Here is a 57,076-nt window from a genome sequence, read left to right as displayed (position 1 = left end):
TCTAAAGCAAGTGTACAAAAGTTCATCAAACGTTTCGGTATTCAGTATCCGGTACTCATTCCGCCTGTTACCGTAAGCGATGAACAACGAACAGAAAAAACATTACCACAGCTAACAGCTATTCGTTCGTTCCCCACAACCATCTTCATTTCAAAGAGCGGGAACGTTGCCGGAATTCATCAAGGCTTCTTTGGCCCGGGTACCGGCAACCACTACGAAGAATTTAAAGCAGAATTTTATCGTACAATCCGCTCCCTGCTTGCAGATTAGGCGTGTTTTATTCATCAGACGGGTTTATATTTGCTCTCCCTAAACGGAAGTAGACTTCTGCATTATTCATATTTAAAAGAAAACTGATGGCTGAAAAGATTAAAGTAGCCAACCCGGTGGTTGAGCTGGATGGCGATGAGATGACACGCATCATCTGGAAATTTATTAAAGAGAAACTGATTCTTCCTTACATCGATCTTGATATTAAATATTATGATCTTGGTGTTGAGTACAGAGATGAAACCAACGACCAGGTTACCGTTGATGCTGCAAACGCAATTAAACAATACGGTGTTGGTATCAAATGTGCTACGATTACTCCCGATGAACAACGTGTAACAGAATTTAATCTGAAGCAAATGTGGAAGAGCCCGAACGGCACTATCCGCAACATCCTCGATGGTACGGTTTTCCGTGAACCAATCGTAATCAACAATATTCCACGTTTGGTTACTAACTGGACTGCACCAATCATTGTTGGCCGTCATGCATTTGGCGATCAATACCGTGCAACGGATACAGTGATCAAAGGAAAAGGAAAGTTAACGATGACCTTTACGCCTGAAGATGGTGGCGAACCACAGGTGTTTGAAGTGTACAATTATAAAGGTGATGGCGTAGCGATGACCATGTATAACACTGATGAAAGTGTAAAAGGTTTTGCACGCAGTTGCTTTAACATGGCGCTCAGCAAAAAATGGCCTTTGTACCTTTCTACAAAAAATACTATCCTCAAAAAATACGATGGTCGCTTCAAAGATATTTTTGAAGAGATCTATCAAAACGAATTCAAAGCGCAGTTTGATGCTGCAGGTATCGTGTACGAACATCGTTTGATCGATGACATGGTAGCAAGTGCATTGAAATGGAACGGCAACTTCGTTTGGGCTTGTAAGAACTACGATGGTGATGTACAAAGCGATACTGTTGCACAAGGTTTCGGTTCACTTGGTTTAATGACTTCTGTATTGATTACTCCTGATGGTAAAACAATGGAAGCAGAAGCAGCACATGGTACTGTAACACGTCACTACCGTGAGCACCAGAAAGGTAAGCCAACATCTACCAATCCTATTGCATCAATCTTTGCATGGACACGTGGTTTGGCTTTCCGTGGTAAACTCGATGGTAACCAGGCCCTGATCGATTTTGCAAATGCTCTTGAAGCCGTTTGTATTGAAACAGTAGAAAGCGGTAAAATGACCAAAGATCTTGCTGTTTGTATCCACGGCAACAAAGTGAACCACGGTGATCATTATTTGTACACTGAAGAGTTCCTTGATGCAATTGATGCAAATCTGCAGGCAAAGCTTGGATAATTCAAAAGATGAAGTTTAAAATAAAAATCCCTCAGCAATTGCAGAGGGATTTTTTATTCAAAGCGTTTGTCTACCCACAAAACTTCCATTACCACGCAAGAAGTTGATAGCCTTTGTAACATTCCGTTCAACGCTCTCTTCTGTTTTTAAATTACTGATGTAACGAATGATCTCCTGCTGACGGGAAGCTGGTAGTTGTTTGAAATTTTCATTTGCCGTTTTATTCTTTGCCAATGCTTTGCCAAGAGATGGATGCATTGTTAATTTTCTGTCGGCAGGATCATATTCAACGCTGATAGTGATTGTTTCACCGATGCGTTTAGGCGAATCTTTCAGCATGATGGTGTTGATGTACAGGCGCCAATGCCCGGCATACTTCACCAATTTTTGTGTATAAGCTGTTTTGTTGATCGTTCCCTTAATTGGTATGGGTCCTTTTTCTTTTCCTGCTTTTTGCAAAACAGCTGCAAGAATTTTTTCAGGAACAAATACAAAAGGATTGATCCCGATCTTATCAATTACTGCTTTAAAAGTTGCCATTAATAAAATGCTTTATCTGCTGAAACAATTTACAGAGTAAGATAAGCATCGCCTGCATTTTAGTAATATACTATCCACAATTTTGTTTTATGTATGTAAAAAACAGTCCTTCTGTTTTCTCATAACACTTAGTTAATGTACAGGTAAGATTGGCTTAATGTACACAGGATAGGTTTGCGGGCGCTAAGGATGCATAGGTAATCCTTCAGCTGCTACTAAATACTTCTTAAGGAATCAGCAAAATAATTCTGAACATCAAAACTACGAATCATGCATTTCGTTATGAGAAATTTCTGTGCGCTTCTGTTGTTGCTTTTATTTGCAGCAACTGCAGAAAAAAGCTACGCACAAGGAACAAAAACAATTATTGCGGGTACTATTAAAGATGAACAACAAAAAGGTATCCCCGGCGCTACAGTAAAAGTAAAAAACGAGTCGACAGGGTTTTCTGCAATGGCAGTTACCAACACAAACGGCGAATACGTTTTTAACGAGTTACCGCTTGGCGGACCTTACTCTGTATTTGCTTCAGCAGTAGGTTATGGCGAGCAGAAGCAGGTAGATTACACATTGAATCTTGCAGATCAGTTACAGATCAACTTCTTGTTGATGCCTACCGTAAATCAATTGCAGGAAGTACAGGTAGTCGCCAACACATTAAAGCGCTCTATTAAAACATTGGGAGCATCAACAGCCGTAACATCAAAAGAGTTAACTAAGCTGCCTGTAAACGGCCGCAACTTTACATCGCTCATTGATCTTTCTCCGGTAAGCAATGGCAGCACATTGGCCGGTCAGTTAGCATCATCTACCAACTATACAATTGATGGTATGACGGCACGCAGTACAATTGCAGGTGGTAACAGTGGTGGTGCTTATTCTATTTCAATGGAGGTGATACGTGAGTTTAAAGTAGTAACAAACGAATACGATGTTACCAACGGACGCAGTGGTGGTGGCAGCATTACAACTGTAACAAAATCGGGAACCAATACACTTTCGGGCAGTGCATTTACATTCGGAAGAACAAACTGGCTGTCGAGCAACTACAACTTAAACGGATCAAGACGCAACCAGGAGTTTTCTACGTATCAGTATGGCTTTTCATTAGGCGGCCCTATCATTAAAGACAAAGCACATTTCTTTGTTGCATGGGATCACCAGGCCGATTCACGCCCATTATACATTGCCGACATCCAAACACCTGCTGATATTGTACGTTATAAAGTAACACAGGCAACACTCGATAAATTCAGCCAGGTTGCGCATGATAAATATGGTACATCCTCTAACCCGCAGTTTGGTGCTTTCGGAAAGAAAAAACAAACCGATGCTGCATTTGCACGTATCGACTGGCAGTTAAACCGTGCAAACCTGTTAACCATCCGTAACAATTTTATTTACGATATGGATAACCAGGCCGATGGAGATAACTCAGGTATTAATATGTACGAAGTATATGCCGACAGACGAAATCTGAACAACAGCTTCATGGCTTCGTTAAGAACTGTAGTTGGTAAAGCTGTAACAAACGAATTAAAGCTGCAGCATTTTTATGAAAGCAGCCAGGTGATTCCAAACAGCGAATTACCTGCACAAAGCATTCCCCGTGCAATTGTAGAAAATGTTGAATCGATCGATGGCACAAACAAATACTACAACTCAATACAATTGGGTGGACAACGTTATACTCCTGAATGGTTTAAAGGCAATGTGCTGCAACTGGTAAACAATGTGTATTACAACACCAGGCGTTACAAGTTTACATTAGGTGCAGACATTATGTTCACCAATATGGCTTTCCGTTACGGCAGTGAAATGAACGGACGTTTCTACTTTACCGGTATGAGTAATTTCGAAAACCTTACACCTTACCGTTATGCAAGAGATGTGTACATGACGGATGAAGAAAGTACGAGCACCGACAATATTGCTACAGGTGTATATGGCCAGGTTGAAACAACACTGTTTGAAGGGTTTGATATGATTGCAGGTGTTAGAGCCGATAATACAAAGTACATTAAGAAGGCAAACTTCAACAAAGTGGTGTACGATAGTCTTGGAATAAAAACAGATAATGGTATCAATACATTCCAGATTCAGCCACGTGTGCAGTTTACGTGGGATATTGCGAAGCAGGGCAAGAACATTTTAAAATTCGGTGCCGGTATTTTCGGCTCGAATCTGAATCCGTACTCTATGATCAACAATATTTTGTTTGATGGTTCGCATATTGCAGGTGTTGATATTACAAATACTGCGTTGATTCCTGTTCCCAACTTCCCTGGCTACAGAGCAAATCCTGCATCAGCTCCGGGTAAAGATCTGTTTAACAATCCGCAGATCGAAAAGCTTGTTACCATCAATACCAACAGTCCGGATATTAAAGTGCCTACAGTTTACAAAGCAAACTTTTCATTCAATCACTTTTTTACATCACGTTTAAGAGTGGGTGTTAGTGCATACGGTACATGGGCCCGTAACAACTACATGTATATCGATCGTAACATGGTTGATAAACCTTACTTCACAATTGCATCCGAACAAAACCGTGGTGTGTATGTACCGGCTTCAACAATCAGAACATCAAACGGAACATCTAACTGGGTTAACAGCCGTAAAACAACTGCTGTAGGTCGTGTACTTGAATTGGTGAGTACAGGTAAAGTAAATTCATATACAGTGGTGGCCGATGCAACGTATCGTTATTTCAAAGATGGTCAGATCAATATGTCGTACACATGGAACGATACAAAAGACAATACTTCTTACAACGGTAACGTAGCCAACACTGCAACTTTAGCATTAATGGTAAAAGATGATCCGAGAGATTTGAGCGGCATGGCTTATTCCGATAATCAGTTCCGTTACAAGTTTGTGTTTTATGCAACAGCGCCAAGTATCTGGGGCATCAGTTTAGGTGTGCGTTACAGTGGTATTGGTGGTACACGTTACACACTGGCTGTTAGCGGAAACATGAATGGCGATTTTGTTTCTTCAAATGACCTGCCGTTTGTGTACGATCCTTCAAATACTTCTACTCCCGATTATTTACGCACAGGTATACAGGCTATCCTCAATAATCCAAATGCAGAACAGAGCATTAAAGATTATATTAAAAGAGACCTTGGTAAAATTGCAACAAGAAACGGTGGTGTAAATGGTTTTTATGGTGTGTTTGATGTGCGTCTTGCAAAATCGTTCCGCTTATACAAAACACATCGTCTTGAAGCTTCTGCAGATATTTTCAACTTTGCAAACATGCTCAATAAAAAATGGGGTGTAGGGCATAATCTTGGCAAACAGAATTTATATTCTATCCGCAACTTCAATGCAGCAGAACAGATATTTAACTACAACGTAAATACAGCTGCCGGTGTTTCTAACTTAAACGGTAATCCGTTCCAGGTGCAACTTGGTTTGCGTTATTCGTTTTAATTGAAAGAAACCAAAGAACGTAATACGAATGGAGCCGCCTGTAATAAACAGGTGGCTCCATTTTTTTGATTGATAAATTTAGAGTTTTGCTAACGTATACAGGTATTGTATTTGTTGCAGAAAAAGAAACCTTCATCTATGCAAGTAAAACTCTACTCAATCTCATTTATTGTTGTTTCCCTTCTTACCCTCAGCTCCTGTAAAAAATGGTTGCCCGAAAACCGTATAGAAGGAAGCTGGCAGTTAACCGAAATTCAGAAACGAAGACCATTCAGTAACGAAAACGTTTCATCCGTATACCAGCAGGGAACCTTTACTTTTTTTGAAGACCGCACCGCCCGTTACACCGACGCCAACGGTACCATGCAGGGCAGCTGGGAAATGCGCAGCTTCGATAATGGCTATACCGACAGCGATGGTAACTGGCAATCGCAAACAAGAAATGTATTATGGGTAAAGCTCTACGATTTTTCCAGCAACCGTGTCATCGATTGGTATTTCGACCGTTTTGATTTTCGTGATTCCGGTCAGCGATTATTTGCGTTTATGGATGGCAGCGGGTACGATTACAGGTATTGTTTTAATAAGCGGTAGGCAACAGATCAGAGATCTGCGCCAGAGAGTGAAGTCTATTGTTTTGTTTTTTGATAGTTTGTCTTGAATTCATTTACCAGTTCTGCTATTTGCTCAAAATTCATTTCAAGAGTTTCACTTAAGATAGCGCAAGCGTCTCGCTTGTGCGTAGAATTTTACAATTAAAATTTAGTGATGAAGATGCGGCACAAGCGAGACGCTTGCGCCCAAGGGAGGAATTTATTTCTGTCTTTTTAGAACAATACTGTGATTAATATCTACTACTTTAAATCGGTCGATAAGAATATTTTGGTTAAATGTTTCTAAGATTAAACTCTCACCATCAAGCGACAATTTTACTACATACCAATCACCGGATTTAGTCACACTAATTCTTCTAGGCTCATTTATGTATTCTCTTGTTAAAATAAACGCATCCTTTTTGTAAAATGTCCAGTCGATATAGCATGAACATTTACAATCGGGATAATCGTTTGAATTTGGAAATAAACGAATAGTGTCGGCTTTGTAATATGAACTGTCGTCATTACAAATAACCCATGGGTTTGAATTTGTAGTAATTTTTGATTTTAAGTCTTGTCTGATGCTTGATTTAAACAATTTCAACAATTGCTTTTTTGTCGGGACTATCGTTTGTCCCTCTGAAATATGTCCAGCGAACAAAAAGGCCACAAGGATAAATAGTCGTGCAATCATTTCAAATTATTAGAGAGTACAAATGAACTTACAACCAACACTAAATTATGCGCCACTCCCTATAAAACCAAATTTGCAAAACCTTTGGTTATCAATGATAGTCATGTCGCCTTACAATTTCCTCACCTCACCACCTCAAACCTGTCAAACTCCTGCAACTCCACATCGCTTGTTATAACGGCAGTAACCGTGCTCTTCGGCGAACCCATCCAGCACCATTCAATAAAATCGGCTAACTGGTCTTCAGTGCCTGTGGCAACAACAGCAACATCGCCTTCGTCGGAATTGCGTACCCAGCCGGTTAACTGCAGTTCCATTGCTTTATCCTGTGTGTACTTGCGAAACCACACACCCTGCACCTTACCTCTAACGGTTATGGCTACTGTTTTTCGCATCAGGTAATATCGGCTACGGTTTTGCTTTCGAGAATTTTCAAATTCGCATCCCTTACTTTGATCATCATATCGTGCAGGCCACAATGTTTTTCATCGCAGTTTTTGCAGCGTTCGTAAAAATGCAGACTAACGCAGGAGAGGGGGGCAATCGGTCCGTCGAGCAAACGGATAACACGTGCAAGCGTTATCTGCGAAGGTTTTACTTTAAAATAATAACCACCACCTTTTCCTTTTTTGCTTTCGAGGATACCATCTTTACGCATTACCAGCAGAATGTTTTCCAAAAACTTCAGGGGTATTTTTTTCTTCTTGGCAATTTCGGCAATGAGGATAGGCTCATTGTTTTTTTGCTGTGCCATATAGCCCAGTGCCTGAAAAGCGTATTGCGTTTTTTTTGACAGCATCGGTTGTGTGCTTTTAAAGTAAGTGGTAGCGGGTATTTGCTCCGCAAACAAAGGTGCTACATTTATCGCAAAAAAAGCATATGCTTAAAATCATGTTTCTGTTCTGTTGTTTCTGCAGTTTCGGGTTTGCTCAAAAATCGGCAGCACAAAAAAGCAAGGTCAATTCGTTTATAGGCGGCAACCTTATCATCGCTTATCCGCAAGACGAGTTTAAGAATGGCTATAAGATTGGTACAGGAGTAGATGCTTCGCTGGGTTTTGGCAGCAAGCATGTATATGCTATCGGAACGGTAGGGTATTTATCGTACAAACCGCAGTCGGGTAATGTGTATGGAAAGATTTCGGTTATACCGGTAAAAGCGGGAGTACGTATTTATCCGGGTAATTTTTTCTTTCTTTCGGGCAATGCAGGTGTTGGTTTTTTAAAGGATGAAGTAAACACTAACCGCAGCAGCAGGTTTATGTACGATGCAGGCTTGGGCTTTCATTTTATTTTAGGCCAGGTGAGTTTGCATTACGATGCATGGCAACGTAAGAACACAACCGGTGCATCAGGTGCTATACAGCTTAAATTGGGATTGGCCCTGAATTGAAAGTAGTTACAACAGGAAGCCATTAGTTTATCTTGTTAAAAAAAATAAAAGAGCGGCTGTCTTTATGGTTGTTGGTACAGTATTGGAAATGGTTAGCCTAAACATATTGTATGAACAAGAAAATTTTCCTCTCCGTTGTTGTTGCCATCGTTGCTTTTACCGGTTCTGCGGTTGCACAAAAAGGCAAACCTATTTTTGGCGGTAACGTTATTATTGGTATTCCAACCGGCGATTTCCGAACCGACTATAAAGGCGTAACAGGTATTGAAGGGCTTGCTGGTTTTGGCGTAGCACAGAATGTGTATGTTACAGGTACTCTCGGTTTTCAATCGTATAGTCCCGATCCGAATAGTTTTGATGGAACGTATTATGGAAAGATCACTTCTATTCCGTTAAAAGCCGGGTTACGTATTTATCCAACCAACAATTTCTTTTTAACGGGTAATGCAGGTATTGCATTGCTGAAAGATCAGACAATTGATGCAAGAGAAAGCCGGTTTGCTTACGATATCGGTGCAGGCTTCAGCTTCAATATTTTTCATGCAAGTGTGCATTACGATGGCTGGCAAACAAAAAATACCAGTGGCGGATCGAACAGTGTAGTAGCGAAATTGGGTATTGCTATCCGTTAGTGAATGAGTTTATGCTCATAGGCATATTTAATTAACCCGATAACCGAATTGGTTTTGGTTTTGCGGAAGATATTTTTTCTGTGTGTTTCAACAGTACGTTCGCTCAGGAATAATTCTTCCGCAATTTTTTTATTGCTGTATTCCTTTTCAATAAGACCAATGATCTCAATTTCACGAACGGTAAGGTTTACTTCTGCATCTTCTTTTTTACGCTCGCTTGCTTTCAGCATTTCCTGCAGCACTTCTTCGCTGAAATAAATACCACCTGCAGCAATTTTGTTGAGTGCAGTAATAAATTCTGTTTGACCAATGTTTTTGAGCAGGTAGCCGCTAATGTCGCTTTCTTCGATCATCTGATTAACCAAACTCCCTTCGCCGTTCATTGACAATGCAATGATCTTAACAGAAGGATAATGTTGACGAACCTGTTTTGCAAGGTCAAGCCCGTTCATTTCGGGCATCATTACATCGGTTAATAAAATATCAACATCCAGATGTTGTAATGCATTAACAATGGTTGATGGATGAGTTGATTCTAGTACGATCTCGTACTGATCGTATCCTTTGAGGAGCGATCGCAAACCATCTATTACGATTTGATGATCGTCTACGATGACAAGTTTTATTTTTGTGGTCGACATATCAGTGGGGCTAAGCCGAAGATATTACATTTTTCAAAAACAAGTATTAGCCTGTAACCGGTATGTGTATTGCTACCAACGTTCCCCTGCCGGGCGATGAATCAAAATCGATGGTGCCGTTGAGGTAATCGATCCGTGCTTTCATATTCTTTAGTCCAATGCCTGCGTCTTCGCCCAGCTCTTTCGGATTAAAGCCGGTGCCGTTATCTTCAATACTTACACTAATGCCATCTTTATCTTTAAACAGTGCAATATCAAGCTGCGACGCCTGCGAATGTTTGATAACGTTGTTTACACATTCCTGCAGCACACGGTACAATACAATTTCGGTATTCTCGTCTAAACGTTCATTCAATCCTTCGGTATGCAGCGATACTTTTAATTTCCGCTGATCAATCTTGTCGAGAAAATCGGCAACAGCATTTGCAAGCCCCGATTTTAATAAAATATTCGGCATCATCTGGTGGCTAACCAAACGTACTTCTTTACAACTTTCATCAACAAGACTAATAATGCGATCGAACGAAAGCTTTTGTTCAGGGTCGTTAAACTGCAGATCGCTTTCAAATGCAGAAAGATTCATTTTGGCTGCACTCATCATTTGCCCCACACCATCGTGCAGATCTTTGGCAATACGTTGCCGCTCGTTTTCTTCGGCTTTCATTACCGCTGTAGCTGCAAGCTGCTGTTGTTCGAAAACTGCTTTCTGCAGCTTTGCTTTTTGTTTTAACTGGTTGCGGTTGTACAACAACCAACTCACCAGCAATACAGCCAGCAACGTAGCAGAAATGCCAATGATGAAGTAATTCTTTTTTACAAGGTTGAACTGTTGTTCCTGTATGATTTTTTTTTGTTTCTCTGTTTCATACTTTGTTTTCATTTCTGCCAGTGCTTCTTCCGAAGCACGGGTATAGGCACTGTCTTGCAGAATATTTATTTTTTTATACAGATCACTTGCTGCGGCATAGTTGCCTGCTTTTTCGTGGTTTAGTGCAAGTGCTTTGTACACCATTGGCAGCTTCGCCTGCAAATTGTGTTTTTGCGCCATGTGCAACGCTTCTTCACCGGTACGCAAACCTTCCTGGCTCTTGTTCATGAGTGCATATAATTCCGACAGAACAGCAAGATCGGATACGATGTAAAAAACATCACCTGATTTTTGACGAAGCGGTTTTGCTTTTAAAAAGCAATCGAGTGCCAGGTTGTATTTTTTTTCGGCAGTATATGCGGTGCCAAGTATGTTCCATCCGTTTGCTTCGGCTTCAATATTGTTTTGCTCTTTGGCAATATGGATAGCTTGTTTTACAAATACGTACAACGAATCGTATTGATGAATGGCGCCGTAACAGGAGGCAATGTTGCTATAGGTTACTGCAAAACGAACAGGCAGTTTGTTTTCTTCTGCAATGCGTATGGAGTTGCGAAAGTATTGAATGGCTTCTTTGTATTGTTCGAGTTCCATATAAGCCCAGCCAATGTTGTGCGATGCTTTAACCATGGTAAGCTTATCACTCCGCTGCTCAGCTTTTTTTAAAGCACGGTAAAAATATTCCATGGCATCTTTCTGCCTGTTTAAACGCATCAGTAACAAGCCTGTTGCAGAATAGTATTGCGATTGCAGCGAATCCATTCCTTTCATCTTATCAAGCAGGCGAATGTTTTTTGCCGAAAGCAACAAGGCCGAATCGGGTTTGCTGCTTTTCATGTAATAATAAAACATGTTTACCTCAGCTTTTAACATCATGCCTTCTTTGTGTTGCTTGTTTGCAAGGCGTACAAGTTCGGTTGCAACTTTTGCTGATGAATCAGGATTCTGCAACCGGAATTCATTCGACAGCAACAGCAGCAGATCCATTTTACGGTCAAGATCTTTTTCGGTATTGATGAGTTTGCGTAAACTATCAGTTACCGCTATCTGTGCCGTAACAGGTTTACTGAAACAAAAAAACAGCAACAGGATTGTTATGTATATACAGAATCGTTTCATGCGGCTGCTTCTGTTGGTATGTGTATTGCAATTAACGTTCCTCTTCCCGGAGCAGAGTCTATATCAATACTTCCTTTAAGGAATTGTATACGGCTGTGAATATTGTTTAAACCGATGCCTTCTGTTGCCTTGGCCGGGTTGTAAGTAAAGCCTTTGCCATTATCTTCTATTGTTACACTAATGCCGTCGTGATCTTTTATTAACGAGATGTCAAGCGTTGTAGCCTGTGCATGTTTAATGGCATTGTTGATGCATTCCTGTATTACCCGGAAAAGAATGGTCTCTGTATTTGAATCGGGCCTATCGTTAAAACCTTCGCTGTAAAAATGCAGAGCGAAATCGTTGGTGCTGATGCGGCTTGCAATTTCCTCAAGTGTTTGTGGCAAACCTTTACTTAAAAGTGCAGCAGGCGTCATGCTGTGCGATACAGCTCTTACTTCTTTACAACTTTCATCTACCAGTTGAATAATGTTCTTCAACGATTTGTTTTGTTCGGTATCGGGCAACGAGAGATCGTTGTAGAAGGATGAAAGATTCATGCGTGCAGCGCTCATCATTTGCCCCACACCATCGTGCAGATCTTTCGCAATACGGCTGCGTTCTTTTTCTTCGGCTTCCAGTACAAGGCTTGTAGCCAGCTCCTGTTGTTTTAAAATTTCCTGCTGCAGTTTAACCTGTTGTTTCCATCTGTAACGATTATAAAACAGGTAGGTAACAACTGTTGCAAGTGCTGCAAACAGCAGGATAAGAAAAATCTGTTGATTTCTTTTTTTGATGGTGAGTTGTTGTACCTCTATCTGCTGCTCTTTTTTATTTGTTTCGTACAAAGTGCTTAATTCTTCTACCTGCCTGTTTTTTTGTGCATTGAAAAGTGAATCTTTTAACTGTGTGTGCCAGGTGTAATAATCAAGCGCTTTTTTATAATCGCCTGTAACGTTCGCAATACGGCTTTGTTCGGCATATACATTTGAGAGCAGTTCTTTGTAATGCATTCGTTCTGCAAAACCACTGCAGATATCAAGATAATAAACCGCACGTTCGTACTTACCCCAGGTGCTGTACATTACACCCATATCAATATAACTCATAGCAAGCGCAAACGTATCTTTTAGTTTTTCACGTATACCCAAAGCACGCAAATGATAGTCTTCTGCTATATTAAACTTGCTTTGAAGTACATATACGCCGGCCAGAAAATTATAACTCCATGCTTTACCTCCTTCATCTTTTAACCGGGTGGCTATTTGTAAGGCATTGTTGTAACGGCGAATAGCTTCGGCATAGTTGCCCTGGTATTCGAATACCACGCCACTTTCGTTCATAATCATCTGCATTCCGCTTGAATCGTTGAGCTGGCGAAAGATATCATGAGCCCGATCGTAAAAAAAGGAAGCCCGCTTAAGATCTCTTGTTTTACGGTAAAGCTTAGCCAGGTCGTTTAACACATAACCCAGCCGCTGCTTTTGATTAACACGGTCGTAAATACGTTCGGCAAAAAAATAGTGACTCGCTGCTTTTTCATAATCACCCTTAAAATAATTGGCAACACCCATGTAATGATTAATCTCTGCAGCAGCAAGCGAATCGTTTAGCTTGTATGCATATACCAACGCTTCTTCACCTGTCTTAATAGTTTCATTAAAACTTACAAGGCTAAGTTTGCCGGTTAGTAAAATGTAAGAGCGAAGTTTTACATCATCATCAGATGTTCGTAAAATACCTGCACGCAAACTGTCTACTGTTGTATCCTGTGCGTATACAACAGCTGCTGTTAAGAGAAAGAAAAGAAGAAGTGTGTTTTTGGGCGAAAACATATGGTGCTTACAAGTTAAGCACTTCTTTCATTCCAAAAAATCCAACTTTGTTTTTAAGAAATTCTGCTGCAAGTACTGCGCCTAATGCAAACCCGGTGCGGTTATGTGCGGTGTGGATGATCTCAATATCATCAATAGCCGAACTGTATTTTACAAAGTGTGTGCCGGGAGCCGGATCAATGCGTTCGCTGATGATGGACAGATCGCCCGGCTGTGCCGATTCTTCGTTTACCCATTTGTCTTTACGGCCCAGTTCTTCCAGTACCTGTTCTGCAAGCGAAATAGCTGTGCCGCTCGGTGCATCTTTTTTTGCTGTATGATGAATTTCCTTGAGTGTTACTTCGTAATTGCTTTGCCCGTTCATTAACTGGGCAAGGCGTTTGTTTACTTCGAAAAAGATATTTACACCAACGCTGAAGTTGCTGGCTACAATCAAGCCGGTTTGTTTTTCGGTAGCCAGTGCTTTCATTTCATCAAGCTTATCGAGCCAGCCTGTTGAACCACATACAACAGGCACTTTGTTTTCTAAACAGAACTTTACATTGTTATATGCGGTATGCGGACTTGTAAATTCAATCGCCACATCTGCCTTGCGGATATTTTCGGGAGTAAGATCACTGAGATTGTCAGCATCAATAATCAATACAGCTTCGTGGCCACGTTCTTTCGCAATTTCATGAATGGCTTTACCCATTTTTCCGTAGCCGATCAATGCAATGTTCATGTAAGTTGGTATAAGATAATAAAACGAAAAATTCTGTTGTGCAAAGTAAACGATAAACAGGTTAACGGCTGTGAGGTTTTATTTGCCCAGCTTTAATACCAATCCGAGGTTTGCCTGTTTGGTTTGCGGCGAATACGAAGGGTTGATGTGCAGCGAAAGATTGTCGTTTACTTCAAATGCTTTCAGATGCCCATCAACTGTTGCATCAACAACATTTAAGCCCCAAAGAATAACAAATGCAAGAACAGAATAATCTACATACTGTCTTACTGCAATACGATACTGCCGTACGGCTTCCGGATCTACCGGTTGAAATTTTGGTTTGATGAGATTGTTGTTGGTATCATCGCCATCCATCATGTTGCGGTACGCATCACGTGCATCTGCATATTCCTTACGGTTATAAACAAAGAAACCGGCAGCAGTACCTAATGCGCCATAAACGATCGGGATCTTCCAATACTTTTTATTGTACGCTTGTCCCCAACCCGGAATCATTGCCGAACGGATGCTTGCTTTGCGTGGCGAATGTTCGGGCTTTGGTTTTGCTGCTGAATCTTTTTTTGCAACAGCAGTATCAGCACCTGCAGGTTTTACTGCAGAGGTACTGTCCTGTGCATACGACACTGTAGTTATGCCAATGAAAAGAAGTATAAATAAAACGATCTGCCTCATGTGTTATTCAACATCGGTACCAAGCACTTTCAAAATCTGGTTAAACTGTTCAAGCGAATAGTATTCAATAAAAATACTGCCGTTGCCTTGTTTGCTGTGGCTAAGCTTAACCTTGGTGCCGAATTGTGATGCTAAATTATCCTGAATACGCTGAAAAGCGGGGGGAAGTGTACTTTTTGCAGCTTTATTAACAGGTGCAGATTTGTACAGCTGGCGCACCAGTGCTTCGGTTTGGCGTACCGATAATTCTTTTTGTTTGATGTGCTGGTAAACGTACAGTTGCTTATCAACCGTATCAACATTGATCAACGCACGAGCATGCCCCATGCTGAGTGTGCCTGTACGCACAGCTTGCTGAATATCGGGTGGAAGTTTAAGTAAGCGGATGTAGTTGGTAACGGTGGTGCGGTCTTTGCCCATGCGTTCGGCCACTTGTTCCTGCGTGTAATCCAGTTCTTCCATCAATCGTTTGTAGCTGAGGGCTATTTCCACTGCATTCAGGTTTTCACGTTGCAGGTTTTCGAGCAGGGCCAACTCCAGTAATTCCTGGTCGTTTGCCTGGCGGATGTAAGCCGGAATATCTACCAAACCAGCAAGCTTAGATGCACGCCAGCGGCGTTCACCCGAAATAAGGCGGTATTTGCCCGAAGGAAGTTTTGAAACGGTAACGGGCTGAATGATGTCGTGCATTTTAATGCTTTCGCTCAATTCCTTCAGCGCCTGCTCGTCAAAATCACGGCGGGGCTGTTTGGGGTTGATCTCAATATTAGCTACCGGAATACGCAGAATACCTGTTGCCGCTTCGGCAATAACAGGTTTCAGCTGACCGGCTGTGGTTTTAAGGTCATCGTCAATACTTTTCAACAGGGAACGGATTCCCTTTCCTAACGCATCTTTTTTTCCGGGTGTAGACATATTTTCTGAATTACAGTGTGCGAAGTACCTGAAAAAAAACCAAAAAACAAGGTTGTTTATAGTTGAAAGCAGGGTTGCCGATGTCTGTTCACCCAACGGGTGACTGAACATCATAACATTAAAAAGAATAATAGAGGGGAGAAATTATTTTACCAAACTATATCCCAGCCAGGTAGCAGTTAATCCCAGCAAGATACTTCCGCCGACATATAACACAAACATGCCGATGCGTTGCTGTTGCAACATGGCCAGGCTTTCTAACGAAAAAGCAGAGAAGGTGGTAAAGCCGCCGCAAATACCAGCTGCTAAAAACAGCCGCCAGTTATTAGCAAATTGCTCGCTGCGTAAGGCATAGGCAAACACAGCACCAATAACAAAACTGCCAATGATATTTACAAGAAAGGTTGCAAGCGGAAACGATGCATGTTTAAACCAAACAGAAAAAGCATACCGCAGCATACTGCCTGCAGCGCCGCCTAAGCCAACAAGTAAAATGTTTTTGAGCATTGTGGTAGTAGTTAGTTGTTAGCCGATAGTTATTAGTATGGAAGTGCTAACAACTACAAACTGTCGGCTATAGGCTTTCTTTTTACAGGTTTCCTGTAAATGTATAGTTTAAATCAACCTGCCAGATGCCATCACGTTTGATCACTTTTAACGGCATCGGTTTGTTTTTATATGTGTTGGAATAATTCACAATTGCTACTGTATCGCTTACGTTTTCAACTGAATGGATAACTATGGTTGAGTTTTTATACCCTTCTTTATCCTTTTTGCTCATTTCTTCATTGTACTTTTTTTCGATAACTCCAAGTTCGTACAGGTTTAAACTGTCTTTTATCATGAGCTCACGTGCCCATTCGTAATCGCCATTTAAAGAGCTGCGGATAAATTGACGTGCAGTATCCACTTCATCCGTTGGACGTTCACGTTTTTGTTTGCAGGCGTATAAACCAATCGCCACAACAAGGATAAGGGAGAGCTTTTTCATCATGCCCAAATGTACAAAAGGGAATGATTTGCTGAACAGTTTTAACAAGAGATAGAATCATCAATGACTCTGGTATAACGAGCGAACAGTTTTGTGTCAATCTGCGAAAATCTTTTATATCCGTGTCATCTGTGGATCTATCAAAAAAATCCCGTCTCATTGCTGAAACGGGATGTGCGGTTGAACTATTCTGCTTATTCAGGGTTGTTAAAATGATCAGTTCTAACAAATAAGCTTCATAGCTCTTGTATGCTGCGGTGTAAGTACTCTGTTTAACGGCGATGGTACATATTCGGCTGCTCCGGCTGCTCTTTATGATCTTTGTCGTAAGCACGGATGATGGCTTTCACCAAACGGTGACGAACCACATCTTCTTCATCCAGTTCAATATGACTTATTCCATCGATGTTCTTTAAAATACGGATACCTTTTTCCAAACCGCTGCGTTGGTTCTTTGGCAAATCCACCTGCGAAAGATCGCCTGTAATGATGGCCTTTGCATTGGCGCCAATACGGGTGAGGAACATTTTCAGCTGCAGATCGGTTGTATTCTGTGCTTCATCCAAAATAATGAACGCATTATCCAACGTACGGCCACGCATATAAGCCAGCGGTGCAATTTCAATTACACGTGTGCTCATATAGTAACCGAGTTTATCGGCAGGGATCATATCGTCCAATGCATCATATAAAGGACGCAGATACGGATCGATCTTTTCCTTAAGATCACCCGGTAAGAAACCTAAACTTTCACCGGCTTCAACAGCAGGGCGTGTAAGAATGATTTTCTTTACCAGTTTGTTCTTTAATGCCCGAACAGCTAATGCAACAGCTGTATAGGTTTTACCGGTACCGGCAGGGCCAATGGCAAAAACAATATCGTTCTTGTCGGCAGCCTGCACCATTTTTTTCTGGTTTTGTGTGCGTGCACGGACGGTACGTCCGTTCGGACCAAACACCAGTACTTCACTGGGGTTACGTTCTACAAATGCATCAACAGTTTCCTGGTCGTCGCCGCCGAGGATCTGTTCAAAATAATTTTCGCTGAGTTGTCCGTTTCGTTCTAAATAAGCAATCAGCAGATCAATCTTTTCCTTTGCCTGGTCAACCTGTTCGGGGCTGCCACTTAACTTGATCTGTGTGCCACGTGATAAAATTTTTAAGAGTGGAAATTTTTTCTTGAGGATGTCGAGCTTACCATTGTTAACGCCAAAAAATTCAATCGGGTTAACGGTTTCGAGGTTGATGATCGTTTCTGTCAAAGCTTTTCAGTTTAGCGGCCGGTACCGGAATTTGTGTACTGCGTTGCGCCTTCGCAGTAAGACTTCAGCACCTGACCATGTTCACAAATAGTATCATTCTGGGTGTGATACTTCTAACCCTTCCATCTGTTTCAATATTACTTTATAGAAACCAATTTTCATAAAGGTACTTATTAACAGCTTGTGGAAACGTTAAGAGTTGGCAAACAAAAAAAGCCGTATTATAAAAATACAACGGCGGCTGTTTTGCTTTACTTAATTTTACCCGATGCCTGTTTATTTTACCTCTTTAAATTCCGGTAGTAATGCCAATTGCTATTACGTAAGTAATGGTGTTACTGCATTGTTGTTTGATGCCGGTTTAAGTTGCAGGGAAACAGAAAAACGCATGCAACGTTTGGGGCTTGACATCAAGCAGGTGAAAGCAATTTTTATTTCGCATGAACACAGCGATCATATTAACGGCCTGGAAGTTTTGAGTAAGAAACATCAGTTGCCGGTTTATGTTTCAGAAAAAACATGGAACAATACCAACCTTTCTGTTGATGTACAACTGCTGAAACATTTCCGTAAAGATGAAGTGGTGATGATTGATGAACTGCAGGTGAAATGTTTTTCAAAATCGCATGACGCTGCCGATCCGTTTAGCTTTATGATCAGCTGCCAAGGTGTAAATGTTTCGGTGATTACAGATATTGGTCATGCATGTAAAAATGTGATCCGTTATTTTCAGCAAAGCCATGCTGTGTTTTTAGAAAGTAATTATTGCGAAACAATGCTGGCTAATGGCGATTATCCTTATCATCTCAAACGCCGCGTCAGCAGCGATGAAGGTCATTTGTCGAATGAACAGGCGCTGGATGTGTTTCTCAGCTATCGTACACAGCAATTACAGTTTCTTATTTTATCGCATCTTTCAAAAAACAACAATACACCCCAAACAGTAGATGCATTGTTTCAGCCCCATGCAGGGACAACGAAAGTGATTGTTGCTTCCCGTTACGAAGAGTCGGAATTGTTTTCTATTGATGGGATAACAACAGCGGTACGCAGCACAATGCTGAAAAAGAAGAAACAACAGCCCGATCAAAATCAACTGAGTTTGTTTTAACGTTTCAACTTTTTTATTTGTACATCAACGTTCATACACATCATACACAACCGGTTGAAGGAATCATCAGCATTGGTAACCTGTACAAAGATTTTGATGTGATAGATTCCGATAGTTTTTATTCCGTTGGTCTGCATCCCTGGTTTATTACAGAAGACGCCTGGCAACAGCAGTTTGAAACAGTGAAAGAAAAAAGCCGTTTGCAAAATGTGCTGGCAATTGGTGAAGCAGGGTTAGACAAAGTATGTGCAACCGATTTTGCATTACAGCAAACTGTTTTTGCAGCACATATTCAATTGGCCAATGAATCGCAAAAACCATTGATCGTTCATTGCGTTCGTGCACATGCAGAAGCAATGAGCTTGTTGAAACAACACAATGTAAAAGTGCCGGTTCTTTTTCATGGTTTCACCAAAAGCAAAGAACTGGCTTTGCAGTTAATGGCGCAGGGTTATTACTTGTCGTTTGGTCATGGATTGATGAAGGAAAACCTGCGTACGGTATTAGCAGCATTGCCCATTGAACAGCTGTTGTTGGAAACCGATAACAGCACAGCTTCCATTGAAGAAATTTATACGCTTGCAGCTGAGGCTTTTCAAATTGATAAAGATTCGCTTAGTTTGCAGCTTTTGAAAAATGCGACCAGGGTTTTTGGCGCAGCAATAACAGAAAGATGATGAATGATATTTCCTGGCTTTCACGCACCAGTTTATTAATAGGCGAAGACACGGTTCGTGCACTCACAAAAAAACATGTGATGATCGTTGGTATGGGTGGTGTTGGTTCGTTTGCAGCAGAGTTTATTGCCCGTAGCGGTGTTGGTAAAATGACCATCATTGATGGTGATGTGGTAGACCCAACAAACCGTAACCGTCAGTTACCGGCATTGGCCACCAATCATGGTGTGTCGAAAGCATTGATCATGGCCGAACGTTTGCAGGCCATTAATCCCGAGCTGGAGTTGAACGTGGTGAAAGAGTTTGTCAATCCTGAAATGGTGTTACAGCAACTGTCGTACAAACCGGATTATATTATTGACGCAATTGATAGCATTACGCCGAAGATCACATTCATTCGCCTGGCACACGAAAGTAAACTGCCATTGGTGAGCAGCATGGGCGCCGGTGCAAAGCTTGATCCTACACAACTACGTGTAGTGGATATTTCCAAAACCTATAACTGTCCGTTTGCACAACAGATACGTAAGAATTTGAAAGGGCATGGTATTCGTCGTGGAATTAAAGTGGTGTTTTCACCAGAGCAACCCATCAAAGAAAGTTTGATGTTGACAGATGGGAAGAATTACAAGAAATCGGCTTATGGCACCATTTCTTATTTGCCTGCGGTGTTTGGTGCAACAACGGCATCGGTTGTTATACGTGATTTAATTGAACAGGTGAAAAACGAAAAGTAAGCATATGCAACGCAAGAAGGTAGATGTTGATGTGGTGAAAGATGTGCTTGACCTGATGTTGCAGGCAAGACCAGATTCAACATTTGTACAAAGCCTCGCTTTTCAATATGCAGAGCGTGGCGGATTAAGTAAAAAGCAACTGGAAGGATTGAGGTCAAAAGCATTGAAAGTTCCGGAAATTCCTGCGCATAAACTGGCTACACTTGAAGCCATTATTTTACGCAAGCCAACAAAAGAACGCAGTGCCGCCAGTACAGCAACACCCATGTTTGTAAAAGATGAAGCAACAGGAGTTATCATCAATGCCATTCTTGCAAAATACCCGCAGCACAAGCAAGTACTTTTCTTAAAAGCCAAATACGAGAACAACGAAATTCTGTCGCCTGCAGAAATAACTGATCTGAAACGGTTGGAGAAATTGCTGAATAAGTAAGACGTTAACCACTAAGGCTCAAAGGAACACCAAGGTTTTTGGTTTGACCTGACAGCTTGAGTTAAATAGTGCTATCAGTCAATTATTTTGGTAAGAATAGAAGCGGGCTCAACCTGTGAGGTCCGATTTCGCTCTGCGAATTTCTTTGCGTTCTTCTTTCTCTACGCCTAAGCAGTTTTGCTCAACAAAAAAACCGAACAATCAACCTCCGGCTCAATAGCTGTGATCGTCTCCGAAAAATTTTCAACGATGAAAGGTTGTAGCTTTTCAATAAACGGTTTTGCCATTAAGCGTTGCGGCGTAGATAGAATAATAGTTGTTCCTTTTTCTAAAAACGAAACGATCACTTTATACAGGGTTTCAAACACCTGTGGCTCGTAATTAATATCGCTGAGTAAGATCACATCGGCAGTAAGATCAGCAGGCAACTGGTTCCAATCGATGACCATTGCCTTACAGTTATGCAGTTGATTGTGTGCAATGGATTGTTGCATCAACTTCACAGCATCTTCCGATACATCACTGCAAGTAACTGTTGCTGCGGTTTGTGCTGCAAGAAAAGAAGGCAAGCCAAGTCCGGCTGCTAATTCTACAACCGATTTATTGTTGATGAGTTCATTTCTGTTTGCAATAAAATTACACAGTGCATAAGCTGCAGCCCACACCTGTGCCCAATAAGGAGCTGGAGCATGTTCATCTTGTTTCAGTTGCTGTTGGTACCATTGCTGCAATGCAACTGCATCGGGTATCAATGCATCGAATCTGTAATTGCCGAAATGAAATGTTTGTACTTGTGTTTGCAGCTGCATGGCTGCAAAGAAACAATTTTCATTGTGGTTGAAAAATTACCGAGAGGTTTAATTTTTAGAGATGTCTCGTGCCTCAACATGACGGATTAACGGTGTTGATGAAGCGCAAACAGTTTAAAAAGCGGAGTATCGTCATATCGACGAAGGAGATATCTCATATGTTTGGGCGAATCGAAATAAAATAAGCATCCTGTATTTTTAGAGATGTCTCGTGCCTCAACATGATGAAGCAATGTTTATTCCCAAATCACTTTTCCCTTTACTTCAAACCATTTGGGATAAAACTGCTGATGAATTTTTTCTACCTGGTTGCGCTTTATTTTCAACGTAGGGGTAAGCAAACCATTTTCCATACTCCAGTTCTCTTTCATCAGTACAATTTTATCGAGTTGTTCGTGATGTTCAAGCGTTGTATTTACAGTTGCAAGTGTTGCAGATAAACTTTCGATGAGCTGTTCTTTTGTTTTTTGTTTACCTAACTCCGATAATGTTACCAATGCAATAGGCTGCGGAATACCCATGCCCACCACGCAGGTCATTTCAATATCGGTATTGGCGCTGAGCTTTAGTTCGATCGGCGTTGGCGCAATAAATTTTCCTTTATCTGTTTTAAACTGATCTTTCAAACGACCTGTTACAAATAAAAATCCATCATGATCGTATTCGCAAATATCGCCTGTGCGTAAATAACCATCTTCATCAAACACTTCTGCTGTTAATTCAGGTTCTTTGTAATAACCGTTCATGATGGCGGCGCTCTTTAAACGCAACTCGCCTTCTTCCGAAATTTTCACCTGCAATCCTTTGAACGGTTTGCCAACCGAACCAAAACGTCTTGCAGTTGGCCGTTCAAAATGTGCAAGCAGACAATCTTCCGTCATCCCCAACGCCTGTAATATTTTCACATCAAGACGATTAAACCAGCTTTGCATTTCAACAGAAAGAGGAGCAGAGCCGCTGAAAATAAATTCTGCTCTTGCAAGACCGAGCTTCTTTTTAATGCTTTTCCTGATAATGTTATTGATGATGGGAATGGATAAGAGAAGATCAAGTTTTTTCTGTGGCAGTTTATTCAGCACACCTTCTCTGAACTTACCCCACAAACGTGGCACAGCAAAGAAAATATGTGGCTGCACTTCGCCAATGTTTTTTGCAAAACTGTCGATCGATTCGACAAACGAATACGTAGCACCGAGATAAATACCAATACATTCAATGCCGATCCGTTCTGCAATATGGCTTAACGGAAGATAAGACAGCATCGTAGGTTGCGGGGTTAACTGCAATTCGGAAATAGCCGTTGTAGCAGTAATATCTACATGACCAAACGTGTGCATCACGCCTTTTGCTTTACCTGTTGTGCCCGATGTATAAATGATCGTAAACACATCATCGGGTTGCCATTGATGCAATGTTGCAAGTGGCGATGATGATGCAATCAAGTTATTCCAGTTGTGCTGTTCGTTGCGGTTATAATCATCAAACCCAATGCGTGTAAGATGCGATGGAATGCCGGCCTCCTGCGATGCAAAATCATCAAGCTTACCAATAAAGATCGCTTTGGCATTGCTGTGTTCGAGAATAGGCTGTATAGATGCAGCTGTTAATGTTGGATAAATGGGAATAGACACACAACCCGCCATCATAATTGCCAGATCGGCCATAAACCAGTGTGCACAGTTTTTTGATAAGATGGCTACATGTGAGCCTGCGGGTAAATTCAATGTATGCAATGCAGCAGCCATTCTTCTGCATTCATCACCTGCCTGTTGCCGGGTCCATTCTTTCCATTGTCCATTGAAAGGCTGTCGCAGGAAAATACTTTGCGGACGTTCCTGTTCGTGCTTTAAAAATTCGAGGAGTACGTTGGAGGATGGCATAACGATCAGTTTTACGATTGTAAGCTAAGAAAATATTTGGAGTACGGTGAAGGATGTTTTTTTTAACCTACCACTTATAGATTGGCTTTTGTGTAACATGTTGCCACCCTCCAGGGAGGGGATGTCATTCTGCTGTTCAACTACAAACTATAAACCAGAAACTTTAAACTACCATCTCGCCACAATCTTAAAATTCACCAGCCTTGGTGTTAAGCGATTAGGAATAGAAAAAATGGTGTTGCTGAAATCTTTAATGAGCAGGTAAGAAATCGTGTTGGGCCGATCGATCACATTAAAGACTTCTAAGCTGGCCCAGATATTATTGAACTCACGGAAAGGATTGCGGCTGCGGCGTTTACTTTTTTCACCATCTAACAACAATGCACTGAAACCAAAATCAACACGGATATACGGATCAATCGTAAGCGCATTACGATACTTTACACTGTTGGGAATATTGTATGGAAGATTGGTGCCATACAATCCGCTCATCGAGAATTTAAAATTCTTATTGGTAGAAAGATAATCCTGGTAAAACAAACCAACCGATAAAAAGCGGTCTGTTGGTCGACGTATCCAGCCGCCTTGCACCAACGTACTGTCGATGGGTCTATTCAGCGAATCGAGTTTGTAATTATACCACTGATCATTGTCTAAGTTTTCACGAGTGCGCATCAAGCCAATGCTTAACCAGCTTTCTGCATCTTTCACCAGCTCGCCAAACAAACGGGCTTCAATACCTGTTGCATATGCTTTTGCACTGTTGCTGCCGAAATAACGGATGCGTACATTATCTACATCGTACGGCACAATATCATACATGTGTTTGTAATACGCTTCGGCCTGTAATTTAAACGGACGATTGCCCCAGCCTTTAAAATTATAATCGATACCTGCAACTACCTGCCAGCTCTTTTGCGCTTTCACCGCTTCGTTTACACTGCCATCGTAACGACGCAGCTCACGGTAAAACGGAGGTTGATGATAAGCACCTGCAGCTGCACGAAACACAATGTCTTTTCCATTTAACGGCTGCATTGAAAACTGTACTCTTGGTTGCACCAGCACTTCGTTGTTGAGCGTATTGTAATTGTAACGCACACCAACCTGCAGGATCATATTCATCGAATCGTTGAGAATATAATTATCCTGCACATAACCATTTGTACGGAAGAACGTAAGATCTGCTTTCGATTTAATGACTTTGCTTAACTGCAGTTGATTTGGATTGAACGGTAACGTATAACCGGCGCTGTCCGTCAATTCCCATTCGTTCAATTGATCGTTAATGGTTTGACGTTCGAGGCTGTGTCCCCACTGGAAAAAATGTTTTCCTTTTGAGAGACTTCCTTTGTGTGTTGCGTTTTGCGTTGCAATGTTTAAACGGTTGCGTGCAAAATTCTGAAACACGCCTGCACCCAACGGATTTACAATTAAACCGAATGTTGCCCGGCTGCGGTCGAAATCACGTTCGCCGAATAAATAAGCACCTTGTATATCGAAAGATTCTTCTTCATTATTGCTGAAATGACTGAGCATCCATTTCAGTTTTAAATTTTTTGTAGGCTGATAAGTTGTGGCAATACCGGCCATTGCTGTGCTGTAACGATCACGTTCGCCACCGGCAAAATAAATATCCAAACCAAGATTAGCAGTGAAAAAAGGAGAGAAGACTGATGCCGTTTGGCTGCTGTACTCCGGCGTTAATTTAAACTGTGTGCGGGAGTAATTCATCATGGCTTCAAACTGCCATTTACTGTTTGGCTGATAAGTGATATAGCCTTGCACATCATTACTCGAAGGAACGTAGTTGCCTTTTGTTTGCTGACTGCTCAACAGGTTTTGATTGCTTCGGTTTCTTCCGCCAATCACAAAACTTACTTTTTCATCTTTGCTGCCACCTTCAAAATGCAAACCCTGTTCAAGCAAGGAAACATAAGCCGAGCCGCCGAATTTCTTGGGTTGTTTGTATTGAATATCGAGCACACTGCTCATCTTATCGCCAAAGCGAGCCTGGAAACCACCGTTGTAAAAATTTAAGTTGCGTACCATTTCTGCATTGATAAAACTCAAACCTTCCTGTTGTCCCTGCCGAACGAGATAAGGCCGATAAACTTCAAAATCGTTTACATAAATAAGGTTCTCATCGTAGTTGCCACCACGTACAGAATATTGAGAAGAAAGTTCGTTGTTGGAATTGGTGAATATCTTGATCAAACCTTCCACGCCACCTGTTGCTGAAGGTAACAGCAATGCATTTTTGGGATTGATGCGGTAGCCCGATGCCTGTGTGCGGATGCGGTCGTCCTTCACCGTTATTTCCTGAAGTTCGGTAGAGCCTCTTTCTAGGCGCAGTACAATGTTTTCTTTTTCGTTTTCATTTAAAAAGAAATTACGTTGTTCCGAACGGTAAGAAGTGTAAGTGAAAATAAGAGCGAATGCTTTTTCTGCCGGAACCTTTATCGAAAAGTAACCAGAGTCATTACTGGTAACACCGGAGGAGCGGCCAAGAATAGTAACAGATACTTTGCTGAGAGGGTTTTCATTTTCATCCAATACCTTACCTGTTACCGTTGCCGTTTTTTTCTGGGCATAGGAAACCGAGGTTAGAACGAGGAGCAGGAGAAAAATGCAGGTTTTGGTTGCCTTCATGAAGGATAAAACTAAGTCTTTCTGCTAAAACGGAAAGAAACGCAGGTTATTTTTTGGGCTGAAAGAAATAGAGTCGCTGATGACGCTGATGAAACGGACAGGCACAGATTTAATCCGTTTCATCAGCTAAAATCAGTGTCATCAGTGTTTCTATCTTTCGGACTTTCTTATATCTTCTTCAGCAATGAAATCATTTCCGTTGGGTTGGGCGCACGGAATACCGTGTTACCAGCCACTAATACTGTAGCACCCGCATCAACTATGCTTTTTGCATTTTCAAGTGTTACACCACCATCAATTTCAATATCCACGTTCAATCCTTTTTCATCGATCATGTTACGCAGCTCACGGATCTTTACCAGTGTTTGCGGAATAAAACTTTGTCCGCCGAAACCCGGGTTCACACTCATCAAACAAACAAGATCAATATCAGCAATAATATCTTTCAGCAACGAAACAGGTGTGTGCGGATTGACAGCTACACCAGCCTTCATGCCAAGCGATTTGATCTGCTGAATATTGCGGTGCAGGTGTGTGCAAGCTTCAATATGCACCGTTAAATTATCAGCACCGGCTTTTTTAAATGCTTCCGTATATTTTTCCGGTTCTTCAATCATCAAATGCACATCAAATACTTTGTTCGATGCTTTGCGCAGAAAATCGATCACCATTGGTCCGAAGGTAATGTTAGGTACAAAGCGGCCATCCATTACATCCAGATGATACCAGTCTGCTTCACTCTCGTTCAGCATTTTACAATCGGCTTCAAGATTCAGGTAATTAGCACTTAATAAAGAAGGGGCAACAATTGGCATAGAAAATTTATAGTTTGAAGTTTATAGTTTTTTGTTTGTTGTTGATGATTGGTTGTATTCATTCACAATTGACCATTCACCATTTACAAGACTGATCACTCATCATTCATTGCTCATCACTCTCTCTTTCGCTGAAGCTACAGAGAGCAGGCATCATTTGATTTCTCCCAACCGCTTCAACGCTTCTCTTGCTTCGGTTATTGATTGATCGAGAGCGAGTGATCGTTTATAATTATCGATGGCTTCTTTTGTCTTGTTCATTTTTTCTTCAGCCTTCGCCATCCAGAAATAACCATCGGCGTATTTGTTGCTTACGTTGGTACTTTGCTGAAAACTTTTCCAGGCTTCAGCATATTTCTGCTGATCGTAGAACAGCAATCCTTTTTCGATATAAGCTTCCATGTAGGTATAATCTTCACGGATGAGCTGGTTGTAAACAGCCAATGCTTTTGCAATGTCTTTTACTTTGCTGTAATAAGCGGCTTTTACAAAAAGTACATCGCTGCGCATTTGTGCTGCAGATGCATCTTTCAATAAACCATCGCACAAAATAACGGCTGTTTTATTGCCTGTTTCAGCATAAAGCGAAGCAAGTCTTAACTCCGCTTCGTTAAAAACACCTGCTGATTGTATGGCCTGTTGATACGTTGTAATAGCATTGATGGTATCAGCTTTGCGTTCCAGCGCATCGGCTTTCATAAAGAGATAGGCAGGATTATCCGGTTGCTTTTGCAGCAATTGTTCTACTTGAGCCAATGCTTTATCGTATTGATTGTTTTTCACCAACTGTTCTACCAAACCTTCACGCAGGCTGTCTGCTTGCGGATTGGCTGCCACTTGTTTTTCCAGCTCATCAACTTGTTTGTTAGCGGTAGAACTTGCCGGTTTTACAGTAGCATCTGCAGGAGGATTATTGTTACATCCAAAAGAAAACAAAACAAGCAAACCAACGATAGAAAGGGCTTTCAGCTGCATGGCCGCAAAGCTAACTGATTTTCGGGTGTTGGGTTCTTACAAATTCCTGACATTTGCAGCGTTCATTGCATTTACATTTGTTAAAAGGCATATATGAGAAATTTTCCTTTCCTGCTTGCAATTCCTGTTCTGACTGTGTTTGCAGTTTCATTTACTAAATCAGTAAGGCCGACGACCACAAAAGTTCAAAACGTAAATGATACCATTCTATACCCCGACGAGAAGCATTTTAAAAACATGCAGCAGCTTACGTTTGGCGGCGATAATGCAGAGGCATACTTCAGTTACGATGGTAAATGGCTCATCTTTCAGAAAACATATGCCAAAGAAGGCATTCCATGCGATCAGATGTACATCGGCAAAATCCCCACAAAACCGGGCGAAAAATTTGTTCCCAAACTGGTGAGCACCGGTAAAGGAAGAACCACCTGTGGTGCATTTACAAAAGATGGTAAGCATATTATTTATGCATCTACACATTTGGGCAGCAGCGATTGTCCGCCGGTACCCGACCGCAGCAAATACGGCAACAAATACATCTGGCCTTTGTACGATAGTTACGATATTTTCATGGCCGACCTGAATGGTAAAATTGTAAAACAACTCACCACAAGTAAAGGTTACGATGCGGAAGCAACACTTTCACCCGATGGAAAGAAAATGCTGTACACAAGTACTAAAGATGGCGATATTGATATGTATGTGATGGATCTGAAAACCGGAAAGGAAATAAAGATCACCAACTTGCTTGGTTATGATGGTGGTGGATGGTTTAGTCTTGATGGAAAAAAGATCATCTGGCGTGCAAGCCGTCCTAAAACAGAAGCAGAAACTAAAGAGTACAAAGAGTTATTGGCACAGGGTTTAGTTGCGCCAACCAATATGGAAGTGTGGGTAGCAAATGCAGACGGCAGCAATGCAAAACAGGTTTCAACTTTCGGACAGGCAAACTGGGCACCTGCTTACATGCCCGACAGTAAACGCATCATCTTTGCCAGCAATCATGAATACAAAAGAGGATTCCCTTTCAACTTATATACGATGAATGAAGATGGAACAAATCTTACCAAGGTAAGTCGTGATAAAGGCTTTGATGCATTCCCGATGTTTAGCCCCAATGGAAAGAAGATCGTTTTCTGCAGCAACCGCAACAACGGCGGCACGAGAGATACCAATATTTTTATTGCTGATTGGGTGGAATGAGAAGGTGAGTAGTGAATGGTGAGTGGCAAGTCCTGAGCGTACTCGAGTCCTGAGCGAAGTCGAAGGACGGTGCAGTGAATCGAGCGAAGTCGAGATTCACGTTATGATCAATTATGCGTTCGTTCAATCTTCTTTATTATAACCGGCTTCTGTTTATACTGATGCAATTTAAATGGAACTTGTTTACCTGAAGAGTCTGTAGTTATAGGAGCAGGATTTGTTTTTGGCTTACCGGGATAATATGGATTAGGCATAAAGCTACTTGTTGTACTTTCTTTTAATGCATTCGGCATATTGTTTACAACCGAACTATCGGGTACAAACACAGGCATATTATCCTGCGGCAAGGCATACACGATTCCTTTATCTGTTTTTGCAATAATGCGGTTGGGAAACAGCAGTTGCTGTGGCTTCGCAATTGAGGAATCGGTAACAAAGAGTTTAGGTGTTTGCGCTTTGCTGCTGATAGCGGCAACAGTAAACAGGCAAAGAAGAGTTGCTTTTTTCATAGCTTTTCGTTTAGCTTCTTAAAATTAGTGTTTTTTATAATTCGGTTTTGCCGTATGGCAATCTGCACTTTACTTTGTGTCCGAATCTTCTAAATTAATTCATTTACAAATTTTCAATTTTATGTACACAGGACTGGTTCATTTACATAGCGTGTTACGTTGGGTAATTTTAATTCTGTTGCTGATTGCCTTGTTCCAGGCATTTACCAAAAAAGGTGGTCTGCAAAAGACAAGTCTGTTTCTGTTGATTGCCGCTCACATTACGTTGTTGCTTGGTTTGTTCCAGTATTTCAATAACGAAGCAGTAGGTTTCCACATGATCGAAAGACTCGGTGGTTTTGGCAATGTAATGAAAGACAGTTTTGCTCGTTTCTGGGTGGTAGAACATATTGGCGCAATGATTCTTGCAATTGTTCTTATAACGATGGCAAGAGGTCGTGCTAAAAAACAAAACTACAGTGCCGCATCATGGATGTATTTGATAGCACTTATTTTAATATTGGCAGCTGTTCCTTGGCCTTTCCGTGAAGGAATTGCAAGACCGTGGTTCCCCGGTATGTAAATCATTAAAAGCCCCCGATTTATTCGGGGGCTTTTTTTATTTCTTTTCTTCACGGTAAAAGATCTTGCTAACGATCTTCCAGCCGTCTTTTGTTTTAATAAGACTCATCATGTCGTGAAAATAAAAGGTTGGGTACTCAACGGTGAGTTTAACTGTAGCTGCATTGCCAAATACTTCAATACGATCGATCTTGGTAGTGCGGTTTTGTTTCACTCCTGTGTTTCTTGTGCGGGCCATAAAATCTTTCAGTGAAACATTCATCAATGTATCGTTCCGCATAAATCGCATTTGTCCTGCCGGATCAAACGCCTTAGAGAACATGACACTATCGCCATTGGTACCGCCAATGAGATAATAATTACAAACAGTTTCAATGTCTTTAATGGTTTGCGCATCGGCCTGTGCACGCACAAGCGAATGCATAAAGAAGATGCCGATGATAAGGAGAATTGGTTTCATATATTTCTTTTTTGAAAAATAGAAACATCCTTTGCAATCACTTCGTTAAAAATCAATGAAAGGAAAGATGCCGTGTTGAACGTTCAACCGGTTAACCTAACAAGGCTGCGGCTACTTTTTTCATTTCATCCTGTGTGCCTATGCTTAACCGTAACCATTTTGTACCTTCTTCAAATGTGCGGGCACCAACAATATTTTTTGCCTCAAGGATGGCTTTAAAGTCTTTGCCAAAACCAGTCGTATTGAAATACACAAAGCTGGTGTGTGATTGTATGTAAGGGATGTTCAGTTTATCAAGTGTGTTATAGAAAATAGTTTTTGCTGCTGCGTTTTCTTTTTTACAATAATCAATAAAGGCTTTGTCTTTTATAGCTGCCAGCGCACCCGCTAATGATACGGCACTTGCACCTGCATTGGCCCATGGCTGCAGCTCATTTAATTGCTTTACTGTGGCGGGATGCGCCAGCACATAGCCAACTCTTGCACCGGCCATACCGTAGATCTTTGAAAATGTTTTTGCAATAACAAGATTAGGATAATCATTTACCAAATGCGCCATGGATGGTTCGTTGCTGAATTCGGTATAAGCTTCATCTAAAAGAATAATTGCTTTTGGTGCTACTTCTTTAATAAAGGCTTCCAGTTCGGCAGCAGGAATAATGGTGCCGGTGGGATTGCCCGGATTGCAGATATAAACCATTCTTGTTTGCGCATTCATGGCTTCTTTCATGCGTTGCAGATCGGTTTCTTTCTTTTCAGTAAGCGGCACCAATTTTATTTCCAATCCTGTTTTACGAGCAGCAGGCATCCACAAACGAAAAGTTGGATCAGGAGCAACAGCGTTTCCTTTTTGCAGAGCAGCCCATACAGCAGTTAAGCCCAATAGTTCCGAGGAGCCGGCACCAATTACAATATGTTCTTTGGTATGCCCGGTAAGTGCGCCAATTTCTTCCCTGAGTTTTGTGGTAACATCCCAGGGATAGCGGTTGCTGCTCATCACTGCATCTATCATGGCTTTGCGTGATGCAGCAGAAGGGCCATGTGGGTTTTCGTTTGAACTTAGTTTGATCGTTTTTATAACATCGGGCAACGGGATCGTTTGCTCGGCTTCTGCAGCAAAAAGATCACGGCTTAAGGTAAAGGCGGCAAGCGTAAGAGCAGTTTGTTTAATGAGGTCACGACGTTGCATACAGTTGATTTTAGTGTTGCTGTAATTTACAAAAAAACAGCCGCATGCTTTTCGCAATCTGTCAACGTTTGCCCAACTCGATTACTTCACAATCTTTCATGTTATTACCATCAATTACAAAACGGATGAGCGTACGCATTTTGTGCCAGCCTTGTTTGCCTGCGGCACCGGGGTTCATGTGCAGGCATTCCAGCTTATCGTCGTACATCACTTTTAAAATATGCGAATGACCGGCAATGAACAATTGCGGTTTGTGCAGCTGCAATTCTTTTCTTGTATCGGGATTGTATTTGGGTGGAGCGCCACCAATATGCCGCATCATTACTTTTACTTCTTCGCAATAAAATACCAGTTGCTCAGGGTAAACCGAACGAACATCCTGCCCATCAATGTTGCCATAAACGCCTTTTACAGGCAAGCCGCTTTCAGTGGCCAGTCGATTGGCTAATTCCACATTGCCAAAATCACCGGCATGCCATATTTCATCACATTGTTTAAAATGCTCAAACACGGCATCGTCTAAATAACCATGTGTGTCCGATATCAATCCTATTTTGGTCATACTTAATCGATCAATCCGTTTGCTTGTAGTTGTTGCAGAATCATCACCGCTCCCGGTGCGGTAACAGGTTGTTGCAAATATTCTTCTAAAGTAAAATAATGAACTGCACCAATTTCAGCAGATGGCTGCGGATGAAAACCAGTGTCGAGTAAATAGCAATCCTGTTCCATAATAGTTCCATTGGCTTCACCAAATGCAGGAGCAGAAATATGTGTGTAGTATTCCAGGTTGTTTTCTGTAAGCTGCACATTCAGTTCTTCTGCTATTTCACGAAGCAATGCCGTTATTGCAGTTTCGTCTTCATCAACTTTTCCTCCGGGTAAATAATAACATTGTTTGTTATTGCTGAAAGCCAGTAACAGTTTTCTGTCGTTAATATGCAAAAGACCAACGGTATACAGCGCTGTTGTTTGTTTCAAAGCATGTTCTTTAGAATGCGCAAAGATAACTGGCTGCTTACATTAAAATTTTATTCACCGGCTGTATAGCAGGAGGAAGATCGGTTTCATCGAGCATTTCCCGGAGATCGATTTCGATGGTACGGCTTAATGCGCTAATGGGAACATCGTTTGCACTTCCTTCAAACGGATTTTCTGTTGCTTCACCAACACGTTCCATCGAAAGAAAAACCCAGCTTACAATAAGACTGAACGGAATGTTGAGCCAGACATAATGTTCGCCCAGTTTTTGAAACTCGTTGAGTAAACCAAACGGCACAAGAAAAATAAACAGGTACACAAAAAATTTGTTGATGGATGCAAACTGTCGTGGGTAAGGAAAGTTTTTAATGCGTTCGCAACGGCCCTGGTGTTCGAGCAATGCATTTAAAATATTCTGCAGTTCAATGTAGTTCAGCGGATCAACAGCACCCTCTTGTTTCAGTTGTTTCAGCTGTTCGCTTTGTAAAGCAATAAGCTGTGTCGCCCTGTTCTTTTTCTGCAACAGGTACTCTTTTTCTTTTGCTGAAAGAAGAGGCGTTAACTCATCGGCAAGATTGCTGTGCATTTCGGGAACAGTGTAATGTTGCTGATACTCTTTATTATAATGTTTGTTGATGCTTTCCCATACACGGTTTTCACGCAGCTGAAAACGTAATGCAGTAAGCCAGGCAATATGCCGGTAAACGAGCTGTTGTTGCGCTTCTTTGTTACTTACAAAATCACGGGCCATTAATCCCCAGGCACGGCTGCTGTTTACAATAGAACCGTAGATCTGTCTTGCTTCCCAAAGCCTGTTATAGGTTTGAGTATTACGAAAACCCACAATAAAAGCTGCAGCCGTACCAATCATTGCAATAGGAACCCAGGGTATGGTAAGCCAATGACAATTGAATAATTCAAAAAGAACGGTTGGTACGGTTGCAAAAAGCAACATCTTGTAAATAGCGGTTCTTGTCCAGAAAATAAATTCCTTAAGCGAATATTGTTTGCCTGCGTGCACTGGTTGGTGATTTTTTTTCAATATACGGCATAGCCATCAGTAAGGAGACAGAAATATGTACATTTGCTTTACGATTTTGCATATGCCATTCTTCAGAAATTTTACATACTGGATCGATAAGCGTAAGTGGAAATACAGTTTCCTCATTACGTCACTTGAGTTAACGGTCGGAAAGTAAACAGTCCGAAAGTCTGAAAGACAGAAAAGTGTTTGCAGGCAGTTGGGCGGAACAATGCTTTCCGCCTTCCGGATTAATCGCTTCCCGACTTAATCACAAATCATACATCCTAAATCAGCAATTTTTTTATGCCTCACTATTATACATTGGGAAAGATCCCGCATAAACGTCATACACAATTCCGCAGGCCCGATGGAGGTTTGTACAGCGAACAATTATTTTCAACGGAAGGTTTCAGCGATGATTATTCGCTGCTGTATCATTGTCATCCGCCAACACAGATCATTAAGACAGAACCGCAGGAAGACGTAAGTCCGCAGATAGCCGAAGAAAAAATGCTGAAGCATCGTTGCTTTGAAGGATTCAATGTAAAACCCGGTGGTGAGTTTTTGCAAAGCCGCATACCGGTATTGGTGAACAGCGATTGCCATATTGTGCTGGCTGCGCCAACAAGCGGAACAGGCGATTATTTCTATAAGAATACCGATGGCGATGAAATGATCTTTGTACATGAAGGAAGCGGCACCGTACATACGCAATACGGTGATCTGCCTTTTGGTTACGGCGATTACATTGTGTTGCCAAGAGGAACCATTTATCAAATTGAATTTAATGATGACAAGAACCGTTTATTTATTGTTGAATCGTTTACGCCGTTGCGTTATCCCAAACGTTATATGAGTAAGTACGGACAGTTAATGGAACATGCACCGTATTGCGAAAGGGATATCCGCAAACCACAGGATCTGAAAACATACGATGAGCATGGAGACTTTTTGATTAAAGCAAAGAAGCGTGGTGTGCTATATAAACTGCATTACGGCACACATCCGTTTGATGTAGTTGGTTGGGATGGTTGTTGCTATCCGTATATTTTTTCCATTCATGATTTTGAACCCATCACAGGTCGTGTGCATCAACCGCCACCTGTGCATCAAACTTTCGAAACAAATGCATTTGTAGTATGTTCTTTTGTACCACGATTGTACGATTATCACCCCAATGCTATTCCTGCGCCATACAATCACAGCAATATTGATAGTGATGAAGTGATCTATTATGTAGATGGCGATTTTATGAGTCGCAAAAATGTAACAAGAGGAATGATCACCTTGCATCCTGCAGGTATACCGCATGGTCCGCATCCCGGTGCTGTTGAAAAAAGTATTGGCGCAAAAGAAACCAAAGAACTGGCGGTGATGGTAGATACCTTCCGTCCGTTGATGTTAACCAAACAGGCATTGGAAATTGAGAACGGAAACTATACGATGAGTTGGGCGGAGTAACTGAATGTTATAAAACGAAAGGGCTTTTAAGCCCTTTCGTTTTTATGTATTGAGGATAGACTATTCTTCTACCTTTATTTCAAACTTCACCGGAATAACAAATACATTCGTAAAGTGCGATTTGATTTTTTTTTGATAGTTGACAGCTTCACTTTGGGTTAAAAAGTTTCCAAATCTTATTTTGTAATACGGCGTTTGAAACAGCAGAAAGGTTTTCTGTTGTGGATATTTTGACAACAGTAATGATTTTGCTTCAAGGGCGTCGTTCCTGTTTGTTGTGTTGAGTACCTGCAATTGATAGCCATCCACCATTTTTTTTGTAACGGTTTTAGTAGTTGAGGCCGGTGAACCCGAAGAACTTTTTTTAGGTCCGGCACAAGCAACAAGGACCAGAGGAGTTAAAATGATATAGATGATTTTAGTGATCTGCATTGCTTCGGAATATCCAGAATTTGCAAAAGTCAAGCCAGAAATCTGAAGAAAAACTTGGAGAAGAAGTTTTTTGTTTTACTTTTGTTAACCATTTGGTTAAAAATATGGCAAAGCGAGTAAAAGACCATAGTACGGAAGATTTGATATTGGATGCCGCCCGGAAAGTGTTTGTGAAGAAGGGGATGTATGGTGCACGTATGCAGGATATTGCTGATGAAGCCGGCATCAACAAAGCTTTGCTGCATTATTACTTTACCAGCAAGGAAATGCTGTTTGAAAAAGTGTTTGAAGAAGCAGCTGCACATCTCTTCCCGAAAATAAATGCCATTTTTGATTCGGATGATGATGTGTACACAAAGATCGAACGGTTTTGTGATGAATATATTACGGTGGTGCTCGAAAACCCTTACCTGCCTTTATTTGTAATGAATGAAGTGAACCAGGATCCGGAGTATTTTCTGAAAAAACTATGGGGAAAAAAGAACAAGCCCAACCCCACAAAGTTCATGCAGCAGCTGGATGAAGAGGTGAAGAAAGGCAAGATCAAACCCATCAGTCCATTGCAGTTAATGATGAACCTGATCAGCATGGTCATCTTTCCTTTTGTGGCCAAACCGATCCTGCAGGTGAATCTTGGTCTGGATGAATTTCAGTTCCGCCATGCGATGGAACAACGACGGAAAGAGATCCCGGCATTTATTATTGCGGCCATTAAGAAATAATTTTTTTTGAATATAATTTAACTACTTGGTTAAAAATGAAAGCAAAGCATAAACTATTGTTGTTGTTGCTGGTAACTGTACAGTTTTCTTTTGCACAAACCATCACCTTGCAACAGGTGCAGGAAAAAGCAAAGGAGCAGTATCCACTCACCAAACAGCGTGATCTTATCCGCAAATCAAAAGAGCTGACGATCGAAAACCTGCGCAAAGGGTTTTTACCTCAACTATCGCTTAGCGGACAAGCCACTTATCAATCGGAAGTAACAACGGTAAAAATTCCTTTTCCGGGAGTAAACATTGAGCCGTTGAGTAAAGATCAATACAAACTGGTAGCCGATGTAAACCAGATGATCTACGATGGCGGTTTGCTGAAACAACAAACAGCAGTGCAGCACATGAATGCCGAAGTGGAAGAACAAAAAATTGAAGTGGAACTGTACAAGCTTGCAGAACGCATCAACCAGGTTTACCTCAGCATTTTGTTTATTGATGAACAGCTGAAGCAAACAGAGCTGGTAAAAAAAGATCTTGAAACGGGATTGAAGAAAGTTGAAGCACAGGTGAATGGAGGCGTGGCATTCAAATCAAATATAAATCTGCTGAAAGCTGAGCTGTTGAAAATCGATCAACGTATGATTGAATTGCAAAGTACACGCACAGGTTTGCTGGATGTATTGAGTTTGTTTACCGGCGAAGCATATACAGCTGCTACACAGTTTGAAAAACCTGTTGTAAAAACTGTAGTGAATGATGCATCTGTAAGCAGACCGGAAATTAATTTGTTTCAAAAGCAACAGCAATTACTTGGCGTACAAAACAATCTTATTAAAGCAAGGAATCTTCCCAAGACAAGTTTCTTTTTCCAGGGAGGTTATGGCCGGCCGGGTTTGAATTTTCTTGAAAATAAATTCGCTACTTATTATGTAACCGGTGTGCGTTTCAACTGGGCTTTTGGTGGTTTGTACACTGCCAAAAAAGAACGGGAGCTGATCGGTCTCAATCAACAGATCATTGCCGTGCAGCAGGATGTATTTCTCCTCAACACCAATACACAACTGAAGCAACAGCAGGCAGAGATCGATAAGATCAACCAACTCATCAGCAAAGACAATGAAATTATTGAGCTGCGTGTAAAAGTAAAAGAAGCGGCCAATGCTCAATTGGAAAATGGAGTCATCACTGCCAACGATTATCTGCGTGAAGTAAATGCAGAAGACCAGGCACGGCAGAACTTACTTCTTCATCAACTGCAGCTACTGCAGGCACAAATAAATTATCAAACGATCAAAGGAAAATAATATGATGCGTACGTTTAGTTTAACCACGCTTTTGCTGTGTACACTTGCAGCATGTAACAATAACGGACATAAGTTCGATGCCACCGGCACATTTGAAGCAACGGAAGTAATTGTTTCGTCGGAGCTCAGCGGAAAAATTCTTTCACTGACTATTAATGAAGGCGATACTGTTTCAGCCAACAGAATTATTGGCGTAGTAGATGCCGAAGGTATTTCGTTGCAGAAGGAACAGGTGGAAGCCAGCATCAGTTCGCTCAATGAAAAAACAGCTGATGTTTCACCACAGGTAAAACTGTTGCAGGATCAGTTGGCGGTGCAGCAATCGCAACTCAATAATCTTTTGCATGAACAGAAAAGAATAGAGAAGTTGGTTGCACAGGATGCAGCTACAACAAAACAACTCGACGATATCAATGCACAGATCGATGTGGTAAAAAAACAGATGAGTGTTACCAGGCAACAGATAGCGGTGCAGCAAAGCAATGTGTCAACGCAAAACAGGGCTGTGCTGAGCGAATCGAAGCCGTTGCAGAAACGAGTGGCACAGCTCGATGATCAGTTAAAGCGGGCGAACATTCTTAATCCTATTAACGGAACAGTGCTCACTAAATATGCAGAAGCAGGAGAGTTGACATCAACCGGTAAGGCATTGTATAAAATTGCTGACCTCAGCACCATGAAATTGCGTGCCTATGTTACAGGTGATCAACTGTCGCAGATCAAGCTTGGACAACAAGTAAAAGTGATGGTTGATGCCGGTAAAGAACAATACAAAGAAATGAGCGGCACCATCACCTGGATATCTGATAAGGCAGAGTTTACACCCAAAACCATTCAAACAAAAGAAGAGCGTGCAAATCTTGTATATGCCATCAAGATCGATGTGAAGAACGATGGTTATCTCAAGATCGGCATGTATGGTGAAGTAATGTTTAAATAGGCAACATGTATTCCGTAGAGGTACAACATATCAGCAAATCATACACGGTTAAAAAAGCAACCACTCCGGCGTTGAAGGATATTTCTTTTGCTGTAAAGAAAGGAGAGTTGTTTGGCATCATTGGTCCCGATGGTGCAGGTAAAACATCGTTGTTCCGTATTCTTACAACTTTGTTGTTAGCAGATGAAGGTACTGCAACAGTAGAAGGGTTGGATGTGGTGAAAGCATACAAAGCTATTCGTGAACAGGTAGGTTATATGCCCGGTCGGTTTTCGTTGTACCAGGATCTGACAGTAAAAGAGAATCTCGATTTTTTTGCAACGATCTTTAATACAAGTGTTGAAGAGAACTACGATCTCATCAAAGATATTTATGTACAGATCGAGCCGTTTCGTGATCGCAAAGCGGGAAAACTTTCCGGTGGTATGAAACAGAAACTGGCGTTGAGTTGTGCACTCATTCATCGCCCCAAAGTTTTGTTTTTAGATGAACCAACAACAGGTGTTGATGCTGTATCGAGAAAAGAATTTTGGGAAATGTTGAAACGGTTGAAAGAGCAGGGCATTACTATTCTTGTATCTACTCCCTATATGGATGAAGCTGAAATGTGTGATCGTGTTGCGTTGATGCAAAACGGATCGATTCTTAGTATTGACACGCCGCAGCAGATCGTTGCTTCGTTTGCACAAACCATGCTTGCAGTACGTTCGGCAAGCATGTTGCAACTGTTGAATAAAGTGCGTGCATCTTCTTTTGTGGAGAACGCCTACCCATCGGGCATCTATCATCATGTTATTTTAAAACAACAGGCAACAGCAGATCAGTTGCAGCAGGAATTATCAGCAGCAGCATTTGCTGATTTGGAAATAAAGAAAGGTCAGCCAACCATCGAAGATTGTTTCATGCAACTCATGCGTATTTGATATGCTAAACGAAAAGATCATAACAGTCGATCATCTCACCAAACGCTTTGCAGCATTCACTGCTGTAGATGCGATTACGTTTGATGTGTACAAAGGAGAGATTTTTGGTTTCCTTGGAGCTAACGGTGCAGGTAAAACAACAGCCATGCGTATGTTGTGCGGCCTCTCCATGCCTACAAGCGGCAAAGCAACTGTTGCAGGATTTGATGTGTACACACAAAACGAACAGATCAAAAAGAATATCGGTTACATGAGTCAGAAATTTTCGTTGTATGAAGACCTGACGGTGAAAGAGAACATGCAGCTGTATGGTGGTATTTATGGAAAGAGTAACCAATTCATTAAAGACAAGACGGCGTTTATATTGGAGCAGCTTCATTTAAAAGATGAAGCGAATAAACTGGTGGGTTCGCTGCCGTTGGGGTGGAAACAGAAGCTGGCTTTTTCAGTTGCAATTTTTCATGAACCGGAGATTGTTTTTTTAGATGAGCCAACAGGCGGTGTTGATCCTGTTACACGCAGAGAGTTCTGGATGATGATTTATGAAGCTGCAGCTAATGGCATCACCATTTTTGTTACTACACATTATATGGATGAAGCAGAGTATTGCAACCGTGTAAGTATAATGGTGGATGGGAAAGTGGAAGCACTGGATACGCCGGCTATGTTGAAACAACAATACCAATCGCCCACCATGGATGATGTGTTTTTAAAACTTGCCCGCAAAGCAACACGAAGCGGCGATTAATGCAGATAAACTTATTCAATGAAGCCTCAGCAACATAATCAATCAAAAACAGGAGCAGCCCGCAGGCAGTTCTTCTCCTTTGTAAAAAAGGAGTTGCTGCATATCTGGCGTGATAAACGCACTTTGTTTATTCTGTTGGGCATGCCGGTGGTGCAGATTATCATCTTTGGTTTTGCATTAACCAACGAAGTAAAAAATTCGAAAATCGCTGTGCTCGATCAATCGAAGGATGCAGCTACATCTTCGTTAATAGCTGAATTGAATGCCAGCCGGTATTTTGATGTGGAAGAGAATCTTACATCGTATAAAGAAATTGAAGCGGCATTTAAGAAAGGAAAAATTAAACTGGCTGTTGTGTTGCCGTCACAGTTTTCAGAAGATCTGAAGCATACAAACAAAGCCAGTGTGCAACTGATAGCCGATGCATCTGATCCGAACGTAGCCAATACACTCACCAATTATGCAACAGCAGTGGTGATGGATTACCAGGATCGGGTTACCAATAAACAACGCTTGCCTTACAGTATTCAAGTAGAAACAAGAATGCTGTACAATCCGCAATTGAAAGGCGCTTACAATTTTGTGCCCGGTGTAATGGCCATGGTATTGCTGTTGGTATGTACCATGATGACGGCCATTACTATCGTGCGGGAAAAAGAAATGGGAACGATGGAAATTATGCTGGTATCGCCCATGCGTCCGCAAATGGTGGTGATTGCAAAAGCTGTTCCTTACTTTCTTCTTTCATCCATCAACATTGCCAGTATTTTATTGCTGAGTGTGTTTGCATTGGAAGTGCCCATCAACGGAAGTTTGGTATTGCTGATTGCAGAAAGTTTATTGTTTACGTTGGTATCACTTTCTCTGGGTTTATTGATTTCATCTGCAGCAGGTTCGCAACAGGTGGCTATGTTCATTTCGTTGGTTGCATTGTTCCTGCCAACAGTTATGTTGAGTGGGTTTATGTTTCCCATTGAAAATATGCCGTTCCCGTTGCGGATGGTATCGAATATAGTTCCGGCAAAATGGTTTTACATCATTGTACGTTCGGTCATGATCAAAGGAGTTGGGCTTGCAGCTGTGTGGAAAGAAACATTAATTCTCACAGGGATGCTGCTGTTCTTATTAACGGTAGCTATTAAACGCTTTAAAATAAGATTGCAATGAGAACATTGAAATTTTTATTGCAGAAAGAATTCCGGCAGATCTTTCGTGACCCGGCTATTCTCCGCATTATTTTTATGATGCCGGTTATACAGCTCATCATTTTGCCCTGGGCTGCCGATTATGAGATCAAGAACATTAAGCTGGCCGTAACCGATAAAGATCATTCGTCCTATTCGCAAAAGCTTATTTCAAAAATTACTTCATCCGGATATTTTCAATTAACAGCATACGAAAATTCCTATCACGCATCGCTGGAGAAAATTGAAGATGATGAAGCTGATCTTATTTTAGAAATACCGGCTTCTTTTGAAAAGCAATTGGTGAAAGAAGATGAAGCCACATTGTACCTTGCAGGTAACGCCATCAACGGTGTAAAGGGAAATCTCGGTAGTGCTTATCTCCGTTCCATTATCCAGGATTTTAACCGTGAAGTGCGGTTAGAATGGATACAGTTGCCGAAGTTCAGTCCGCAAACACAAATTGAAGTCACCTCTTCCAACTGGTTCAATGCATTGATGAACTATAAATATTTTATGGTGCCGGGTATTTTGGTGTTGTTGTTAACAATGGTGGGCGCCAATCTTACTGCCATTAATATTGTAAAAGAAAAAGAGATCGGTACTATTGAACAGATCAATGTAACACCGGTGCAGAAAGTACATTTCATTATTGCCAAGCTGGTACCGTTCTGGATTTTGGGATTGATCGTACTTACACTTGGGTTATTAATCTCCCGTTTGTTCTACGGCATTCTTCCGGCAGGCGGTTTTTTAACCATTTATGTTTTTGCAGCTGTGTATTTGCTGGCAGTACTCGGACTTGGCTTGCTTATTTCAACTTATGCCGCAACACAGCAGCAGGCCATGCTTATTTCTTTTTTCCTGATGATGATCTTTGTGCTGCTTGGCGGTTTGTATACTTCTATCGACAGTATGCCTGTATGGGCGCAATGGATCACCCGGTTCAATCCCGTTTCTTATTTTATTGAGGTGATGCGTATGGTGGTGCTGAAGGGTAGTGGCCTCTCCGATATTAAACAACAGTTAGGTACGATGTTCATATTTGCAGTGGTGCTTAACAGCTGGGCAGTGATCAACTATCGCAAGCGAAGCTGATACTTTCACTTGTTAAAAGATCGTTTTACAATCTCAAGAGGTATTGTTTTGCCGATTTATTTAAATCAGTAAATTAGAGGAAACAATAAAACGATTGCATTATGATTAAAATTTCCGATCTCAGAGAAGGCGATTTCGTAATGGTAAACAACGAAGGTTCAACAATGGAAGGGGAAGTTACAGCCATAGACACCGTACAGAAAATGGCACAGGTATCCACCGGTGAAAACAACGAATTCTGGTACGAGGCCGATGCCCTCAGCTCTATCCCCCTCAGCGATGAGGCACTTAAAAAAATCAATTTTCAGCGTGAAGATCAGCCCGATGGTTCAGTAAAATATTTAAAAGGCGCTTTCCGGGTACAGATCGAGCGGCCAAACGATTTTAATAAGCTTAATTTCTGGTACAGAGAAGATAAAAGGTATGTAAATCAGCTTATTGCGTTGCATGAGCTACAGAACTACTATCTCAATATGACCAAGGTGCATCTTACAGCGGCGATGATTTAATTCCCGATTCTTTATAAATTTGGCCCCGATCGGATATTTTTTTTTGAAAATGCCCGTCGGGGCTGATTTTTTTGTACAATTTTCAGGAAATCCTCCTATCTTTGCGACCCCAAAAAGTATGGCGAAACAAGCACTAATTAAGCAAGACGGTAAAATTTTAGAAGCATTGAGCAATGCTATGTTTCGTGTACAGCTCGAAAACGGCCATGAAATTCTGGCTACTATTTCCGGCAAAATGAGGATGCACTACATCCGCATCCTGCCTGGCGATAAAGTAGGGGTGGAAATGAGCCCGTACGATTTGAGCAGGGGACGTATTATTTTCAGATATAAGTAAGCACTGCTTATTCATATAATTATATAACAATAGCTCGCAGCGAACAGCTTGCAGCACAAAGCTTAAGAAAATGAAAGTTAGAGCATCCATTAAGAAGCGTAGCGCCGACTGCAAGATCGTTCGCAGAAAAGGCAAGCTTTATGTAATTAACAAAAAGAATCCCCGCTTCAAACAGCGCCAGGGATAAGAAGTAAGATTCAAAACCCAGAAACCAAATCGCAAACAAATATTTGGATTTTGGAATTTGGATTTTGGAATTTGAAACAAACAACAATTTAAAAAATAACAGATAAGTTATGGCTCGTATTGCCGGTGTAGATTTACCAAAAAACAAAAGAGGCGAAATAGGACTTACCTATATCTATGGTATTGGTCCCGCTACTGCCAAATACATTTTAGATAAGGCAGGTATTGATGTTAACAAGAAAGTTCATTCATGGAATGATGATGAGCTGAATGCTATCCGTAACATCATTACAAATGAGTTTAAGGTAGAAGGTCAACTGCGTAGTGAAGTGCAAATGAGCATCAAGCGTTTGCTTGATATCGCTTGTTACCGTGGCTTGCGTCACCGTAAAGGATTACCAGTTCGTGGTCAGCGTACTAAAACAAACAGCCGCACACGTAAGGGTAAACGTAAAACGGTTGCAGGTAAGAAGAAGGCAACTAAGAAGTAATAAATGCCAAAAGCTGTTAGCCACGAGCTATCAGCTTTTAGTTTTTAATATGCACCGGTTCTTTCAGATCAGCAGCAGATGTTTGGTGCAACGGAGCGTTGATCTGGTCCTGTTCAAAACAGGATTATTTTAAACAAAAGATTACCTCAGGTTTTCAATTATGGCAAAAGCACAACAGGTGAGCGCTAAGGCAGCCGCCAAAAAAAGAGTTGTAAAAGTTGATGCACATGGTGATGCACACATCAGTGCAACATTCAACAACATCATCATCAGTTTAACAAACAAACAAGGACAGGTTATTTCCTGGAGCAGCGCCGGTAAAATGGGCTTTAAAGGCTCTAAGAAAAACACTCCTTATGCTGCACAGGTTGCATCTGCAGAAGCTGCGAAAGTTGCTTTCGATGCAGGTATGAAACGTGTAGATGTTTATGTAAAAGGACCCGGTTCTGGTCGTGAAAGCGCTATCCGTGCTTTATCACAATCAGGTATTGAAGTAGCAATGATCAAAGACGTTACTCCTTTACCACACAACGGTTGTCGTCCTCCTAAAAAGAGAAGAGTTTAATAGAAGTACGAAATGCGAAGTACCAGGTACGAAAACGTACTTTGTACTTCGTAACTCGTACTTACATACATATTTTTGAATCGCCATTGATTCATTTTAACAAAGGGTGACTGATTAATTTTTAACGCTTTTACTGATCAGTTCACCGGTTTCTAAAAAGCGTAAATGAATAAAAACTATGGCACGTTACACTGGTCCTAAGACCAAGATCTCCCGTATTTTCGGTGAGCCAATCCTCGGAAATGGTAAATGGTTGGGTAAAAACAGCAATCCTCCTGGCCAACATGGCGCACAACGTAAACGTAAAACTTTAGGTGAATACGCTTTACAGCTGCGTGAAAAACAAAAAGCTAAATACACTTATGGTGTATTAGAGAAGCAATTCCGTAAAACATTTGAAGAAGCTGCACGTTTGAAAGGTGTAACTGGTGAAAACCTCATCCGCCTTCTCGAAGCACGTTTGGATAACACTATCTACCGTTTAGGTATTGCTCCAAGTCGTCCTGCTGCACGCCAGCTCGTAAGCCACAAACACGTTACAGTTAACGGCATCGTGGTGAACGTTCCTTCTTTCCAACTCAAACCAGGCGACATTGTGAGCCTGAAAGATAAGAGCAAGGATAATACTTCTGTAACAAGCCAGATCAAAGGAAAAAATCCTAAGTTCAACTGGATTGATTATAACGAAGCTGAAATGAAGGGTACATTCATTGCTTTCCCTGAACGTGAAAGTGTTCCTGAAAACATTAAGGAACAACTGATCGTGGAATTGTACAGCAAGTAATAAGCCTTGAGCCGTTAGCTTTTAGCTAATAGCCCATGGAATTACAAAAAGTACAAGAGTGCGACGCAACATCAGCTCCACCAAGGCTTAACAGCCGATTACAAAAATGTAAAACAGAAACTTCAATATGGCTATTTTGAATTTCGTAAAACCCGACAAAATTGTTCTTCAGAAAGCAACTGATTTCGAAGCTCAATTTGAATTCCGTCCGCTTGAGCCTGGTTACGGTGTTACCATTGGTAACGCTTTACGCCGTGTGTTGCTCAACTCTTTGGAAGGTTATGCTATTACCGGTATTAAAATCGAAGGCGCCGACCATGAGTTTGCAACTGTAAAAGGTATCAGCGAAGACGTAGTGGAAATCATCCTTAACTTAAAGCAGGTTCGTTTTAAAAAGAAAGTTGATCATGACGTTGCTCATGAGAAAATTACTTTGAGCCTGAAAAACAAAACTGAATTCACTGCTGCTAATATCGGTGAAGGAACACAGACGTTCGAAGTAATGAACCCTGAGTTACTCATCTGCACAATGGATCCAAGTGCAAAGCTTGACATTGAAATCAACATTTCAAAAGGTCGTGGTTATGTTCCTGCAGAGGATAACAAACCAAAAGATGCTCCATTTGGTTTTATTGCTACTGATTCGATCTTTACGCCAATTAAAAACGTAAAGTACCTGATTGAAAATACACGTGTAGAACAACGTACTGACTTTGAAAAGTTGGTGATGGATGTTGTTACCGACGGTACAATTCACCCGGAAGAAGCAGTTAAGCAGGCAAGCCGCATTTTGATTCAACACCTGATGATCATCACTGATGAAAACATCACTTTCGATAACAAAGAAGAGAAGAAAGAGGATGTGGTGGATGAACAAATGCTGCAATTGCGTAAGGTGTTGAAGACGCCTTTGGAAGATCTCGATCTTTCAGTACGTGCCTTCAACTGTTTGAAAGCTGCGAAGATCAACTCATTGAGTGAGCTTGTACAGTACGAACAGGAAGACCTGATGAAGTTCCGCAACTTCGGTCAGAAATCTTTGGCTGAAATTGAGCAGGTGTTAGGCGAAAGAGGCTTACACTTTGGTATGGATCTTCACAAAATGGGATTAGATAATATCGATTAATATCTTTTAGTCAGCTGCACTTGTGTAGCTGACTATTTTTTTTAACATAATCTTGTAATTCCTGACACGGTACAAGATTCTAAAATTTAAACGTCATGCGTCACGGAGACAAAATCAAAAATTTGGGACGTACCGCTTCTCACAGAAAAGCGTTACTGACCAACCTCGCAATTGAGCTGATTCAGCACAAACGTATTGTTACAACCTTAACTAAGGCAAAATCTTTACGTACATGGATCGAGCCATTGATCACAAAAGCAAAAGATAACTCTACGCACAGCCGTCGTGTTGTGTTCAGTTACTTACAAAACAAAGAAGCAGTTGCTGAATTGTTTGGTGCTGTTGCTGAGAAAGTGGCAAGCCGCCCCGGTGGTTACACTCGTATTCTGAAGTTAGGTATTCGTACAGGTGATAATGCAGAAAAAGCAATGATCGAACTGGTTGATTTCAACGAAATCTACGGTAAAGGTAAAGGCGAAGCTGCTGCTCCTGCTAAGAAAACTCGTCGTGCCGGTGGTGCGAAGAAAAAAGCTGAAGCTGGCACTGAAGAAGCTGCTGCTCCTGCTGAAACAACAGAAGAAAAATCAGCTGAATAATTTTCGACTAACACTAAGTAATGTTGAAAAAAAAATAAGAAAGGGGCAGGCCATTTGGTTCTGCCTCTTTTATTTTTGCACTTAATTATGACACAACCACATAAGCCCACAGGAACTCAAACGGCCATTCTGATGTTGGAAGATGGCAATGTATTTTACGGTAAAGCATTTGGTAAAATTGGTACAACCACCGGCGAAATTTGTTTTAACACAGGCATGACCGGTTACCAGGAAGTATTTACCGATCCCAGTTATACCGGACAGATTGTTATTATGAACAATGTGCACACGGGTAACTATGGTACTTATGAAAAAGATGTAGAAAGCAACAGCGTAAAGATCAAAGGTTTGATTGGTCGTAACCTGGAAGATCGTTTTTCCCGCTATACAGCTGATAAATCGTTACAACAATATCTTGAAGAGCAAAACATTGTTTCTATTGAAGATGTAGATACAAGAGCACTTGTAGCGCATGTGCGTACAAAAGGTGCAATGAACTGTATTATCTCTTCAGAAATACTGGATGAAGCTAAACTGAAAGAAGAACTGGCGAAAGTGCCTTCAATGGAAGGATTGGAACTGGCAAGCACAGTGAGCACAACAGAAGCATTCAACATGGGTGATGAAAATTCACCTGTGCGTATTGCGGTGATGGACTTTGGTACAAAGCTCAACATTCTGCAATGCATGGTTGATCGTGGTGCTTACCTGAAAGTATTTCCAGCTAAAACGAAGATTGAAGAACTGAAAGCATTTAACCCTGCAGGTTACTTTATTTCAAATGGTCCTGGCGATCCTGCAAGTATGGATTATGCGATTGAAACAGTGAAAGCCATCATCAACGAAAAGAAACCAACTTTTGGCATCTGTCTTGGTCACCAGTTGCTGGCGTTGGCTAACGATATCAATACATTCAAAATGCATCATGGGCATCGTGGATTAAACCACCCGGTGAAAAACCTGGTAACAGGTTTGTGTGAGATCACCACGCAGAACCATGGCTTTGGTGTTGATCCGGAAGCGGTGCGTAAAGCAACCAATGTTGAGATCACACACGTGAACCTAAATGATGATTCAATTGAAGGTATCCGTTTGAAAGATCGTCCTGCATTCTCGGTACAATATCACCCGGAAAGCACACCTGGTCCGCACGACAGCCGTTATTTGTTTGATGATTTCATTAACATGATCAAAGCAAGTTTAAATTAATAGCAAGCCCCGATTTAAAACCGGGGCTTTTCTTTTTTATATTTATGCCATGAAGAAGATCGCCATCATTAACGGACCTAATTTAAACTTACTCGGTAAGCGTGAGCCTGGTGTGTACGGTAATCAATCGTTTGATGAATACTTTGTTGAACTGAAGGCAAAATTTCCTGAAGTGGAGTTTCATTATTTCCAGAGTAATGTGGAAGGCGAATTGATCAACGAGTTACAACGTGTAGGGTTTTCGTATGATGGTATTATTATGAACCCCGGTGGTTATACCCACACTTCAGTAGCTATTGGTGATGCCATTGCTGCAATTACTACTCCGGTTGTGGAAGTACATATTTCCAATGTACATGCACGTGAAGAATTCCGCAAACTCTCTCATGTAAGTGCAAAAGCTGCAGGCAGTATTATTGGTTTGGGGTTGAAGGGGTATGCGTTGGCTGTATCTTTTCTGATTTCTTAATTGTTTCTTTTTTCTCCGGAACAACAAGTGTGCTGCTGTCCTTTAGCAAAGGAAGTTTTGCATTGAAGTATTTATTCAATACAAGCCTGAATGTATTAACAGGTGATGCCGATTTGTACATACTTCCATATTCCTGATCGGGAAAATAGTAAGCTGAGTAATTATTGAAACTATAACCTTTTACACGTGCATCTTCTGTTTTAAATCCATGATCTCCTGCAACAATAATGATGCTGTTTTTTCTGTTGTGCGTTTGTATGTAGTTAACAAGGTCTTTTATTACAACTGTTGCATACTGTAGCTGCTGATAGTAATACTGTAATTCGTCGCCGGATGTTCGTACAATTGTTTTTTCTACTTCTTTTAAATTTCCTGCACTGTCAAATACATACGGGTCGTGGGGTATCATAAAATGACCATAAATAAATTTCGGAGCACCGGAATCCGAACAGCTTTGCTTTATTAAAGCAATGGTAGTGTCGAGTAATTGTTTTTTTTCTTCGTTTCTTTTTTGCATAATCCGGAATTGTTGTTTCCGCACAAAGTCGAAATCGATACGTGAATAATTCCAGAAAATGTCCCTGTAAATCCTGCCGGGGAGTGTTTTGAAGTAATAATGATCTTTCTTGAGGTTAATAAAGTAAGAATTGCCTGGCCAGTCAGGATTGTTGAAAGAAATGGGCTGGTAACTTTTTATTTGATAACCTTCCTTATTGAGAATACGGAAAAGTGAATTGTCTTTAAAAGAAGATGACCCCCAGAAATACACCTTCATATCGTCTTTTACAGGAGTGATCCATGGTGGGAGATACTCCATATTAAGAGTTGTACTTACCGAATGAATGGTCCAGTTATAATTAGCAGCAGCAGCTGATGCAAGGTAAAATCCTTTTTGTTGAAGAAAACTATCCAAAGGATGAATGTTTCTGCCTGTTGTTTGCTGAACACTTTGCGAAGATGCCATTGCATCAAAAAGCAGAAAGTAGATATCTGGTTTTGATGAATCAGGTAGTTCTGCTTGCGGTTTGTATTCGTTGAAAACGGAAAAACGAAAGTCGATAAGATTGTGTACACTTTTGTCAAGCTGATGTCGCTTAATGCTGTTTGGTATTTCTGAAAGAAGCAGCACAACAAATAGCAAGTTTAGAAAATTGAAAACACTTTCAAATTTGCTTTTTTGACGCTTAAGAGTAAAAAACAATAGAATGATTAAAAGAAGTAAAGCAGGTACGAGAAAACCAAAGCGAACAAGTATTGTATTGCTGCTTAACTGTTTCAATACGTCGTGCAGGTAACCAAATGTAAGAAAGGCAAGCGTAACGAAGAATGTAAAAATAGCCGCCTTTCTTTTGTTTCTTAGTAGCAGGAGGCTAATTCCCAAAACAACTGCAATGGAACCAAAAATCCATAAAGCATTCACTAATATAAATTGAGCTGACAGGAACCCGAACAACTCATTATATCCGCTATATAAAAAAAAAGCAGGCAGTAAAAAAAGAAATAGTGGATAAGTATGAAACGTTTCCTTAATCCGATTGTAAATTTTCTTAAACATATTACTCGTTGCCTGGTAATGTATATGGAATGAATATACTGCTATCTTTTAAAAGTGGCAGGCCTGTATTGAAATATTTATTCAGTACAACCCGGAAGCTGTTAACAGGACTAATAGAAGAATAAAGATTCAGGTAGTTGCTATCAGGGAAATAATAGGAGCTGAAATTATCAAAAACCATGTAGCTTCTTGTGCCATGTACATTGCGGTAACCATGATCTCCTGCCACAAGGATGATACTGTTTTTTTTATTGTTTCTAATGATATGCAGTACCAGTTGTAAAATTATATTGTCAGCAAATTTTACTTGCTCAAGAAACGCAGAGGGTTGGTCTGACTCATTAATATTGATGGTATTTGCTGGCGGCTTTAGTTTTCCTGTACTGTCGTAAATAAACGGATCGTGCGGCAATTGAAAATGTGCATATACAAATTGAGGTTGATTTTTTTTCAATGCACAAGATTGCTTTACCAGCTGGATAGTTTTTTCAAGATCTGCTTGATGCTGCAAGTTTTGCTTTTGTACTTTTGCGAAAATGTCAGAGGGGATCAGCTTATTTTTTATTCTTAAAAAACCCCACTTAAGATCTCTGTACATACGACCCGGGAGAGTTTGGTAGAAATAATTCATGCACAACATATCGCTGAAAAAAACTTTATTATCCCAATCGTTATTATTAAATGAAACAGGCTGATATTGTTTTATATCATATTCCTGTTTAAGCAGAAAACGGGTTAGCGAGTTGTCCAGAATAGAAGCAGATGCTTTAAAATACATTTTTGTTTCGTCCTGATAGATGTCAATTGGCGGAGTGTAATCCATGTTCAACATGCTCGCAATTGATAATACTGTAAGGTTGTAATTACTTTTTGAAAAGCTGTTGATGTAAAAACCTTCTTTTGAAAGTGAGCTGTCGAGATTGCTGTTATCGAAACTCCATTCCTTTTTCATTGCAATTGTTGAAGGCATTGCATCGAATACTAACAGGTAAATATCGGGCTTGATTGAATCAGGTATTGTAACAGGGTTTTTTATTGCTTTGTAAGCCTGAAACCGGTTATCAATTAGGTTGCCTCCTTTTTTATATGTAGCCCATCTGGCTGCTCCGTCAATAAGCTCATAGCACATCAGCAATAACATCAACGTATTTGCAAAAAGAAATGTTTGCAATAATTGTGTTTTATTCTTTCTAAGAATAAAGTAAAGTAAGACTGCAAGTAATAGTGAAACAGGTAAGATAAGAGCATAACGGGAAAAAAAACTGAGTAAATGTTGTTTTATGCTATCGTGTAAAGCTCCAAAACTCAGCATAAACAGCGTAATGCAGAAAGCAAAAATTGCAGCTTTCTGTCTCTGCTTAAACAGTATAAGTGACAATTGATACAATAGGCCTGTTAAACACAAGCATGCAGAAAAATTCAACAGAACAAATGAAAACGGAAAGAAGCCAAAGAAAGCATTATACCCATGCGAAATAAAAAAAACGGGTAGCAGCAGCAGGAAATAAGGTTTTTGCTGTAAACGTATTTTCAGCTTCTCTTTCATATTATCTGGAAATAGCAATTACTTTTTTCTATACACAAATATTGTGCGTTGCGAACCGTTAACTGTTACTTTTTGTTGCAATGAAAAGAACGACGCAAATGCTTTTTCAAACTCTTCAACAGTAAACTCTTCAAAAATATCTTTTCGCCATTGCAGCATGCTCTGCACTTTCGGATCTTCCTTTGGCACAAACTCTATAATAAGCGTTTTGCAGATTGAAGCAAAGAACGAAGCCAGTTGACCGAACGAAATATTTTTGGCAATTGCAAAGTGATGGATCAGTGCTAATGCCATGCATACATCTGCATTAGCCCGGCTGAAAAATGCTTTTCGTTCAGCATTCATCCAGCCCATTGCAGGCGAAGGATAGGTTAAGTCGAGTACAAGCGGTAAAATGTTTTTTCGCTTTTCTTTTTTTAACCGGTTGTACAATGAGTCGATACATGCACTGTCGAAATCAGTTGCAATAACGCTGGCATCTTGCCGGCAGAGCAGTGAAAATTCTCCCTCGTTTGCACCAAGATCGATTACGCTTTTGTACGATTCATCTGCAAGAATAGCACTAATCAGTTTTTTCTTTTCAGATAAATAAGTTTCGCTGAGTATTGTTTCGGAATAATAATTATTCCAGGTAGTTGTTTGCTGAGGCAGATTTAAACCTTCAATACAGCTGCACAAACTTTCAAGTATCTGTTCAATATTTTTCTGCGATAGTTTTTTTCCTGAGCCTTTCTGTTCGGTAGCAGGCTTCGCTGCAAGCTTGGCCTGTAAATGCACATGCAGGTAAACCACAGCGTTGAACTTTGTTTTAAAAGGCAAAAGTTTTGCTGTAATGTTTGCCGGAACACCATCCGGATAGCTTAACAGTAATCTGTTTACCTCCATTCCGGTATGTGCAGCAACCAATAACGGGTTAAGAAAACATTCGCAAAACTGCCGGTAGGCAATCCACGATTCACCTGTTGTATAAGTTTCAAACGAAAGTGTATCTATCAGCTTCCATTTACCATCAACCCATTGCATATTGGTATGCGTAGCATCTTTCAATATCATACCTTTCTGCAATGCAAGTTTGCAAACAGCAAGTGTTGCCAGCGCTGCATCTTTTAATTGGCTGAAACTCCATTCCCATGCATAGGATATGAAAGGCAGTTGTTGTGGCACAAGTGTTTTATACCAATCTGCACGACCAAGGTGATTATCGGTTGCTTCAGAAAAAGCTAAGAGTAAATTCTTCTTTTGTAATTCTGCAGCAAGGCCACTATTCATCAATAACGAATAGTGGCTTGCATATATAGTAGAAACGAAACGATAAACCGTTCCGTTTTGTTCATAAATAAAACCGGAAGGATCCCGGAACGAAGCAGGGTGATGATTAATCAGCTGATTCATTTTCCTCCTCTTCTTTAGGTGGCGTTTTTACGAAAAAGCTTTTGATCCAGTTCCATCCGCTTTTGAAATAAAAGATAACACCCAACACAGCTGCAATAATTACCTGAACCAGGTAACTGCCACTTCCGGGGTCGAGGTATAATAACTGCATCATAAGTAGCGCAGGTTTGTTTTTGGAGTTAATTCAAGTAAGGTTTCATACATCAGCATAATTGTGTTTTCAATATCGCTTTTGTGCAGCATTTCAACTGTTGTATGCATGTAGCGCAACGGAATGCTGATAAGCACACTCGGGCAACCATCATTTGCATATGCAAACGAATCGGTATCGGTACCTGTACTTCTGCTGAGCGAACGCCATTGCACCGGAATTTTTTTCTTCTCTGCAACATCGGTTACAAAGTCGAGCAGTTTGTTGTGTACTGCAGGTGCAGTTGCAAGTGAAGGGCCTTTGCCGCATGCAATTTCGCCTTCCACAATTTTACTGATCATGGGAGTCGTAGTATCATGCGTAACATCTGTAACAATTGCAATATCTGGCTTAATGCGGCGTGCAATCATTTCTGCACCACGTAAACCAATTTCTTCCTGTACGGCATTTACAATGTATAAACCAAACGGAAGCTTCTTTTTATTTTCTTTCAGCAGGCGTGCAACTTCAGCAATCATAAAACCACCAATGCGGTTATCGAATGCACGGGCAATATAATAGTCGTGTGCAAGCTCATCAAAACCTTCTTCGTAGGTAACTACACAGCCAACTTTAACACCTAACTCTTCAACTTCTTTTTTATTACGGGCACCGCAATCGAGCCAGAGATTATCAACACGTGGTTGCGGCTCTTTTGCATCGGGATTGCCTAAGCGTGTATGAATGGCAGGCCATCCGAAAACAGCTTTTACAATTCCTTTTTTACCGTGAATGAACACACGTTTTGCAGGAGCAATCTGGTGATCGACACCTCCGTTGCGTTTAAGATAAATTAAACCTTCGGGTGAAATATAGTTTACAAACCAGCTGATCTCATCCGCATGGCCTTCTATCACTACTTTAAATGTATGTTCGGGGTTAATTACACCAACTGCTGTTCCGTACGGATCAACAAAATGCGTATCAATATAAGGCTTCAGGTATTCGAGCCACACTTTCTGTCCGCTGATTTCGAAACCAACCGGTGAATGTGTGTTATGATAATTCTTTAAAAACTCCAGAGACCTGTCTGTAAGAATTGACTTTTTCTTTGCTGCTTTTGCTTTTGCCATCGGTTTAGTGCTTTCAGCAAATGTACGGTTTCGCTTCTTTTAAACGGAAGCGGTTAACTGTTTTTTGCCTGTAGCAGATGCTTAAGGTTTAGAGCAGCAGCAATAAGCTAAGGGCAGGAGAAAGAATCAGCAAGCCATCTACCCATGTTAGATAGAAGTAATCGCTGTTTTCATTTTTAGAAATACGCAGCAGGTAAATGGCCACTACCCCGGGAATGAGTTGCAGCAAGTGCAGGTAACTGTTAAAACGAATAGCTAAAAACACAACCGAGAAAGAATACAGTAGAATATTGATAAGAAAGAAAATTTCAAACTTGTGCTCGTTCATGATGTTTGCCGGGGTATGTACACCCATTTCAAAATCACGAAGCCTGTCCCGGTAATCGAAGATCATGGTGGCAAGTGCAACCAGCAAAAGCCTGCTTACAAACAGGAACACTTCATTGATGTTTGGTTCTACATTAAAAAAGGCCAATGGTAAAACCACAGTTGCATAAGCCCATACAAAACCAATGAAATAACTTTTGATGAATGTAAGAATAGAAGGCAGTTTGATGGGATTCTTCAACAGTAAAGGTGCTGTGTAAGCAGCGTTGAACAGAATAGCCAATACAATATGGGTATTAATGCTGCTGACTTTCCACCAAAACCAAAGCGTGGCAATGAGTGAAACGATATTGAATACAAGTGCAACAGTTTTGTTTTCTCTGAACCACAGCAACTGTTCGGAAGAGCTGCTTTTGTTGGCAGCAAAGCTGAAATGCATATTGTAGCTGAGCAGGGTTGCAAAGAACACAAACGCTATCAGCGTAAGCGGATAATCGAAAATGGAATAAAACAACTTGGTTTGAGCGCAAAGTGCAGCAGCGCTTATGGCAATAACCAGGTGTTCAAATAAAAGAAAACGAAACAACCTGTTCATCCGGCAAATATACTAGAAGCCAAGCGCAACGGGTTCTGTTGTAACGCTGTCGCTTCTGTTGCCTGCTTTGTCTTTAACAACAAAACGGAATCTTGAAACATCGGTAGCAGGAGGGCAGGAAGAACCACCTAACAAACCATACCCTTCAATATTAATGTTAGCGTATTTTACTTTAATGGTTACTTGTTGGTTTGCTTCACCGGGAAAATCGGGGATCTTATATCTGTCGTTTAGCAGCGTATTGCCGGGACAGGCGGGCGAAGCCGCATCAAGTTTATCAATTGTAATGGTATCCTGTACATCACCTTCTTTATCGGTAACGGTTAAATCGAACTCAACTACTTTACCAGTATTGCCCAAAGCATCGGTAATATTACCTACTCTTACCGATTTGATTTTGATCTGCGGCTTTGTTTGATATTTCTCTTTTCCACAGCCGGCGAGCAAGGCAGTTGTTACGAAAAGAAGTAATAGTTTTGCTTTCATTCGAGAATGTTCTTATTTCAAATTTAAGCATTAATAAGCCAACAAAAAGTTGATTCCTCTGTTTGTTAACAATCTTTTTCAGATAAACAGCGCTGTCTTTAACCAGGCAGCATTAGAGCTGTTTTCTTTTCAGTATAAGAATAATGCTGTTTACGGTGGGTTTGTTCAGGCATTGAACAAGCCGGTCGGGAGCATTCAAACAATTGAACGTATTCCTTTTTTGCCCATCAGTTTTTTTAAAACGCATGCCGTTAAAACCACTGCGTTTGAAGAAGAGCAGCTGTTTGAAAGCAGCGGCACTACACAAACTGTACAAAGCAAACATTTGGTAAAAAGTTTGAAGCTGTACGAAGATTCTTTTTTCAACGCATTTGCATTGCAGTATGGATTTGTCAAGGATTATTGTGTGCTGGGTTTGTTGCCATCTTATCTTGAACGGAAACATTCGTCGCTGGTGTATATGGTGCAACGAATGATGGATGAAAGCGGCCACCCGTTAAACGGATTTTTTCTCAGTAATGTAGATGAGCTGGCAAAACGGCTAATTGAGCTGGAAGAGCAACAACAAAAAACATTGTTGATTGGTGTAACCTTCGGGCTTCTTGATTTTGCCGAACAATATCAATTACCCTTGAAGCATACCATTGTTATGGAAACCGGTGGCATGAAAGGAAGAAGAGAAGAACTTACAAGAGATGAAGTGCATGCGCAATTGAAAAAGAGTTTTTTGGTTGATAAAATCCATTCGGAGTATGGAATGACGGAATTGCTGAGCCAGGCTTATTCAAAAGGCGATGGTATTTTTTATTGCCCGCCCTGGATGAAAGTGTTGGTTCGGGAAGAAGATGATCCGATGCAGCTGAAAACAAAAGGAAAAGGCGCATTAAACATTATTGATCTTGCGAACGTATATTCATGCAGCTTTATT

At 41.0% G+C, this 57,076-nt stretch carries 63 protein-coding genes (2 of these 63 running past the window's edge); 31 read left to right on the top strand and 32 right to left on the bottom strand.

All coding sequences use genetic code 11. The features are described from left to right. A protein-coding gene (locus tag ESA94_RS07145; protein WP_240671004.1) for a TlpA disulfide reductase family protein crosses the window boundary here: on the top strand, positions 1-270 show its final stretch. It extends 951 nt beyond the left edge of the window; 270 of the gene's 1,221 nt are visible here — the last part of the coding sequence; the start codon falls outside the window, past its left edge; it ends in the stop codon at positions 268-270. Positions 271-356: 86 nt separating this feature from the next. Continuing rightward, positions 357-1,589, top strand: coding sequence for an isocitrate dehydrogenase (NADP(+)) (locus ESA94_RS07140; protein WP_129130136.1), 1,233 nt, complete (start codon positions 357-359; stop codon positions 1,587-1,589). A 57-nt stretch (positions 1,590-1,646) separates the two neighbouring features. Here ESA94_RS07140 and ESA94_RS07135 read toward each other — a convergent pair whose 3' ends face one another. Next, on the bottom strand, positions 1,647-2,129 hold the full coding sequence (locus ESA94_RS07135; RefSeq protein WP_129130135.1) for a YdeI/OmpD-associated family protein: 483 nt from the start codon (positions 2,127-2,129) through the stop codon (positions 1,647-1,649). A 282-nt stretch (positions 2,130-2,411) separates the two neighbouring features. Between ESA94_RS07135 and ESA94_RS07130 the strand changes: the two genes are divergently transcribed. Further along, the gene (locus ESA94_RS07130) at positions 2,412-5,567 is read left to right on the top strand and encodes a TonB-dependent receptor (RefSeq protein ID WP_205755922.1); all 3,156 of its coding nucleotides are present in this window, start codon (positions 2,412-2,414) and stop codon (positions 5,565-5,567) included. 138 nt (positions 5,568-5,705) lie between these two features. After that, a complete protein-coding gene (locus tag ESA94_RS07125; protein WP_129130133.1) occupies positions 5,706-6,161 on the top strand; it encodes a hypothetical protein in 456 nt (151 codons plus the stop codon). A 219-nt stretch (positions 6,162-6,380) separates the two neighbouring features. Here the strand turns inward: ESA94_RS07125 and ESA94_RS07120 are convergent, their stop codons facing one another. The 3 genes from ESA94_RS07120 to ESA94_RS07110 all read right to left on the bottom strand — a co-directional run bounded on the left by ESA94_RS07120 (position 6,381) and on the right by ESA94_RS07110 (position 7,656). Continuing rightward, positions 6,381-6,857, bottom strand: a complete 477-nt coding sequence (locus ESA94_RS07120; protein WP_129130132.1) for a hypothetical protein — start codon at positions 6,855-6,857, stop codon at positions 6,381-6,383. A 122-nt stretch (positions 6,858-6,979) separates the two neighbouring features. After that, positions 6,980-7,252, bottom strand: coding sequence for an acylphosphatase (locus ESA94_RS07115; protein ID WP_129130131.1), 273 nt, complete (start codon positions 7,250-7,252; stop codon positions 6,980-6,982). Further along, positions 7,252-7,656, bottom strand: a complete 405-nt coding sequence (locus ESA94_RS07110) for an RrF2 family transcriptional regulator (RefSeq protein WP_129130130.1) — start codon at positions 7,654-7,656, stop codon at positions 7,252-7,254. Before ESA94_RS07110 ends, ESA94_RS07115 begins: the two co-directional genes overlap by 1 nt. A gap of 80 nt (positions 7,657-7,736) precedes the next feature. On the opposite strand from ESA94_RS07110, the gene ESA94_RS07105 reads away from it, so the two are divergent. Together ESA94_RS07105 and ESA94_RS07100 are read left to right on the top strand one after the other, a co-directional pair. Further along, positions 7,737-8,249 (top strand): outer membrane beta-barrel protein, encoded by a 513-nt coding sequence (locus tag ESA94_RS07105; protein WP_129130129.1) that lies wholly within the window; start codon positions 7,737-7,739, stop codon positions 8,247-8,249. Positions 8,250-8,359: 110 nt separating this feature from the next. Next, the gene (locus ESA94_RS07100) at positions 8,360-8,881 is read left to right on the top strand and encodes a hypothetical protein (RefSeq protein WP_129130128.1); all 522 of its coding nucleotides are present in this window, start codon (positions 8,360-8,362) and stop codon (positions 8,879-8,881) included. Here the strand turns inward: ESA94_RS07100 and ESA94_RS07095 are convergent. The 9 genes from ESA94_RS07095 to ESA94_RS07055 form a co-directional block, all read right to left on the bottom strand. After that, positions 8,878-9,522, bottom strand: a complete 645-nt coding sequence (locus ESA94_RS07095) for a response regulator (RefSeq protein ID WP_129130127.1) — start codon at positions 9,520-9,522, stop codon at positions 8,878-8,880. The two genes, ESA94_RS07100 and ESA94_RS07095, sit on opposite strands and share 4 nt — an antisense overlap. Before the next feature lie 46 nt (positions 9,523-9,568). Next, positions 9,569-11,509, bottom strand: a complete 1,941-nt coding sequence (locus ESA94_RS07090; RefSeq protein WP_129130126.1) for a tetratricopeptide repeat-containing sensor histidine kinase — start codon at positions 11,507-11,509, stop codon at positions 9,569-9,571. Further along, positions 11,506-13,323, bottom strand: coding sequence for a tetratricopeptide repeat-containing sensor histidine kinase (locus ESA94_RS07085; RefSeq protein ID WP_129130125.1), 1,818 nt, complete (start codon positions 13,321-13,323; stop codon positions 11,506-11,508). The genes ESA94_RS07090 and ESA94_RS07085 overlap by 4 nt, the downstream gene beginning before the upstream one ends. Positions 13,324-13,330: 7 nt before the next feature. Continuing rightward, positions 13,331-14,047, bottom strand: coding sequence for a 4-hydroxy-tetrahydrodipicolinate reductase (gene dapB, locus ESA94_RS07080; RefSeq protein WP_129130124.1), 717 nt, complete (start codon positions 14,045-14,047; stop codon positions 13,331-13,333). Between the two features lie 78 nt (positions 14,048-14,125). Beyond that, positions 14,126-14,722 (bottom strand): DUF5683 domain-containing protein, encoded by a 597-nt coding sequence (locus tag ESA94_RS07075; protein WP_129130123.1) that lies wholly within the window; start codon positions 14,720-14,722, stop codon positions 14,126-14,128. A 3-nt stretch (positions 14,723-14,725) separates the two neighbouring features. Further along, positions 14,726-15,637, bottom strand: a complete 912-nt coding sequence (locus ESA94_RS07070) for a ParB/RepB/Spo0J family partition protein (RefSeq protein ID WP_129130122.1) — start codon at positions 15,635-15,637, stop codon at positions 14,726-14,728. 144 nt (positions 15,638-15,781) lie between these two features. Next, a complete protein-coding gene (crcB, locus tag ESA94_RS07065; RefSeq protein ID WP_129130121.1) occupies positions 15,782-16,144 on the bottom strand; it encodes a fluoride efflux transporter CrcB in 363 nt (120 codons plus the stop codon). Positions 16,145-16,226: 82 nt separating this feature from the next. Continuing rightward, entirely contained in the window at positions 16,227-16,631 is a 405-nt protein-coding gene (locus tag ESA94_RS07060; RefSeq protein WP_129130120.1) for a hypothetical protein, read from the bottom strand. Positions 16,632-16,900: 269 nt separating this feature from the next. Next, positions 16,901-17,890, bottom strand: a complete 990-nt coding sequence (locus ESA94_RS07055) for a PhoH family protein (RefSeq protein WP_129130119.1) — start codon at positions 17,888-17,890, stop codon at positions 16,901-16,903. A gap of 268 nt (positions 17,891-18,158) precedes the next feature. Between ESA94_RS07055 and ESA94_RS07050 the strand changes: the two genes are divergently transcribed. The 4 genes from ESA94_RS07050 to ESA94_RS07035 are packed head-to-tail and all read left to right on the top strand — an operon-like array spanning position 18,159 to position 20,848. Further along, positions 18,159-19,001, top strand: a complete 843-nt coding sequence (locus tag ESA94_RS07050) for an MBL fold metallo-hydrolase (RefSeq protein ID WP_129130118.1) — start codon at positions 18,159-18,161, stop codon at positions 18,999-19,001. 17 nt (positions 19,002-19,018) lie between these two features. After that, positions 19,019-19,678, top strand: a complete 660-nt coding sequence (locus tag ESA94_RS07045) for a TatD family hydrolase (RefSeq protein WP_129130117.1) — start codon at positions 19,019-19,021, stop codon at positions 19,676-19,678. Further along, on the top strand, positions 19,675-20,415 hold the full coding sequence (locus ESA94_RS07040; protein ID WP_205755921.1) for a tRNA threonylcarbamoyladenosine dehydratase: 741 nt from the start codon (positions 19,675-19,677) through the stop codon (positions 20,413-20,415). Before ESA94_RS07045 ends, ESA94_RS07040 begins: the two co-directional genes overlap by 4 nt. 4 nt (positions 20,416-20,419) lie before the next feature. After that, complete coding sequence (locus ESA94_RS07035; RefSeq protein WP_129130116.1) at positions 20,420-20,848, top strand: hypothetical protein; 429 nt, start codon at positions 20,420-20,422, stop codon at positions 20,846-20,848. Positions 20,849-21,015: 167 nt separating this feature from the next. Here the strand turns inward: ESA94_RS07035 and ESA94_RS07030 are convergent, their stop codons facing one another. The 5 genes from ESA94_RS07030 to ESA94_RS07010 form a co-directional block, all read right to left on the bottom strand. Beyond that, a complete protein-coding gene (locus tag ESA94_RS07030) occupies positions 21,016-21,657 on the bottom strand; it encodes a class I SAM-dependent methyltransferase (RefSeq protein WP_129130115.1) in 642 nt (213 codons plus the stop codon). A gap of 236 nt (positions 21,658-21,893) precedes the next feature. Further along, positions 21,894-23,537, bottom strand: a complete 1,644-nt coding sequence (locus ESA94_RS07025) for an AMP-binding protein (RefSeq protein ID WP_129130114.1) — start codon at positions 23,535-23,537, stop codon at positions 21,894-21,896. A 168-nt stretch (positions 23,538-23,705) separates the two neighbouring features. Continuing rightward, a complete protein-coding gene (locus tag ESA94_RS07020) occupies positions 23,706-26,189 on the bottom strand; it encodes a TonB-dependent receptor (RefSeq protein ID WP_129130113.1) in 2,484 nt (827 codons plus the stop codon). Between the two features lie 167 nt (positions 26,190-26,356). Next, positions 26,357-27,004, bottom strand: coding sequence for a ribulose-phosphate 3-epimerase (gene rpe, locus ESA94_RS07015; RefSeq protein ID WP_129130112.1), 648 nt, complete (start codon positions 27,002-27,004; stop codon positions 26,357-26,359). 153 nt (positions 27,005-27,157) lie between these two features. Continuing rightward, positions 27,158-27,979: a tetratricopeptide repeat protein gene (locus ESA94_RS07010; RefSeq protein ID WP_129130111.1), complete on the bottom strand. Its 822-nt coding sequence runs from the start codon at positions 27,977-27,979 to the stop codon at positions 27,158-27,160. Between the two features lie 93 nt (positions 27,980-28,072). On the opposite strand from ESA94_RS07010, the gene ESA94_RS07005 reads away from it, so the two are divergent. Next, the gene (locus ESA94_RS07005) at positions 28,073-29,182 is read left to right on the top strand and encodes a TolB family protein (RefSeq protein ID WP_129130110.1); all 1,110 of its coding nucleotides are present in this window, start codon (positions 28,073-28,075) and stop codon (positions 29,180-29,182) included. A 107-nt stretch (positions 29,183-29,289) separates the two neighbouring features. Here the strand turns inward: ESA94_RS07005 and ESA94_RS07000 are convergent, their stop codons facing one another. Further along, on the bottom strand, positions 29,290-29,691 hold the full coding sequence (locus ESA94_RS07000; RefSeq protein ID WP_129130109.1) for a hypothetical protein: 402 nt from the start codon (positions 29,689-29,691) through the stop codon (positions 29,290-29,292). Between the two features lie 121 nt (positions 29,692-29,812). Here ESA94_RS07000 and ESA94_RS06995 point away from each other — a divergent pair, with 121 nt between their 5' ends. Beyond that, positions 29,813-30,253 (top strand): hypothetical protein, encoded by a 441-nt coding sequence (locus ESA94_RS06995; RefSeq protein ID WP_129130108.1) that lies wholly within the window; start codon positions 29,813-29,815, stop codon positions 30,251-30,253. A 36-nt stretch (positions 30,254-30,289) separates the two neighbouring features. Here ESA94_RS06995 and ESA94_RS06990 read toward each other — a convergent pair whose 3' ends face one another. From ESA94_RS06990 to ESA94_RS06970, 5 genes are all read right to left on the bottom strand, one after another. Beyond that, positions 30,290-30,712, bottom strand: a complete 423-nt coding sequence (locus ESA94_RS06990) for a nuclear transport factor 2 family protein (protein ID WP_129130107.1) — start codon at positions 30,710-30,712, stop codon at positions 30,290-30,292. 91 nt (positions 30,713-30,803) lie between these two features. After that, positions 30,804-31,901: a pyridoxal phosphate-dependent aminotransferase gene (locus tag ESA94_RS06985; protein WP_129130106.1), complete on the bottom strand. Its 1,098-nt coding sequence runs from the start codon at positions 31,899-31,901 to the stop codon at positions 30,804-30,806. 61 nt (positions 31,902-31,962) lie between these two features. Further along, positions 31,963-32,463 (bottom strand): metallophosphoesterase family protein, encoded by a 501-nt coding sequence (locus tag ESA94_RS06980; RefSeq protein WP_129130105.1) that lies wholly within the window; start codon positions 32,461-32,463, stop codon positions 31,963-31,965. A 2-nt stretch (positions 32,464-32,465) separates the two neighbouring features. Beyond that, entirely contained in the window at positions 32,466-32,882 is a 417-nt protein-coding gene (locus ESA94_RS06975; protein WP_129130104.1) for an NUDIX hydrolase, read from the bottom strand. Positions 32,883-32,919: 37 nt separating this feature from the next. Next, the gene (locus tag ESA94_RS06970) at positions 32,920-33,903 is read right to left on the bottom strand and encodes a bestrophin family protein (RefSeq protein ID WP_129130103.1); all 984 of its coding nucleotides are present in this window, start codon (positions 33,901-33,903) and stop codon (positions 32,920-32,922) included. Between the two features lie 306 nt (positions 33,904-34,209). On the opposite strand from ESA94_RS06970, the gene ESA94_RS06965 reads away from it, so the two are divergent. Continuing rightward, positions 34,210-35,367, top strand: coding sequence for a homogentisate 1,2-dioxygenase (locus tag ESA94_RS06965; protein WP_129130102.1), 1,158 nt, complete (start codon positions 34,210-34,212; stop codon positions 35,365-35,367). Positions 35,368-35,427: 60 nt separating this feature from the next. Here ESA94_RS06965 and ESA94_RS06960 read toward each other — a convergent pair whose 3' ends face one another. Then, positions 35,428-35,799, bottom strand: coding sequence for an SPOR domain-containing protein (locus ESA94_RS06960; protein ID WP_129130101.1), 372 nt, complete (start codon positions 35,797-35,799; stop codon positions 35,428-35,430). Positions 35,800-35,903: 104 nt separating this feature from the next. Between ESA94_RS06960 and ESA94_RS06955 the strand changes: the two genes are divergently transcribed. From ESA94_RS06955 to aroQ, 17 genes are all read left to right on the top strand, one after another. Continuing rightward, complete coding sequence (locus ESA94_RS06955; protein WP_129130100.1) at positions 35,904-36,521, top strand: TetR/AcrR family transcriptional regulator; 618 nt, start codon at positions 35,904-35,906, stop codon at positions 36,519-36,521. Between the two features lie 35 nt (positions 36,522-36,556). Then, on the top strand, positions 36,557-37,819 hold the full coding sequence (locus ESA94_RS06950; protein ID WP_129130099.1) for a TolC family protein: 1,263 nt from the start codon (positions 36,557-36,559) through the stop codon (positions 37,817-37,819). Between the two features lies 1 nt (position 37,820). Next, complete coding sequence (locus tag ESA94_RS06945) at positions 37,821-38,759, top strand: HlyD family secretion protein (protein WP_317127869.1); 939 nt, start codon at positions 37,821-37,823, stop codon at positions 38,757-38,759. A 5-nt stretch (positions 38,760-38,764) separates the two neighbouring features. After that, positions 38,765-39,682, top strand: coding sequence for an ABC transporter ATP-binding protein (locus ESA94_RS06940; protein ID WP_129130098.1), 918 nt, complete (start codon positions 38,765-38,767; stop codon positions 39,680-39,682). A 1-nt stretch (position 39,683) separates the two neighbouring features. Further along, positions 39,684-40,430: an ABC transporter ATP-binding protein gene (locus ESA94_RS06935; protein WP_129130097.1), complete on the top strand. Its 747-nt coding sequence runs from the start codon at positions 39,684-39,686 to the stop codon at positions 40,428-40,430. 18 nt (positions 40,431-40,448) lie between these two features. Continuing rightward, positions 40,449-41,597, top strand: coding sequence for an ABC transporter permease (locus ESA94_RS06930; RefSeq protein WP_129130096.1), 1,149 nt, complete (start codon positions 40,449-40,451; stop codon positions 41,595-41,597). Beyond that, on the top strand, positions 41,594-42,712 hold the full coding sequence (locus ESA94_RS06925) for an ABC transporter permease (RefSeq protein WP_129130095.1): 1,119 nt from the start codon (positions 41,594-41,596) through the stop codon (positions 42,710-42,712). Before ESA94_RS06930 ends, ESA94_RS06925 begins: the two co-directional genes overlap by 4 nt. A gap of 101 nt (positions 42,713-42,813) precedes the next feature. After that, on the top strand, positions 42,814-43,221 hold the full coding sequence (locus ESA94_RS06920; RefSeq protein ID WP_129130094.1) for a hypothetical protein: 408 nt from the start codon (positions 42,814-42,816) through the stop codon (positions 43,219-43,221). Between the two features lie 118 nt (positions 43,222-43,339). Then, positions 43,340-43,558 carry a translation initiation factor IF-1 gene (gene infA, locus ESA94_RS06915; RefSeq protein ID WP_129130093.1) on the top strand — a complete coding sequence of 73 codons (219 nt, stop codon included), beginning with the start codon at positions 43,340-43,342 and terminating at the stop codon, positions 43,556-43,558. A gap of 70 nt (positions 43,559-43,628) precedes the next feature. Beyond that, complete coding sequence (gene ykgO, locus ESA94_RS06910) at positions 43,629-43,745, top strand: type B 50S ribosomal protein L36 (RefSeq protein WP_038084689.1); 117 nt, start codon at positions 43,629-43,631, stop codon at positions 43,743-43,745. Positions 43,746-43,854: 109 nt separating this feature from the next. After that, positions 43,855-44,235, top strand: a complete 381-nt coding sequence (gene rpsM, locus ESA94_RS06905; protein WP_129130092.1) for a 30S ribosomal protein S13 — start codon at positions 43,855-43,857, stop codon at positions 44,233-44,235. 160 nt (positions 44,236-44,395) lie between these two features. Continuing rightward, on the top strand, positions 44,396-44,800 hold the full coding sequence (gene rpsK, locus ESA94_RS06900; protein ID WP_129130091.1) for a 30S ribosomal protein S11: 405 nt from the start codon (positions 44,396-44,398) through the stop codon (positions 44,798-44,800). A gap of 178 nt (positions 44,801-44,978) precedes the next feature. After that, the gene (rpsD, locus tag ESA94_RS06895) at positions 44,979-45,584 is read left to right on the top strand and encodes a 30S ribosomal protein S4 (RefSeq protein ID WP_129130090.1); all 606 of its coding nucleotides are present in this window, start codon (positions 44,979-44,981) and stop codon (positions 45,582-45,584) included. 127 nt (positions 45,585-45,711) lie between these two features. Next, complete coding sequence (locus ESA94_RS06890; protein WP_129130089.1) at positions 45,712-46,710, top strand: DNA-directed RNA polymerase subunit alpha; 999 nt, start codon at positions 45,712-45,714, stop codon at positions 46,708-46,710. 95 nt (positions 46,711-46,805) lie between these two features. Then, positions 46,806-47,306: a 50S ribosomal protein L17 gene (gene rplQ / locus ESA94_RS06885; RefSeq protein WP_129130088.1), complete on the top strand. Its 501-nt coding sequence runs from the start codon at positions 46,806-46,808 to the stop codon at positions 47,304-47,306. Between the two features lie 87 nt (positions 47,307-47,393). Next, the gene (carA, locus tag ESA94_RS06880; RefSeq protein ID WP_129130087.1) at positions 47,394-48,515 is read left to right on the top strand and encodes a glutamine-hydrolyzing carbamoyl-phosphate synthase small subunit; all 1,122 of its coding nucleotides are present in this window, start codon (positions 47,394-47,396) and stop codon (positions 48,513-48,515) included. 49 nt (positions 48,516-48,564) lie between these two features. Continuing rightward, positions 48,565-48,984: a type II 3-dehydroquinate dehydratase gene (aroQ, locus tag ESA94_RS06875; protein ID WP_129130086.1), complete on the top strand. Its 420-nt coding sequence runs from the start codon at positions 48,565-48,567 to the stop codon at positions 48,982-48,984. On the opposite strand, the gene ESA94_RS06870 is transcribed toward aroQ, so the two are convergent. The 7 genes from ESA94_RS06870 to ESA94_RS06845 all read right to left on the bottom strand — a co-directional run bounded on the left by ESA94_RS06870 (position 48,929) and on the right by ESA94_RS06845 (position 56,148). Then, complete coding sequence (locus tag ESA94_RS06870; RefSeq protein ID WP_164972669.1) at positions 48,929-50,113, bottom strand: sulfatase-like hydrolase/transferase; 1,185 nt, start codon at positions 50,111-50,113, stop codon at positions 48,929-48,931. The two genes, aroQ and ESA94_RS06870, sit on opposite strands and share 56 nt — an antisense overlap. A gap of 427 nt (positions 50,114-50,540) precedes the next feature. After that, a complete protein-coding gene (locus ESA94_RS06865; protein WP_164972668.1) occupies positions 50,541-51,710 on the bottom strand; it encodes a sulfatase-like hydrolase/transferase in 1,170 nt (389 codons plus the stop codon). Between the two features lie 393 nt (positions 51,711-52,103). Further along, complete coding sequence (locus tag ESA94_RS06860) at positions 52,104-53,477, bottom strand: SAM-dependent methyltransferase (RefSeq protein ID WP_129130083.1); 1,374 nt, start codon at positions 53,475-53,477, stop codon at positions 52,104-52,106. Beyond that, the gene (locus tag ESA94_RS21385; protein WP_164972667.1) at positions 53,461-53,631 is read right to left on the bottom strand and encodes a hypothetical protein; all 171 of its coding nucleotides are present in this window, start codon (positions 53,629-53,631) and stop codon (positions 53,461-53,463) included. The genes ESA94_RS06860 and ESA94_RS21385 overlap by 17 nt, the downstream gene beginning before the upstream one ends. Next, positions 53,628-54,740 carry a M20/M25/M40 family metallo-hydrolase gene (locus ESA94_RS06855; protein ID WP_129130082.1) on the bottom strand — a complete coding sequence of 371 codons (1,113 nt, stop codon included), beginning with the start codon at positions 54,738-54,740 and terminating at the stop codon, positions 53,628-53,630. The genes ESA94_RS21385 and ESA94_RS06855 overlap by 4 nt, the downstream gene beginning before the upstream one ends. A gap of 88 nt (positions 54,741-54,828) precedes the next feature. Continuing rightward, positions 54,829-55,662 (bottom strand): UbiA prenyltransferase family protein, encoded by an 834-nt coding sequence (locus ESA94_RS06850; RefSeq protein ID WP_129130081.1) that lies wholly within the window; start codon positions 55,660-55,662, stop codon positions 54,829-54,831. Between the two features lie 12 nt (positions 55,663-55,674). Continuing rightward, entirely contained in the window at positions 55,675-56,148 is a 474-nt protein-coding gene (locus ESA94_RS06845) for a hypothetical protein (protein WP_129130080.1), read from the bottom strand. Positions 56,149-56,197: 49 nt separating this feature from the next. Here ESA94_RS06845 and ESA94_RS06840 point away from each other — a divergent pair, with 49 nt between their 5' ends. After that, positions 56,198-57,076: the 5' portion of a LuxE/PaaK family acyltransferase gene (locus tag ESA94_RS06840; protein WP_240671003.1), read on the top strand. 102 nt of this gene lie beyond the right edge of the window; only the first 879 of its 981 coding nucleotides appear in the window; it begins with the start codon at positions 56,198-56,200; the stop codon falls past the right edge of the window.

Origin of the sequence: Lacibacter luteus (assembly GCF_004118265.1) — a bacterium.
GTDB lineage: Bacteria > Bacteroidota > Bacteroidia > Chitinophagales > Chitinophagaceae > Lacibacter > Lacibacter luteus.
Note: the sequence above shows the minus strand (reverse complement) of the source record. Positions and strands in the feature narration are given on the sequence as shown.

Excerpts from the sequence above, each read along its gene's own strand:
- ESA94_RS07035 (WP_129130116.1), top strand. The coding sequence starts at position 20,420 with ATGCAACGCAAGAAGGTAGATGTTGATGTGGTGAAAGATGTGCTTGAC.
- ESA94_RS07110 (WP_129130130.1), bottom strand. The coding sequence starts at position 7,656 with ATGCTGTCAAAAAAAACGCAATACGCTTTTCAGGCACTGGGCTATATG.
- ESA94_RS07125 (WP_129130133.1), top strand. The coding sequence starts at position 5,706 with ATGCAAGTAAAACTCTACTCAATCTCATTTATTGTTGTTTCCCTTCTT.
- ESA94_RS06985 (WP_129130106.1), bottom strand. The coding sequence starts at position 31,901 with ATGCAACGTCGTGACCTCATTAAACAAACTGCTCTTACGCTTGCCGCC.
- ESA94_RS07100 (WP_129130128.1), top strand. The coding sequence starts at position 8,360 with ATGAACAAGAAAATTTTCCTCTCCGTTGTTGTTGCCATCGTTGCTTTT.
- ESA94_RS06930 (WP_129130096.1), top strand. The coding sequence starts at position 40,449 with ATGAAGCCTCAGCAACATAATCAATCAAAAACAGGAGCAGCCCGCAGG.
- rpsM (WP_129130092.1), top strand. The coding sequence starts at position 43,855 with ATGGCTCGTATTGCCGGTGTAGATTTACCAAAAAACAAAAGAGGCGAA.
- ESA94_RS07040 (WP_205755921.1), top strand. The coding sequence starts at position 19,675 with ATGATGAATGATATTTCCTGGCTTTCACGCACCAGTTTATTAATAGGC.
- ESA94_RS07140 (WP_129130136.1), top strand. The coding sequence starts at position 357 with ATGGCTGAAAAGATTAAAGTAGCCAACCCGGTGGTTGAGCTGGATGGC.
- ESA94_RS07120 (WP_129130132.1), bottom strand. The coding sequence starts at position 6,857 with ATGATTGCACGACTATTTATCCTTGTGGCCTTTTTGTTCGCTGGACAT.
- ESA94_RS06960 (WP_129130101.1), bottom strand. The coding sequence starts at position 35,799 with ATGCAGATCACTAAAATCATCTATATCATTTTAACTCCTCTGGTCCTT.
- ESA94_RS07000 (WP_129130109.1), bottom strand. The coding sequence starts at position 29,691 with ATGAAAAAAGCAACTCTTCTTTGCCTGTTTACTGTTGCCGCTATCAGC.
- rplQ (WP_129130088.1), top strand. The coding sequence starts at position 46,806 with ATGCGTCACGGAGACAAAATCAAAAATTTGGGACGTACCGCTTCTCAC.
- infA (WP_129130093.1), top strand. The coding sequence starts at position 43,340 with ATGGCGAAACAAGCACTAATTAAGCAAGACGGTAAAATTTTAGAAGCA.
- ESA94_RS07010 (WP_129130111.1), bottom strand. The coding sequence starts at position 27,979 with ATGCAGCTGAAAGCCCTTTCTATCGTTGGTTTGCTTGTTTTGTTTTCT.
- ESA94_RS07095 (WP_129130127.1), bottom strand. The coding sequence starts at position 9,522 with ATGTCGACCACAAAAATAAAACTTGTCATCGTAGACGATCATCAAATC.
- ESA94_RS07005 (WP_129130110.1), top strand. The coding sequence starts at position 28,073 with ATGAGAAATTTTCCTTTCCTGCTTGCAATTCCTGTTCTGACTGTGTTT.
- ESA94_RS07025 (WP_129130114.1), bottom strand. The coding sequence starts at position 23,537 with ATGCCATCCTCCAACGTACTCCTCGAATTTTTAAAGCACGAACAGGAA.
- rpsD (WP_129130090.1), top strand. The coding sequence starts at position 44,979 with ATGGCACGTTACACTGGTCCTAAGACCAAGATCTCCCGTATTTTCGGT.
- ESA94_RS07090 (WP_129130126.1), bottom strand. The coding sequence starts at position 11,509 with ATGAAACGATTCTGTATATACATAACAATCCTGTTGCTGTTTTTTTGT.
- ESA94_RS06990 (WP_129130107.1), bottom strand. The coding sequence starts at position 30,712 with ATGAAACCAATTCTCCTTATCATCGGCATCTTCTTTATGCATTCGCTT.
- ESA94_RS06845 (WP_129130080.1), bottom strand. The coding sequence starts at position 56,148 with ATGAAAGCAAAACTATTACTTCTTTTCGTAACAACTGCCTTGCTCGCC.
- ykgO (WP_038084689.1), top strand. The coding sequence starts at position 43,629 with ATGAAAGTTAGAGCATCCATTAAGAAGCGTAGCGCCGACTGCAAGATC.
- ESA94_RS07030 (WP_129130115.1), bottom strand. The coding sequence starts at position 21,657 with ATGCAGCTGCAAACACAAGTACAAACATTTCATTTCGGCAATTACAGA.
- ESA94_RS06965 (WP_129130102.1), top strand. The coding sequence starts at position 34,210 with ATGCCTCACTATTATACATTGGGAAAGATCCCGCATAAACGTCATACA.
- ESA94_RS06925 (WP_129130095.1), top strand. The coding sequence starts at position 41,594 with ATGAGAACATTGAAATTTTTATTGCAGAAAGAATTCCGGCAGATCTTT.
- ESA94_RS06955 (WP_129130100.1), top strand. The coding sequence starts at position 35,904 with ATGGCAAAGCGAGTAAAAGACCATAGTACGGAAGATTTGATATTGGAT.
- ESA94_RS06920 (WP_129130094.1), top strand. The coding sequence starts at position 42,814 with ATGATTAAAATTTCCGATCTCAGAGAAGGCGATTTCGTAATGGTAAAC.
- ESA94_RS07130 (WP_205755922.1), top strand. The coding sequence starts at position 2,412 with ATGAGAAATTTCTGTGCGCTTCTGTTGTTGCTTTTATTTGCAGCAACT.
- rpe (WP_129130112.1), bottom strand. The coding sequence starts at position 27,004 with ATGCCAATTGTTGCCCCTTCTTTATTAAGTGCTAATTACCTGAATCTT.
- carA (WP_129130087.1), top strand. The coding sequence starts at position 47,394 with ATGACACAACCACATAAGCCCACAGGAACTCAAACGGCCATTCTGATG.
- ESA94_RS07115 (WP_129130131.1), bottom strand. The coding sequence starts at position 7,252 with ATGCGAAAAACAGTAGCCATAACCGTTAGAGGTAAGGTGCAGGGTGTG.
- aroQ (WP_129130086.1), top strand. The coding sequence starts at position 48,565 with ATGAAGAAGATCGCCATCATTAACGGACCTAATTTAAACTTACTCGGT.
- ESA94_RS06980 (WP_129130105.1), bottom strand. The coding sequence starts at position 32,463 with ATGACCAAAATAGGATTGATATCGGACACACATGGTTATTTAGACGAT.
- ESA94_RS07070 (WP_129130122.1), bottom strand. The coding sequence starts at position 15,637 with ATGTCTACACCCGGAAAAAAAGATGCGTTAGGAAAGGGAATCCGTTCC.
- ESA94_RS07085 (WP_129130125.1), bottom strand. The coding sequence starts at position 13,323 with ATGTTTTCGCCCAAAAACACACTTCTTCTTTTCTTTCTCTTAACAGCA.
- ESA94_RS06940 (WP_129130098.1), top strand. The coding sequence starts at position 38,765 with ATGTATTCCGTAGAGGTACAACATATCAGCAAATCATACACGGTTAAA.
- ESA94_RS06995 (WP_129130108.1), top strand. The coding sequence starts at position 29,813 with ATGTACACAGGACTGGTTCATTTACATAGCGTGTTACGTTGGGTAATT.
- ESA94_RS07105 (WP_129130129.1), top strand. The coding sequence starts at position 7,737 with ATGCTTAAAATCATGTTTCTGTTCTGTTGTTTCTGCAGTTTCGGGTTT.
- ESA94_RS06935 (WP_129130097.1), top strand. The coding sequence starts at position 39,684 with ATGCTAAACGAAAAGATCATAACAGTCGATCATCTCACCAAACGCTTT.
- ESA94_RS06950 (WP_129130099.1), top strand. The coding sequence starts at position 36,557 with ATGAAAGCAAAGCATAAACTATTGTTGTTGTTGCTGGTAACTGTACAG.
- ESA94_RS07075 (WP_129130123.1), bottom strand. The coding sequence starts at position 14,722 with ATGAGGCAGATCGTTTTATTTATACTTCTTTTCATTGGCATAACTACA.
- ESA94_RS07135 (WP_129130135.1), bottom strand. The coding sequence starts at position 2,129 with ATGGCAACTTTTAAAGCAGTAATTGATAAGATCGGGATCAATCCTTTT.
- rpsK (WP_129130091.1), top strand. The coding sequence starts at position 44,396 with ATGGCAAAAGCACAACAGGTGAGCGCTAAGGCAGCCGCCAAAAAAAGA.
- ESA94_RS06850 (WP_129130081.1), bottom strand. The coding sequence starts at position 55,662 with ATGAACAGGTTGTTTCGTTTTCTTTTATTTGAACACCTGGTTATTGCC.
- ESA94_RS06945 (WP_317127869.1), top strand. The coding sequence starts at position 37,821 with ATGATGCGTACGTTTAGTTTAACCACGCTTTTGCTGTGTACACTTGCA.
- ESA94_RS07020 (WP_129130113.1), bottom strand. The coding sequence starts at position 26,189 with ATGAAGGCAACCAAAACCTGCATTTTTCTCCTGCTCCTCGTTCTAACC.
- crcB (WP_129130121.1), bottom strand. The coding sequence starts at position 16,144 with ATGCTCAAAAACATTTTACTTGTTGGCTTAGGCGGCGCTGCAGGCAGT.
- ESA94_RS06855 (WP_129130082.1), bottom strand. The coding sequence starts at position 54,740 with ATGGCAAAAGCAAAAGCAGCAAAGAAAAAGTCAATTCTTACAGACAGG.
- ESA94_RS06860 (WP_129130083.1), bottom strand. The coding sequence starts at position 53,477 with ATGAATCAGCTGATTAATCATCACCCTGCTTCGTTCCGGGATCCTTCC.
- ESA94_RS06890 (WP_129130089.1), top strand. The coding sequence starts at position 45,712 with ATGGCTATTTTGAATTTCGTAAAACCCGACAAAATTGTTCTTCAGAAA.
- dapB (WP_129130124.1), bottom strand. The coding sequence starts at position 14,047 with ATGAACATTGCATTGATCGGCTACGGAAAAATGGGTAAAGCCATTCAT.
- ESA94_RS21385 (WP_164972667.1), bottom strand. The coding sequence starts at position 53,631 with ATGATGCAGTTATTATACCTCGACCCCGGAAGTGGCAGTTACCTGGTT.
- ESA94_RS07050 (WP_129130118.1), top strand. The coding sequence starts at position 18,159 with ATGCCTGTTTATTTTACCTCTTTAAATTCCGGTAGTAATGCCAATTGC.
- ESA94_RS07060 (WP_129130120.1), bottom strand. The coding sequence starts at position 16,631 with ATGATGAAAAAGCTCTCCCTTATCCTTGTTGTGGCGATTGGTTTATAC.